Annotated in this window: 57 protein-coding genes and 1 pseudogene (1 of these 58 only partly in view); 30 read left to right on the top strand and 28 right to left on the bottom strand. The window is 57.8% G+C overall.

Going from position 1 to position 56,136, the window contains the following annotated elements; translation table 11 throughout:
• The 18 genes from fliM to C2E25_RS03510 all read right to left on the bottom strand — a co-directional run.
• Positions 1-704, bottom strand: the 5' portion of a protein-coding gene (gene fliM / locus C2E25_RS03595) for a flagellar motor switch protein FliM (protein WP_103114423.1). 292 nt of this gene lie to the left of the window's left edge; 704 of the gene's 996 nt are visible here — the first part of the coding sequence; it begins with the start codon at positions 702-704; its stop codon lies beyond the left edge, outside the window.
• Between the two features lie 9 nt (positions 705-713).
• On the bottom strand, positions 714-1,208 hold the full coding sequence (locus C2E25_RS03590) for a flagellar basal body-associated FliL family protein (RefSeq protein ID WP_103114422.1): 495 nt from the start codon (positions 1,206-1,208) through the stop codon (positions 714-716).
• 15 nt (positions 1,209-1,223) lie between these two features.
• Complete coding sequence (locus tag C2E25_RS03585; protein WP_085008689.1) at positions 1,224-1,964, bottom strand: flagellar motor protein MotB; 741 nt, start codon at positions 1,962-1,964, stop codon at positions 1,224-1,226.
• Positions 1,965-1,970: 6 nt separating this feature from the next.
• A complete protein-coding gene (locus C2E25_RS03580; RefSeq protein ID WP_103114421.1) occupies positions 1,971-2,738 on the bottom strand; it encodes a motility protein A in 768 nt (255 codons plus the stop codon).
• Positions 2,739-2,985: 247 nt separating this feature from the next.
• On the bottom strand, positions 2,986-4,257 hold the full coding sequence (locus C2E25_RS03575) for a flagellar hook protein FlgE (protein ID WP_103114420.1): 1,272 nt from the start codon (positions 4,255-4,257) through the stop codon (positions 2,986-2,988).
• A gap of 81 nt (positions 4,258-4,338) precedes the next feature.
• Positions 4,339-4,725 (bottom strand): TIGR02530 family flagellar biosynthesis protein, encoded by a 387-nt coding sequence (locus C2E25_RS03570; RefSeq protein ID WP_103114419.1) that lies wholly within the window; start codon positions 4,723-4,725, stop codon positions 4,339-4,341.
• On the bottom strand, positions 4,722-5,390 hold the full coding sequence (locus C2E25_RS03565; protein WP_103114418.1) for a flagellar hook assembly protein FlgD: 669 nt from the start codon (positions 5,388-5,390) through the stop codon (positions 4,722-4,724). The genes C2E25_RS03570 and C2E25_RS03565 overlap by 4 nt, the downstream gene beginning before the upstream one ends.
• A gap of 21 nt (positions 5,391-5,411) precedes the next feature.
• Complete coding sequence (locus C2E25_RS03560; protein WP_103114417.1) at positions 5,412-6,821, bottom strand: flagellar hook-length control protein FliK; 1,410 nt, start codon at positions 6,819-6,821, stop codon at positions 5,412-5,414.
• 103 nt (positions 6,822-6,924) lie between these two features.
• The gene (locus C2E25_RS03555; RefSeq protein ID WP_103114416.1) at positions 6,925-7,416 is read right to left on the bottom strand and encodes a MotE family protein; all 492 of its coding nucleotides are present in this window, start codon (positions 7,414-7,416) and stop codon (positions 6,925-6,927) included.
• Positions 7,413-7,856, bottom strand: coding sequence for a flagellar export protein FliJ (gene fliJ, locus C2E25_RS03550; protein ID WP_103114415.1), 444 nt, complete (start codon positions 7,854-7,856; stop codon positions 7,413-7,415). Before fliJ ends, C2E25_RS03555 begins: the two co-directional genes overlap by 4 nt.
• Before the next feature lie 12 nt (positions 7,857-7,868).
• On the bottom strand, positions 7,869-9,269 hold the full coding sequence (locus C2E25_RS03545) for a FliI/YscN family ATPase (protein WP_103114414.1): 1,401 nt from the start codon (positions 9,267-9,269) through the stop codon (positions 7,869-7,871).
• A complete protein-coding gene (locus C2E25_RS03540; protein ID WP_103114413.1) occupies positions 9,269-9,898 on the bottom strand; it encodes a flagellar assembly protein FliH in 630 nt (209 codons plus the stop codon). The genes C2E25_RS03545 and C2E25_RS03540 overlap by 1 nt, the downstream gene beginning before the upstream one ends.
• Positions 9,885-10,907 carry a flagellar motor switch protein FliG gene (gene fliG, locus C2E25_RS03535; protein WP_103114412.1) on the bottom strand — a complete coding sequence of 341 codons (1,023 nt, stop codon included), beginning with the start codon at positions 10,905-10,907 and terminating at the stop codon, positions 9,885-9,887. Before fliG ends, C2E25_RS03540 begins: the two co-directional genes overlap by 14 nt.
• A 1-nt stretch (position 10,908) precedes the next feature.
• Positions 10,909-12,465, bottom strand: coding sequence for a flagellar basal-body MS-ring/collar protein FliF (fliF, locus tag C2E25_RS03530; protein WP_103114411.1), 1,557 nt, complete (start codon positions 12,463-12,465; stop codon positions 10,909-10,911).
• Positions 12,466-12,529: 64 nt separating this feature from the next.
• Positions 12,530-12,823, bottom strand: coding sequence for a flagellar hook-basal body complex protein FliE (gene fliE, locus C2E25_RS03525; RefSeq protein WP_103114410.1), 294 nt, complete (start codon positions 12,821-12,823; stop codon positions 12,530-12,532).
• Positions 12,824-12,832: 9 nt separating this feature from the next.
• Complete coding sequence (gene flgC, locus C2E25_RS03520; RefSeq protein WP_103114409.1) at positions 12,833-13,264, bottom strand: flagellar basal body rod protein FlgC; 432 nt, start codon at positions 13,262-13,264, stop codon at positions 12,833-12,835.
• Positions 13,265-13,266: 2 nt separating this feature from the next.
• On the bottom strand, positions 13,267-13,650 hold the full coding sequence (flgB, locus tag C2E25_RS03515; RefSeq protein ID WP_103114408.1) for a flagellar basal body rod protein FlgB: 384 nt from the start codon (positions 13,648-13,650) through the stop codon (positions 13,267-13,269).
• A gap of 31 nt (positions 13,651-13,681) precedes the next feature.
• The gene (locus tag C2E25_RS03510; RefSeq protein ID WP_103114407.1) at positions 13,682-16,090 is read right to left on the bottom strand and encodes a tetratricopeptide repeat protein; all 2,409 of its coding nucleotides are present in this window, start codon (positions 16,088-16,090) and stop codon (positions 13,682-13,684) included.
• Positions 16,091-16,532: 442 nt separating this feature from the next.
• Here C2E25_RS03510 and C2E25_RS03505 point away from each other — a divergent pair, with 442 nt between their 5' ends.
• From C2E25_RS03505 to C2E25_RS03450, 12 genes are read left to right on the top strand one after another with little or no spacing between them, the layout of a single operon-like run.
• Positions 16,533-19,184 (top strand): chemotaxis protein CheA, encoded by a 2,652-nt coding sequence (locus C2E25_RS03505; protein WP_233189323.1) that lies wholly within the window; start codon positions 16,533-16,535, stop codon positions 19,182-19,184.
• Between the two features lie 50 nt (positions 19,185-19,234).
• Entirely contained in the window at positions 19,235-19,744 is a 510-nt protein-coding gene (locus tag C2E25_RS03500; RefSeq protein ID WP_103114405.1) for a chemotaxis protein CheW, read from the top strand.
• Positions 19,745-19,762: 18 nt separating this feature from the next.
• Entirely contained in the window at positions 19,763-20,653 is an 891-nt protein-coding gene (locus C2E25_RS03495; protein WP_233189322.1) for a CheR family methyltransferase, read from the top strand.
• Positions 20,653-21,711, top strand: a complete 1,059-nt coding sequence (locus C2E25_RS03490) for a protein-glutamate methylesterase/protein-glutamine glutaminase (protein ID WP_199177355.1) — start codon at positions 20,653-20,655, stop codon at positions 21,709-21,711. The genes C2E25_RS03495 and C2E25_RS03490 overlap by 1 nt, the downstream gene beginning before the upstream one ends.
• Positions 21,708-22,196: a chemotaxis protein CheD gene (locus tag C2E25_RS03485; RefSeq protein ID WP_103114403.1), complete on the top strand. Its 489-nt coding sequence runs from the start codon at positions 21,708-21,710 to the stop codon at positions 22,194-22,196. The genes C2E25_RS03490 and C2E25_RS03485 overlap by 4 nt, the downstream gene beginning before the upstream one ends.
• 8 nt (positions 22,197-22,204) lie before the next feature.
• Positions 22,205-23,086 carry an HDOD domain-containing protein gene (locus tag C2E25_RS03480; protein ID WP_103114402.1) on the top strand — a complete coding sequence of 294 codons (882 nt, stop codon included), beginning with the start codon at positions 22,205-22,207 and terminating at the stop codon, positions 23,084-23,086.
• Positions 23,083-23,469, top strand: a complete 387-nt coding sequence (locus tag C2E25_RS03475) for a response regulator (protein WP_085008734.1) — start codon at positions 23,083-23,085, stop codon at positions 23,467-23,469. Before C2E25_RS03480 ends, C2E25_RS03475 begins: the two co-directional genes overlap by 4 nt.
• Complete coding sequence (locus C2E25_RS03470; RefSeq protein ID WP_103114401.1) at positions 23,462-23,920, top strand: chemotaxis protein CheX; 459 nt, start codon at positions 23,462-23,464, stop codon at positions 23,918-23,920. Before C2E25_RS03475 ends, C2E25_RS03470 begins: the two co-directional genes overlap by 8 nt.
• A gap of 35 nt (positions 23,921-23,955) precedes the next feature.
• Positions 23,956-24,327 carry a response regulator gene (locus C2E25_RS03465; protein ID WP_103114400.1) on the top strand — a complete coding sequence of 124 codons (372 nt, stop codon included), beginning with the start codon at positions 23,956-23,958 and terminating at the stop codon, positions 24,325-24,327.
• 10 nt (positions 24,328-24,337) lie between these two features.
• Positions 24,338-24,802 (top strand): chemotaxis protein CheX, encoded by a 465-nt coding sequence (locus C2E25_RS03460; protein WP_103114399.1) that lies wholly within the window; start codon positions 24,338-24,340, stop codon positions 24,800-24,802.
• A complete protein-coding gene (locus C2E25_RS03455; RefSeq protein WP_103114398.1) occupies positions 24,799-25,347 on the top strand; it encodes a chemotaxis protein CheX in 549 nt (182 codons plus the stop codon). The genes C2E25_RS03460 and C2E25_RS03455 overlap by 4 nt, the downstream gene beginning before the upstream one ends.
• A gap of 8 nt (positions 25,348-25,355) precedes the next feature.
• Positions 25,356-27,269 carry a hypothetical protein gene (locus tag C2E25_RS03450; protein ID WP_103114397.1) on the top strand — a complete coding sequence of 638 codons (1,914 nt, stop codon included), beginning with the start codon at positions 25,356-25,358 and terminating at the stop codon, positions 27,267-27,269.
• A 99-nt stretch (positions 27,270-27,368) separates the two neighbouring features.
• On the opposite strand, the pseudogene C2E25_RS03445 reads toward C2E25_RS03450, so the two are convergent.
• The 4 genes and pseudogenes from C2E25_RS03445 to C2E25_RS03430 form a co-directional block, all read right to left on the bottom strand.
• Positions 27,369-28,424: pseudogene (locus tag C2E25_RS03445) on the bottom strand (sigma-54 interaction domain-containing protein); the annotation flags it as partial.
• Positions 28,425-28,736: 312 nt separating this feature from the next.
• Positions 28,737-30,422 (bottom strand): sigma-54 dependent transcriptional regulator, encoded by a 1,686-nt coding sequence (locus tag C2E25_RS03440; RefSeq protein WP_103114395.1) that lies wholly within the window; start codon positions 30,420-30,422, stop codon positions 28,737-28,739.
• 7 nt (positions 30,423-30,429) lie between these two features.
• Positions 30,430-32,373, bottom strand: a complete 1,944-nt coding sequence (locus tag C2E25_RS03435) for a PAS domain-containing sensor histidine kinase (RefSeq protein WP_103114394.1) — start codon at positions 32,371-32,373, stop codon at positions 30,430-30,432.
• Between the two features lie 15 nt (positions 32,374-32,388).
• Positions 32,389-32,775: a response regulator gene (locus C2E25_RS03430; protein ID WP_103114393.1), complete on the bottom strand. Its 387-nt coding sequence runs from the start codon at positions 32,773-32,775 to the stop codon at positions 32,389-32,391.
• Positions 32,776-33,065: 290 nt separating this feature from the next.
• Between C2E25_RS03430 and C2E25_RS03425 the strand changes: the two genes are divergently transcribed.
• The 8 genes from C2E25_RS03425 to C2E25_RS03390 all read left to right on the top strand — a co-directional run bounded on the left by C2E25_RS03425 (position 33,066) and on the right by C2E25_RS03390 (position 41,884).
• Entirely contained in the window at positions 33,066-33,830 is a 765-nt protein-coding gene (locus tag C2E25_RS03425; RefSeq protein ID WP_269845095.1) for a TlyA family RNA methyltransferase, read from the top strand.
• Complete coding sequence (locus tag C2E25_RS03420) at positions 33,827-34,588, top strand: SAM-dependent methyltransferase (RefSeq protein WP_103114391.1); 762 nt, start codon at positions 33,827-33,829, stop codon at positions 34,586-34,588. Before C2E25_RS03425 ends, C2E25_RS03420 begins: the two co-directional genes overlap by 4 nt.
• Positions 34,585-35,544, top strand: a complete 960-nt coding sequence (locus tag C2E25_RS03415) for a peptidase U32 family protein (protein ID WP_103114390.1) — start codon at positions 34,585-34,587, stop codon at positions 35,542-35,544. The genes C2E25_RS03420 and C2E25_RS03415 overlap by 4 nt, the downstream gene beginning before the upstream one ends.
• A 7-nt stretch (positions 35,545-35,551) precedes the next feature.
• The gene (locus C2E25_RS03410; RefSeq protein ID WP_158247113.1) at positions 35,552-36,670 is read left to right on the top strand and encodes a metallophosphoesterase family protein; all 1,119 of its coding nucleotides are present in this window, start codon (positions 35,552-35,554) and stop codon (positions 36,668-36,670) included.
• Positions 36,667-38,889: an ATP-binding protein gene (locus tag C2E25_RS03405; RefSeq protein ID WP_103114388.1), complete on the top strand. Its 2,223-nt coding sequence runs from the start codon at positions 36,667-36,669 to the stop codon at positions 38,887-38,889. Before C2E25_RS03410 ends, C2E25_RS03405 begins: the two co-directional genes overlap by 4 nt.
• Positions 38,864-39,211 (top strand): histidine triad nucleotide-binding protein, encoded by a 348-nt coding sequence (locus C2E25_RS03400; protein ID WP_103114387.1) that lies wholly within the window; start codon positions 38,864-38,866, stop codon positions 39,209-39,211. The genes C2E25_RS03405 and C2E25_RS03400 overlap by 26 nt, the downstream gene beginning before the upstream one ends.
• A gap of 121 nt (positions 39,212-39,332) precedes the next feature.
• Positions 39,333-40,802, top strand: a complete 1,470-nt coding sequence (locus C2E25_RS03395) for an HD domain-containing protein (protein WP_103114386.1) — start codon at positions 39,333-39,335, stop codon at positions 40,800-40,802.
• A gap of 20 nt (positions 40,803-40,822) precedes the next feature.
• Positions 40,823-41,884, top strand: coding sequence for a polysaccharide deacetylase family protein (locus C2E25_RS03390; protein WP_103114385.1), 1,062 nt, complete (start codon positions 40,823-40,825; stop codon positions 41,882-41,884).
• On the opposite strand, the gene C2E25_RS03385 is transcribed toward C2E25_RS03390, so the two are convergent.
• Complete coding sequence (locus tag C2E25_RS03385; RefSeq protein ID WP_103114384.1) at positions 41,878-42,837, bottom strand: glucosaminidase domain-containing protein; 960 nt, start codon at positions 42,835-42,837, stop codon at positions 41,878-41,880. The two genes, C2E25_RS03390 and C2E25_RS03385, sit on opposite strands and share 7 nt — an antisense overlap.
• Positions 42,838-43,024: 187 nt before the next feature.
• On the opposite strand from C2E25_RS03385, the gene C2E25_RS03380 reads away from it, so the two are divergent.
• The 5 genes from C2E25_RS03380 to htpG all read left to right on the top strand — a co-directional run bounded on the left by C2E25_RS03380 (position 43,025) and on the right by htpG (position 46,355).
• Positions 43,025-43,444, top strand: a complete 420-nt coding sequence (locus tag C2E25_RS03380) for a secondary thiamine-phosphate synthase enzyme YjbQ (RefSeq protein ID WP_103114383.1) — start codon at positions 43,025-43,027, stop codon at positions 43,442-43,444.
• A gap of 89 nt (positions 43,445-43,533) precedes the next feature.
• A complete protein-coding gene (locus C2E25_RS17625) occupies positions 43,534-43,698 on the top strand; it encodes a hypothetical protein (RefSeq protein ID WP_199177354.1) in 165 nt (54 codons plus the stop codon).
• 16 nt (positions 43,699-43,714) lie between these two features.
• Complete coding sequence (locus C2E25_RS03375; protein ID WP_103114382.1) at positions 43,715-44,188, top strand: ferritin-like domain-containing protein; 474 nt, start codon at positions 43,715-43,717, stop codon at positions 44,186-44,188.
• Positions 44,189-44,326: 138 nt separating this feature from the next.
• Positions 44,327-44,533, top strand: a complete 207-nt coding sequence (locus tag C2E25_RS17430) for a hypothetical protein (RefSeq protein WP_158247112.1) — start codon at positions 44,327-44,329, stop codon at positions 44,531-44,533.
• Positions 44,511-46,355 carry a molecular chaperone HtpG gene (gene htpG / locus C2E25_RS03370; protein ID WP_103114381.1) on the top strand — a complete coding sequence of 615 codons (1,845 nt, stop codon included), beginning with the start codon at positions 44,511-44,513 and terminating at the stop codon, positions 46,353-46,355. Before C2E25_RS17430 ends, htpG begins: the two co-directional genes overlap by 23 nt.
• 505 nt (positions 46,356-46,860) lie before the next feature.
• On the opposite strand, the gene C2E25_RS03365 is transcribed toward htpG, so the two are convergent.
• On the bottom strand, positions 46,861-47,271 hold the full coding sequence (locus C2E25_RS03365) for a recombinase family protein (protein WP_233189327.1): 411 nt from the start codon (positions 47,269-47,271) through the stop codon (positions 46,861-46,863).
• A gap of 132 nt (positions 47,272-47,403) precedes the next feature.
• Between C2E25_RS03365 and proV the strand changes: the two genes are divergently transcribed.
• The 3 genes from proV (at position 47,404) to proX (ending at position 50,675) form a co-directional block, all read left to right on the top strand.
• Complete coding sequence (gene proV, locus C2E25_RS03360; RefSeq protein ID WP_103114380.1) at positions 47,404-48,645, top strand: glycine betaine/L-proline ABC transporter ATP-binding protein ProV; 1,242 nt, start codon at positions 47,404-47,406, stop codon at positions 48,643-48,645.
• Positions 48,642-49,481: an ABC transporter permease gene (locus C2E25_RS03355; protein WP_103114379.1), complete on the top strand. Its 840-nt coding sequence runs from the start codon at positions 48,642-48,644 to the stop codon at positions 49,479-49,481. The genes proV and C2E25_RS03355 overlap by 4 nt, the downstream gene beginning before the upstream one ends.
• A gap of 177 nt (positions 49,482-49,658) precedes the next feature.
• A complete protein-coding gene (gene proX / locus C2E25_RS03350; protein WP_103114378.1) occupies positions 49,659-50,675 on the top strand; it encodes a glycine betaine/L-proline ABC transporter substrate-binding protein ProX in 1,017 nt (338 codons plus the stop codon).
• A gap of 102 nt (positions 50,676-50,777) precedes the next feature.
• On the opposite strand, the gene C2E25_RS03345 is transcribed toward proX, so the two are convergent.
• From C2E25_RS03345 to C2E25_RS03330, 4 genes are all read right to left on the bottom strand, one after another.
• Complete coding sequence (locus tag C2E25_RS03345) at positions 50,778-51,140, bottom strand: hypothetical protein (protein WP_146032887.1); 363 nt, start codon at positions 51,138-51,140, stop codon at positions 50,778-50,780.
• Positions 51,141-51,154: 14 nt separating this feature from the next.
• Complete coding sequence (gene ablB / locus C2E25_RS03340; RefSeq protein ID WP_103114376.1) at positions 51,155-51,991, bottom strand: putative beta-lysine N-acetyltransferase; 837 nt, start codon at positions 51,989-51,991, stop codon at positions 51,155-51,157.
• Positions 51,981-53,300, bottom strand: a complete 1,320-nt coding sequence (ablA, locus tag C2E25_RS03335) for a lysine 2,3-aminomutase (RefSeq protein WP_103114375.1) — start codon at positions 53,298-53,300, stop codon at positions 51,981-51,983. Before ablA ends, ablB begins: the two co-directional genes overlap by 11 nt.
• A 333-nt stretch (positions 53,301-53,633) precedes the next feature.
• Positions 53,634-54,155, bottom strand: a complete 522-nt coding sequence (locus C2E25_RS03330; RefSeq protein WP_103114374.1) for a MarR family winged helix-turn-helix transcriptional regulator — start codon at positions 54,153-54,155, stop codon at positions 53,634-53,636.
• Between the two features lie 450 nt (positions 54,156-54,605).
• On the opposite strand from C2E25_RS03330, the gene C2E25_RS03325 reads away from it, so the two are divergent.
• Together C2E25_RS03325 and C2E25_RS03320 are read left to right on the top strand one after the other, a co-directional pair.
• Complete coding sequence (locus tag C2E25_RS03325) at positions 54,606-55,190, top strand: TetR/AcrR family transcriptional regulator (RefSeq protein ID WP_103114373.1); 585 nt, start codon at positions 54,606-54,608, stop codon at positions 55,188-55,190.
• A 59-nt stretch (positions 55,191-55,249) separates the two neighbouring features.
• Positions 55,250-55,774, top strand: a complete 525-nt coding sequence (locus C2E25_RS03320; RefSeq protein ID WP_103114372.1) for a carboxymuconolactone decarboxylase family protein — start codon at positions 55,250-55,252, stop codon at positions 55,772-55,774.
• The last annotated feature ends 362 nt before the right edge of the window (positions 55,775-56,136 follow it).

The following is a 56,136-nucleotide window of genomic DNA, read 5'->3' as shown; positions in this document are numbered from 1 at the left end:
CTGGCCTGCAGTTTCTCGCGCAGCGGATCAAGGACCGAATTGGGGATGACCAGATGCATCTGGCCGCCTGCGCCGTTCATTTCGACATCCAGTTTGGCGACGATGGTCATCGCGTCGGCGGGAATCAGGTTGACCATGCGCGGGTTGTTCTGAATCCCCTGGGGCTCGATGGTGAGTTCATCAAGGTCGCCGAGCGCCTTGACCAGGTCGAGAGACGCATCCCCGATGCTGTTGTCGAGGATATTCAGTTCGATGGAGGTCAGCGGCCGTTGTGCCATGCGCGACTTGGTGCCGAGGTTGCCGCCGAGCAGGAGTTCGACCATCGCGAAGGAAAGCTCGGATTCGAAGACGACCAGGATGCCGTGCCGCAGGGGTTCGAGTTTGTAGACACCGATGGCCGCGCCATCCTTGAGATGGTTGAGATAGGATTCACATTCCATTGAAGAGATGGCGGTGCGTTTGACGTTGGCCGGCTGCTGGATGCGGTTGGTCAGGGTGATGGCGTAATTGCGCGCGAATGAATCGAGGATCAGGTCGAGGTTGTTGAGCCTCAGTTCGTTGTTCGACCCGGCCCGCACCAGGTCCAGGCGACAGACGGAGCCGCTGTCTGAGACGGCGGCCTCTTCTGGCTCGGGCTCGATGTCGCCGTGCTTGACGGCGGAGAGCAGTTCGCTGATCTCTTCCTGACTCAGGATGCGTTCCACGTGGTTCTCCTACTGAACGACGAAATCGGTGAAGTAGATACGCTTTATCTGACCACTCTTGAGAAGGTCGTTGAGCTTTGCGCTCAGTTCGGCCCGCAGCTGCATTTTCCCCTGCAGATCCTGCAGTTCGCTGAAGGACTTGTTGCCGATCAGCAGCAGGATGGCATCCTTGATCTGCGGCATGCGCTGGTTGATCTCCTCGACCGTCTTGTCGGAGGTGACTTCGAGAGTCATGGCGGCCTTGAGATAGCGGGTGCCGGAATCATCGAGAATATTGACGATGAAGGATTCGATGTTGACCATCGGGCCGATGTTGGTGCTGGCGATGGCCTCGGCATCCTTTTTCGCCTGTTCAGCTTTGGCTTCGGCATCGCTGTTGCCGCCCAGCAGCAGGAAAGCAGCCACGCCGCCGCCGATCAGCACCACCGCGGCGATAATGATGATCAGCAGCATCTTTTTTGATTTGCCGCCCCCCTCGGGAGCACTTTCAGGTTTGTCGGCCATATCAACCTCGTCCGGTTAGAAGGGTAGCTGGTCCTGGGCATCGATCAGGTAGGGAAGGTCCTCCCGATAGTTGCCGAGATTTTCGAGAACAAATTCAACGCGTCGGTTCATGGCCCGGTGTTCGGGTGAATCGTTGGGGACGACCGGCTGCATCGACCCGTATCCCACCGCGGACATGCGTTCCAGCGGCATCAACTTGCGTTTGGCCATGAATTTCAAAACATTGACAGCGCGCTGTACCGAGATATCCCAGTTGCTTACGGCGGCGTGCCGGCTGGGGATGTCATCCGTATGACCTTCGATCCGCAGGCTCATCGGCAGGGGCCGGACCAGTTCGGAAATTTTCTGCAGGATCACTTCGGCTTCCGGCTTGACCCTGGTCTGACCGGGATCGAACAGGATGGCGCTGTTGACCCGCAGCACGACAGCGCCGCGATCCTTGACCAGTTCGATTTCACGGTCGATCCGCAATCGCTGCAGGTGGGCCAGGACCCGCTTGTAGACCCGGCTCACCAGGTCGTCGTAAACCGGTGCGACATCGATGATGCGCGGCTTGGTGACCTCGGCCTTGTCCGATGAACCCAGCACGCCGAATGCCCCGCGCAGGGAGCCGGCGGCATCCATGAACTTCATCTTGTCGAGGCGTGCCATCGACAGCAGCAGCACGAAAAAGGTCAGCAACAGGGTGACCATGTCACTGAAGGTGACCATCCATGCCGGTGCTCCGGCTTCCGCTTTTTTTTGTTTTCTGGCCATGGGTTATCAGTTGTTGAAGTTGCTTTCGCGCAGTTTCGGGGCAATGAAGGCATGCAGCTTCTGTTCGATGATGCGCGGGTTCTCGCCCTTGAGAATCAGCTTCAGTCCTTCCGCGATCAGTGATTTGTCGAGGACTTCGGTCGCCGAACGGCCCTTCAGTTTGCCGCTGATCGGCATGCAGAAGACGTTGGCGATAATGGCGCCGTAGAAGGTGGTCAGCAGGGCGACCGCCATCGCCGGTCCGATGGAGGATGGGTCGCTGAGAGACTGGAGCATCTGCACCAGGCCGATCAGGGTGCCGATCATGCCCATGGCCGGGGCGTAGGTGCCCATGGCGATGAAAATATCCGCTCCCTTGTCATGACGTTCCTGGATGTAGTCGATCTCCCGGTCGAGCAGTTCCTTGAGGGTGTCCGGCTCCTGGCCGTCGACCGCCATCTGCAGTCCTTTTTCCAGGAACGGGTCGCTGATGTTGTTGAGCACCGACTGCAGCGAGAGAACGCCCTCCTTGCGTGCCTTGCCGGCGTACTCGACCATGGTTTTGACCCGTTCCTTGGGGTCGACCGATTTGTGCAGGATCGCTTTTTTGAAGACACTGATCGAACTGAACACATCACCGAAGGGAAAGTGCACCAGCACCGTCCCGACAGTTCCACCGACAACGATCATGACCGACGGGATGTCGATAAAAATACCGATGTTGCCGCCGCTCGACATGGCGGCGAACATCAGGCCGAAGGCGGCGAGAATTCCGAGAATGGTTGACAGGTCCATGTTGCCCTCAAGAATTTCTGACGGTTTTCAACGTAACAACAAACGAACTGCAGTGGTGCCATATCAAAAGACATGCCACCCACCTGGGGTTGATTTTTTGACAACACCATCACGTTGTAAACAGCTGATAAAACAGGCAGTTATGAAATTTATTTTCTGCGGAAAACAGGACGGGCCGACAACCGGAAAGGTTGTCGGCCCGCAACGGGGTCATGATTTTGACCCGAAGAGTAAGCCCGAAAGGCTGCTAGCGCTTCAGGTTGATCAGGTCATTGAGCATTTCATCGGTGGTGGTGATGATTTTCGAGTTGGCCTGGAATCCGCGCTGGGTGGTGATCATTTTCACGAACTCCTGCGCCAGGTCGACATTCGACTGCTCCAGGGAATTGGTAAAGATCTTGCCGACCCCGGAACCGACAGTCCCGATAATCGGCGGGCCGGATGAGTCGCTGGCTTCAAAAAGATTGTTGCCCGCCTTGCTCAGTCCGCCGGGGTTGGAAAATTTTGAAAGGGCGATCTGGGCCAGTTTGCGCGGCTGCCCGTTACTGAAGTTGCCGATGATGTATCCGTCATTGTCGATGTTGAGTTTAACCAGGGTGCCGGTGCCGAAACCATCCTGCTCCTGGGCGACAACCACCGAGTCGCTCGAATACTGGGTGGTCTGGAAATCAATGTTGATCTGCTGGTTCTGGGCCGCCGAGTTGCCCCAGGTCAGGGCTCCGGCGGTGGTTGTACCGACCGTGGGAGTGACCAGGTTGCCGGAGGTGTCGAACTGCAGGGTGCCGGTTCCGACCTGCTGCAGGGTGCCCGGGGTGCCGCCGAGTTCACCGGCATCCATGGTGGCATACCAGCCCCATTGCAGTGGATTGGTGGCCGGATCAAGTTTGGTGAAATAGGTGGTCAGCAGGTGGGTCTGGCCGAGAGAGTCGAAGACCCGAATCGACGCGGCGTAGTTCGATGTGGTTGCCGGATTGTTGATGTCGAAGGGACCGACGTAAGGGGAATTGGCATTGAGGTTGGTGTTCAGGGTGACCATCGCCGTCTGGTTGGCGGGACTGAAGGAGCGGGTGTTGGCCTTGATGTCGGTCAGGTCGCCGACGGTATTGCCCTGGTCATCGAGGATATAGCCCTGAACATTGTAGCCCTCGGGATTGATCAGGTAGCCGTCCGCGTCGAAACGGAAAGCACCGGCCCTGGTGAAGCGCAGCTCGCCGGTACTCGGGTCGGTGACCATGAAGAATCCCGGCCCCTCGATCGCCAGGTCGGAATTGAGTTCGGTGTTCTCGAAGGTTCCCTGGCTGAAGATGTTGTCAACCACCGACATGCCCGAGCCGCGGCCGATCTGTGATTGCCCGCCGGAGCCGGAAATGGTGCTGGACAGCAGGTCGGCAAAAATCGACCGGCTCGATTTGAAACCGATGGTGTTGCTGTTGGCGATGTTGTTGCCGATGACGCTCATGGCGTTGCCGTTGGTTGTCAGGCCGGAAACACCACTGAAGAGACTGCTTGCGATTCCCATGTTTTGTTCCTCCGTGGGGCCGCGTCTGTCGGTCGGCGGCCCACGAACCTCCTCGCGTGAGGACCGGTTCGGTTGGGGCGGTCAGGCGATGACCGCGCTGTCGATGTTGGTGAAGACATTCTCCCGCAGGCTGCCGCGGTCACTGACCGTGACGACCGTGTTGTTGGGGACGCTGACCACCAGCGCCAGGTTGTCGAGCAGCACCAGCGAGTCACGGCCGCCCTTGTCGGCAACTTTCCGCATCGCCTGCTGCAGGCGTTGCGATTGTTCCCCGCTGATCCGCAGGCCGCGTTGCTGCAGTCTTTGATCGGCATGACGGGAGAATCTGACGCTTTGCCCCGCCATGCGGTCCTGAAGCAGGGATTCGAACCGTGTGGCGTTGATCCCGGTATTCTTCCCGGCTCCGGTTGTCGGGAGGGACGTCGGTCGGCCGATCGGTGTCGGCATGATGGTGATCGGGCTGCTCATGGCGAGCCTCCGTTGACATTCAGCAGTTTGCTCATCAGGAAACTGCCGTTTCCGGTGACCACACTGCTGCCTGAGGGATCGAGATCAACGCCGGAAACCGTACCGCGAACCAGGGGGACGGTTTCAATGGTCCTGTCTTCGCTGTCCAGGGCGTTGACCGCCAACCGGTAGCTTCCCTTCGGAACGGTGACACCATTGTCGGCGGTGCCGTCCCAGGAGAGGAAATGTTCGCCGACCAGTTTGCTCGGCGGTGCCAGGGTGGCGACCGTGTTGTTGTTGGCGTCGAGGATATGGACCGTGACCCGGGCCGCCGAATCGGGCAGGCGGTAGCCGAGTTCGACCGGTGCGCCCTCGAATTTCAACAGGTCGGTTTGTGCCGTGACTTCGCGTCCGATCAGACCGAGCGCTGACAGGCGTTCCATGTCCCCGCTCAGGGATGTGAGCTTCTGCATCGATTCATTCATGTTGAACATCTGCTCAAGCGAACTGAACTGAGCCAGTTGAGCGGTGAACTCGGTGGCATCAGCCGGGTTGAGCGGATCCTGGTTCTGCAGCTGGGCGACCAGGAGCTGGAGGAAGTCCTCCTTGCCCAGGGCCTGACTGGCGATATTGCCGGTAGCGGCAGCCAGGTTCGGCTGACTGCCGATGCCGTTGATGGTTGCCATTGCTGCTCCTTTCCACGCGGATCAGATCCGCAGGCTGAGACCTTGACCATGACGGTAAGGTCGGTTCGGTTCGACTGTCGTCTCCAACTCCTGCGGCAGCCCGGGTTGTCGGTAGGGCTGATGCGGAGTGGGGGCACGATGCTGCTGGAACTGTCCGGCAAACTGCTGTTGCCAGTTCCCGGTCTGGCTGTGTCCGGAATCGACACTGACCTGCAGCGATTCGATGTGCAGTCCCTGTTGTTCCAGGGCGTCACGCAGACGGGGAAGATTGCGTTCCAGCACTCCCTGCACCTGGCTGTTCTGGGCGTGGATCTCCGCCCTGACGCGGTCATGATGAACGCTCAGGTCGAGTTTGACTTCACCGAGTTCAGCCGGATGCAGCCGCAGGCTGGCATGACCGGACTTTCCGTTGCGGCTGCCCTGGATGTGGCCGGCAACCTGTTCATAAATGGCCTTTTCCTCGACAACGTGTCCGGACGGCAGGCTGATTGTTGCCGTGGGAGGCCGTGCCGACGGTGTGACCGGTTGGGGCGCCTGTCGGTGCAGGTTGAATCCCGGCTGCAGATGTGAGGCCTCGATGCGCGGCTGATCGGTTGCCTGATCGCCCGGATCACGGCTCTGGTTCTGCAGAAGATCACCGAACGGGTTGTTGCTCCCCTCGGCGGCCGGCTGGAGCTGCTGGACTCCGGTGAGCCAGGTTTCAGAACGCGGTGGCGTCGCTGGAGCGGTTGACGTCTCCTTCCGTTGGGGGCTGGATTCGGCAAGTTTGCCGAGCAATTTGCCGAAACGTGGATCCCCGGGTTCAACGGCCCCGGTCTGCGTCGGGATCACGGGTTCGATGGTCTGCGGTACCGGTTGAAGAGCCTTGACCGGGTCGAGGGGCGGTCCGTTTGACGCCTGCTGCAGCTTCCCGGGCTGTGGCTGCTCCGGGAAAGCCCGCGCCGGGGTTGTCGTCGGCAGAGGCTTTTCGAGCGGCAGCCCGAGCTGTTTGAAACCGGTGGTTTCCTCGGCCTTGACAATCTGTACCGGTTCAGGAGCGATGCCGGGTTCTTCTGTTGTCGGCAGCTGTGGTTCTGCCACCTGTCCGGATGGGACCGCAACGTTCGGAACTCCGCCGACCGGTTGCAGTCTCTGCAGCAGGCCCTGTTGCGGCAGCCTGCGAATCGCCAGCTGCATCTCCTCGGGCAGCTGCGCGATAAGATCCTGCGGCAACTGCGGCATGGCCTGTCCACCCTGTCCCCGACCTGCCAGCAGGGCGAGAAACTGGCCGTCGTCGAGCATCCTGGTCAGATCTTCCTTCTGCAGTTGACCGGTCAGGGTCCCCAGCAACTGTTCGAATTCGGTCCCCGGTTGCGGGGCGGCAGCGGCTGTTTCCATGCCCGGTGCCGTCGGGAGTGCGGCATTGATGTTGAGTAACGGAATGGCTTCCATGGTATTCACCTCCTTTCTGTGCGACCCTGATGCCGTGGGCGTCTCACCCCGGTGCGGGTCTGGGATATCCCGTCCGTGACGGGCTATGGTCAACCACCTTGAATCAATCCTGTTTCAGGGTGGAATAAGCCTTGGTATAGTGAAGGGCGTACTGCGGATCCATCTGGCTGATGATTTTGCTGCGGATTTTGGTCTTGATCTGGCTCATGATCGCCAGCGACAGATCCCAGTCCATTTTGCCGAGCAGTTCGGCCGCCTTGGCCTTGTCCATCTTTTCATACATCTGGCTCAGGGCCTTGATACGCTCGTTTTCGGCCTGTTTCTTTTCCTTGAGCAGGTCCGCGATCTGTTTGCGCAGTTTCTGCATCTCCTCCAGTCGTCGATCAAGTTCGATCGCCAGGCTGGATAACTTCTCTTCCTTCAACTGCAGGGCTTTTTCCTTTTCGGCAAAGCGTTTTTTTCGCTCTTCGATCGCCGCCAGCAACCGGCGTTCCTCGACACTGGCAATCCCGTCAGCCTCGGGCGGCAGGGCTGCCGCCACGGGTCGTGGAACCAGGCAGAGTGCCAGCAGCAGGAGAAAGCAGAGCTGTTTCATGCCAGTCCTCCCTGTCGTTCGCGCAGTGCGATCTCGTCAAGACTGAGGTTCTCCCGATGCAGGTTTTCCCGTCGGGTCTGAACGGCCTGTTTCTGTTTCAGTTTTTCCACCATCCGTCGGTCCTGGCAGCTGCGCATCAGTTCTTCCCGGCACCTGCAGACCTCGGTATTCGACTGTTCGAATTCCTTCTCCAGGCTGCGCAGCTGCTGTTCTGAATAACGGATGTGGGAACGGTAGAGATTCAGGTCGGCCATTGACAGCCCCTGCCGCTTGCGATTTTCGAAATCGCTGGTCAGGTAGTCGAGTTCGGCCCGTTGGCGGGCCAGCTGCGCCATCAGGTCCCCCTGGCGCGTCAGGGCGCGAGCCAGCACCTGCTGGGCTTCGCGTTCGATGATCTGCCGGTAGTTCAGCACCGATTGAAGTTTGAAGGCCTTACCCATGATTTAATCCTTTCAGCTGTACGCCGGTGGCGGTGGAGCTGTCTGCATCGTTGGCGCTGCAGTCGTTGCCGGTTGCAGCGGCGGGGTCGGTTGCGGCGGCGCCTGAGGTTTGTCGGCAGCCAGATCCCGCAGTGCGTTGATGGTCGACTGCAGGTCGGCCTGGTCTTTGATCCCCTGGCGGAGGAAGCGGTTGACCGCTTCGATCTTGGCGATGGCGTGGTCGATTTTCGGGTTGCTGCCGGCGGCGTAGGCGCCGATGTTGATCAGGTCTTCAGCTTCACGATGGGTCGCCAGAATCTCTCTGATGTGTCCTGCCGCCCGGATCTGCTCTTCTTCGACGATTTCGCGCATGACCCTGCTCGCGGAGGCCAGGATATCGATGGCCGGATAATGGTTGCGGGCGGCCAGGTCCCGCGACAGGACGATATGTCCGTCGAGAATCGAGCGTACCGAGTCGGCCACCGGTTCATTCATGTCATCGCCCTCGACGAGGACCGTGTAGAGCCCGGTAATGCTGCCTTTGCCTTTGAAACTTCCGGCTCTCTCCAGAAGTTTCGGCAGGGTGGCGAAAACGGACGGCGTGTAGCCCTTGGTGGTCGGCGGTTCACCGATGGCCAGTCCGACTTCGCGCATGCCCATGGCGAACCGGGTCACCGAATCCATCATCAGCAGAACATTTTTTCCTTCGCGGCAGAAATATTCGGCAATGGTTGTTGCCACAAAGGCCCCGCGCATGCGCAGCAGCGGAGATTGATCCGAAGTCGCGACCACCACCACGGAACGCGCCAGACCCTCCGGCCCGAGATCGCTTTCGATGAACTCCCGTACTTCGCGGCCCCGTTCCCCGATCAGGGCTATGACGTTGACATCGGCGCGGGTCTGTTTGGCCATCATTCCGAGCAGGACGCTCTTGCCGACCCCGGAACCGGCCATGATGCCCATCCGCTGTCCGATGCCGCAGGTCAACAGCCCGTTGATGGCGCGGACGCCGAGATCGAGCGGCCGGTCGATTTTCTTGCGCTCCAGGGGGCCGGTGGGGAGGGCGTAAATCGGCATTTCCCGGTCGCAGCGTTGCAGGGCCGTACCGTCAAGAGGTTGGCCCATGGCGTCGACGACACGGCCGAGAAGACCCGGGCCAACCGGCAGGGAAGCGCTGTCACGACAGACCCGGATCAGGCTTCCCGGTCCCATGCCGCGCAGTTCTCCGAGGGGCATCAGCAGGGCCCGGTTGCCGCGGAACCCGACCACTTCGGCGCTGACCGGAGCGCCGCCGTTCAACGGCTCGATCTGGCACAGGGTGCCGACCGCGGCGGTGGGGCAGAATCCTTCGACCACCAGTCCGACGATCTGGGTAACCTTGCCGCAGACGCGCATTGGGTTGAACCCTTCGATTTGCGCTACCAGGCGTTCCATCAGGATTTCTCTATGGCCCCGAGCAGGGTTTTGCGCACTTCTTCAAGCTGGCCGTCGATGGTCGCGTCAACCTGCCCGAGATCTGATTCGACCAGGCAACCGCCGGAGGCGATCGATTCGTCAGCCTTGAATACGATGTTTTCCAGCCCCTTGATGCTGGCCAGAAAAAGCGGTTTGCGTTCTTCAACCAGGGCCAGGTCCTTCGGGTTGACCTTGACCTGGAAACTGTCGGACTCAACCGCCGCCTGCAGGGCCATGTCGATGGTCGACAGGACGATTTCCGGGTCGACGGTCACTTCGCGGTGAATGACCTGCCGGGCGATGGTCAGGACCAGGCGCAGCATGTCGCGGCTGCTGTTGTTGAGAATGGATTCACGCAGCCGGCTGATTTCTTCGAGACCTTTGGCCAGGGCGTTGGCGGCCTGTTCGAAACGTTCCTCGGCTTCCCTGATTCCCGCCTGCCGGCCGCGGGTGAAGGCTTCTTCACTGCTGGCGGTTGCCGCCGGCTGCTCAAATCCGCCCAACTCCGCTCCCGCGGGCATGCCCGGTGAAACGGACCCGAAGTCGGCGAAATGAACCTGCTGCAGGTTGGCGAATTCCTGTGCTCGATGCACTTTAGACAAGGACATCACCACCTCCGCGGCCGGCAATGACGATCTGACCTTCTTCTTCGAGCTTCAGGGCGATATCGACAATGGTCTGTTGCATGGTCTCCACTTCCGAAAGCCGAACCGGACCCATGGCCTCAAGATCTTCTTCGATCATCGAAGCGGCCCGTTCGGAGATATTGGCAAAAATCTTGTCCTTGACGCCGTCTGAGCAACTCTTCAGAGCCATGGTCAGCTGGTCGTTGTTGACTTCCCGCAGGATGGTCTGCAGGGCCCGGTTATCCAGTTCTCCCAGGTCTTCGAAGGTGAACATGCGGCGTTTGATTTCTTCTGCGAGTTCGGTGTCTTCCTCGTCGATGCTGTCGAGAATGTCCCGGTCCAGTCCACCTTCCATGCGGCCAAGAATCTCCACCACCTTGTCGATGCCGCCGACCTGCTGCTGATCTCCTTCATTGACGACGCCGATTTCCCGCTGCAGGGCCTCCTCGATCTGGGCGATGACCTCGTGGGAGACCTTGTCGATGCGGGCGATGCGGTACATGATGTCGGCCCGCAGTTCTTCGGGAAGAAAGCTGACCACGCGGCTGGTATGCTCCGGTTTCTGGGTCGACAGGATCAGGGCGACGGTCTGCGGATGTTCCGACTGCAGCAGGCTCGCGACCATGCGCGGCTGCATCAGCGAGATCGTTTCCAGGGGGCGTTCGTCGGCGGTGTTTTCCACCTGTTCGATCAGGTTGTTGACCCGGCCCGGGTCGCCTGCCGAAGCGATCGCCTTACGGACGAATTCGCGCCCCTGGACAAAGAGGCCGGTGTATTCGGCCGAATCCTTTTTGAAGGCCTCGATTACATCCTTGGCCAGGGGGGCGGAGACGTGGCTGATGTTCATCATGCAGCGGCTGATGATGCGGACATCGTCATCCGGCAACTCCTCGAACACCTTGGTGGTGGTTTCCTCGCCGAGGCAGAGCAGCAGCACGGCGGCTTTTTCGACCCCGGTCAGCTTGGAAAAACTTTTGTCGCCGACCATCATGTCAATTCTCCTGCAGCCAGGCTTTGACCACCTGGGTCGGCGAGGATTCGGAATTCATCAGCTGGCGCCGCAGGCGTTCGGCCGGATCCTTGGCGGCAAGCAGCCGATTTTCTCCACCTTCGATCATCTCCTGTTCCAACTCCTGAACGGTTTTGTATTGCGCAACCGGACCGCTGCCGCCCCGCAGGCTGCGGATCATCGGCCGTACCAGAACCAGGTAGGCGATGAGGAAGGCGATGCTCAGCAGGGCGTACTTGATCAGGGGCATAAATACATTGATGTGGTCGAGGGGACTGCTTTCGGGAATCGGCTCGGTCAGAATGTCGGTTTCGAAGGGCATCGAGGTGACACTGATCACGTCACCGCGGTCCTGGTTGATGCCGAGGGCGCTGCGTACCATCTTTTCAATGGCCGCCAGCTCCTTGGCATCACGGGGTTCAAAGCTGGTTTCGCCGCCTTCGCCGGTCACTTGGCGATCCGCGACCAGAACGGCGACGGAAAGGTTCTTCAGTTTGCCCACCGGTTCCACCAGCTTGTTGACAATTTTGCTGACCTCATAATTGGTGATTTCATCGGTCCGACTCGATGGCGTGGTGCTGGTAACGGGCTGGGCGCCGTCGAGCGTACCCTGAACGCCGGCAACGCCGCCGGTGGTTTCGCTCGCGCCTTTTTCTTCGGTCACATGCTCGCTGACCACGGCGGTTTTCTGGGGGTCGTAAATCTCCTCAAGCCGTTCATGTTTGCTGAAATCGATGCTTGCCGTGACCTGGACCAGGGAGTTGCCGGCACCGAGGGCCCGATCAAGCAGTGATTGCGCCCGGCGTTCAAGGCGCTGTTCAATGTTCGCCTGGTGAGAGAGCATCGCCGGTGAGGTGCCGTCTTCACCGACGTCGGCGGCCGGCTTAGAGAGGATTTTTCCGCTGGCGTCGACGATTGTCACCTGTTCCGGTTCAAGGCCTTCGACGCTGCCGGCGACCAGGTGAACGATGCCGCTGATCTGGGACTGGCTCAGTCGGCGGCCATTGGTCAGCTTGACAATGATCGAAGCGGATGGCTGCTGCTGTTCCGACTTGAACAGCCGTCGTTCGGGCAGGGCCAGGTGGACCCTGGCTCCGGCCACCGGTGCCAGGGAGGAGATGGTTCGGGCCAGTTCTCCCTGCAGGGCACGGCGATAATTGACCTTCTGCACAAAATCGGTCATGCCGAAGCTCTGCTTGTCGAAAATCTCGAAGCCGACGCCACCGCCCTGGGGGAGTCCCGCTCCGGCGAGCTGCAGGCGGCTTTCGTGGACTTTGTCCGCCGGGACATAAATGGCCTGCCCGTCATTTTTCAACTCATAGGGAATCTTGTGGTCCTTCAGCCAATCGACCACCGCAGACGCATCACTGCCGTCGAGATTGGCAAACAGCAGGCTGTAATCGGCGACCCGTGCCTGGATAATGATGACGGCGAAGAAGATCAGGCAGAGCAGGGCGACGCCGACCAGGCTCAATTTGCGCGACGTGGGCCAGTTCTGCAGCAGGTTGGTGTTGGTTGTCTCGGTCGTGGTTTCAGCCATGGGTCAAAACTCTCCGTTTCATCGCAAGTTGAACAGTTCACCTGAATGAGACAGCGGTTTCAGGTCAAACCTGCATGCGCATGATTTCCTGGTAGGCTTCGATCACCTTGTTGCGCATCTGAACCAGCAGACGCATCGAAATGTCGGCCTGAGCCATGCTCAGCATGACGTCCGGCAGGCTGGCATCCTGGCCGCTCTGCAGCTTTTTGATGCCGTCATTGGCTTTGGCCTGGATCTTGTTGACATCGTTCAGGGCCTTGCCGAGGGCGCCGCCGAATTCTTCTGCCGGGTTTTTTGTCGCGGATCCGCCCGGGGTCAGTTTCGGCAGCAATTGACTCTGCAGCGATATTTTTTCCATGACTTATCCTCAACGTCCTATTTCAAGGGCTTTCAAGGCCATCCGCTTGGCCGCCTTGATGACATTGGCATTGGCCTCATAGGCCTTGGTGGCGCTCATCATGTCGGTCATTTCCTCCACCGGGTTGATGTCCGGTTTGGCGACATAGCCGTCACTGTCGGCATCCGGATGCCCCGGTTCGAAAACGCGTCGCGGCATACGGTTGCTCTCGACGATGGCCGGAACCCGCACCCCCTGTACCCCTTTACGGGTCTCCTGATCGAGGCGGTCGCCGAAATCAAGTCTGGTACTCTGAAAGACGACATTTTTCTTCCGATAGGGCCCGCCCTCAGGGGTGCGCGTGGTTTCGATGTTGGCCAGGTTGGAACTGATAACGTTCAACCGGATCCGTTGCGCCTTGAGAGCGGACGCGCTGATTTTCATGGTGTCAAAGATGTTCATGACTATCTCCCATCCTGGGCTACGTACTTGAGCAGGGCGAGTTTCTTGTTCAGCATCTGCACCGCCGCTTCATAAAGAATCTGGTTCTCCGACAGCTTGATCATTTCCTGGTCAACATTGACCGCCCCATTTTCGGTGACCACCTCACCGGTCAAGCCGGAGAGGGTGCCGTCTGCGGAGAGATGCTCGGGACAGGTCGCTTTCTGGTTCATACCGCCGGATACCGCCCGTGCCAGGCTTTTCTCGAATTCGAGACGACGCGGCCGGTATCCGGGGGTATCCGCGTTGGCGATATTGCTGGCAATGACCTGCTGACTTTTCTGCCGCAGCTCGATAACTTTTCTGAGCATCTGCATACTGGTATCGAAAATTACCGGTTCGGCCATCGGTGTCCCTCTTCAACAGATCAGGTTGGTTCTACATGGTCAGGCTGAGCAGTCTGTCCGCAGCCAGTCGGCTCCACCGCTTGTCACTGGTATCCGCGGCAACTTCCTTGAGAAGTTGGCTGCCCGCTTCAAGCATATTTTTGTCGAGCAGGATGGTTGCCGCCCGATATCGCGCCTGGGCCGCGGCTTCCGACTGATTGAACAGATCCTGAAAATATTTCAGCGCTTTTCCTTTTCGACCCAGGCGATAACAGGCCTCCGCCCGCCAAAGTGCCGCCTGCAGCGGGAGCCTGGTCGTCTCTTTTTCCGCCCGGTCGAGGTTGTCCACGACCCGGTCATAGCGTTTCAGCTCCCAGTAGAGTTGCGCCGCGTAGAGTGCCAGTTCAGAATCTGCGGTGACCTTCTGCCGGTCGAACCAGGCGACAGCATTTTGGGTGCCGTCCCGGGTGACCCGAGCCCGCAACTGCAGCAGCCAGGAACGAGCCAGGTCACTGCCATGCGGTTGCAGGGTGCGGTAGCGTTCGCTGTACTGTTCGACCAGGTCCAGCTCCCCGAGTTGCAGGTAATTCCGGGCCAGCAGCAGACAGGCCCGCGCTTTCTGTTTCTTGTCCTTTGCCCGGTCGTAGAGATAGAGAAAAATCTTGTCAGCGCGGTTGTCGAGTTCCAGACGATCGTAGGCAAGGGCAATCTGGTAGAGAAAATCCCACGGCAGCGGTTGTTGAATCAGCAGGTTGCGATCTCTTTCCACCAGCACCAGGGCGTCAAGATTCCGCCCCTTGCGGATCTGGTCGGTGATGGTCGGCGGCAACAGTTCGCCGAGCAGGGAGACTGCTTCATTGCGCAGGCTGCCGTGTTTGAAGTCTCGCAGGTTTTTTTCCAGGTGATGGATGGCGGATTCGTTTTTGCCCTGCAGATGCTGCAGGATGGCGATCTTGATGCCGGCTTCCTGGCGCAAGTCCATGATCGGGGCTTTTTCGGCCGCGAGCCGGTAGTCTTTCAGTTGCTTACGGATCGCCGCGTCTGTTTTACCGGGCGCCATCAGATCACTGAGTTTCATCATCACCCGGTAGGCAACTTCGCTGCCGTCATTGTCCCAGCGTAAAGATTCCAGTTCGTCGAGGTAGACCAGCGAGCGACTCTGTTTTTCATAACAGGTCAATTCGCCGTAACGGGCCAGGGCCCTGTTTTCTCCTGCCGGGAGCAGATGGGCCAGGGCGTTGAATACCTCACGCGCGCGACCGTAATTTTCGGTCATCTGACAGCAGAGAGCCTGCTGGGCGAGACTGAATCCGCGTCCAGCGGTCAGTTCTTCGGGCAGGGACAGGTAGGCTTTCATGGCGGCGGGGTAGTCACCCTTGAGACTCAGGCCGTCGGCATGACGCAGTTCCTTGATAAGACGTAATTTCTCATTGTTTACCGGGGAGATTGCGGCCAGGGCTTTAAGCGCTTTGTCGGCGTGTCCGAGACCGAGTTCAACTTCCGCGCGCAACAGGGCGATCCATGGCTGCCAGGGAGTTTCCCGACCCGCGTTGTCCACCGCTCGGGCGAGACTGAGCAGGGCCGCGTAAGGTTGCCCGGCACGGACCTGGGCGTGAGCCAGGAAATAATGGAGGCGGCCTTGCGGCACTCCCTGCGGATCTGACAGTTTGATTTCGCGCAGCACCTGGAGAGCCTGTTCCGGCTGTCCGCCGCGCAGCAATGCCTCGCCGCGCAGCATTTTCCCGGCGGCCGTCGGCGCTTGAGCCGTCAACTTCTGCAGCTTCTGCCAGTCGGCTTTGCGCAGCGCGACGCGCCATTGTTCGGGACGTTTGTCCCGCAGCCCGTCATCCGGAAGTTCCGCATGGTCGGGAAGGCTGTAGGCGGGAGTGACCTGCAGACGAATCGGCGTGTGGGAACGTTGCAGAAAAGCGGTCCAGTTCCCCTGGTAGCGCGACCTGGCCAGGCTGGTATGTTTCAGCTGCACGCCATTTTTACGGACTGCCGGCATATCCGGAAGGTCGAAGACGATTCCGGGACGGACCGTGTCGGCGTCATCCCAGCGTATGGCGAGTTTCAACTGATGAAGGTTGTCGTCCGGGGTGGCAACGACGTGCGATGGAATGCGGCGCAACAGCAGCGATACAACCAGGTTGTCGAGGTCGCGGGCGACCAGCACCTTGATGATCTTGTCATCCTCAGGAAGATGCTTCAGCCCGATCCCCGCGGCGCTGTGCTTCAGAATCAGGTCAATTCTCTGTCCCGAAGTCTTGAGATCGTAGTTCGGCAGTCGGTCAAAATCGAAGGTGAGTCGACTGATGCCCATTTCCGAACGGCTGGAAAGATCGTTGAGGACCGATTTTTTTCCTTCACCCGCAACCGCCGGAGACGTCTGCAGCAGGCCGATGATGATAAGCAGCAGGCAGAAGGAAACGTACGTATGTCGTTTAGATACAGATCTCATGGTTTTGTCCTGGGATCACCGGTTGCCATTCGCGTGCCAACTGGCAACTGTTTGAAAATAAAGGAGTAAGCAGCGAGTCTCGGGTTTGTGATGATCTTGGGACGGAGTTTTGACAGCTGGTCGCGGATGGCTTCCGGCGCCAGCGGCGGTCAGCCTGTATTTGGTGTTAAACCTGAATTCGTGAGTCCCTTGTCGGCGGACAGCACAAGTCATGCAGCTGCCTGAGCTTCCCACTAATCACCAGCAAACCTGGGGTGTGCTTCAGATTTTTGGAAATCTCATTCAGGCCAGGCACCTGCACTCTCCATCCAACAGGAACTCACCGATTCAGGTTAAAGGAAATCCGTTGCCGGTCGATATGAGGGAATGACAGCACCAGAACTGTTTACGGTGGTCGCGCGGCATGCCGAGGCATCATTACGCGGAGTGGAATCAGGGCCAGGTGAAAACCTTTAAATGCATCAATGCTGACGAGGTGAAATCAATGGGCAATATCCCGGACGATCAAATTGAAATCATCAACGACTTTATCCAGGAAAGCCGCGATATGCTCGACAATCTCGAGCCGACCATCATCGAGTTGGGCCAGAGTTGTCAAAAAGTCGACTGCTGGTCGGTTCTTAATTGCAGCAACAAGGCCTGCAAGCGTCATGGAAAGAGCCTGGAGACTCCCTGCTGGCTGGATGAAGGTTATGTCGGTGCCGGGCTGCAGACCTGCGTTTTCGCCGAGGCTGAAAGTGATTGTCTTTCCTGCCAGGTTTTTGCCCTGACCAACGGCGACCCGGAAACCATGAATGCCATCTTCCGTCTCTTTCATTCCATGAAGGGGAGTGCCGGTTTCCTCGAATTCGACCATATCGCCCATGTTGCCCACCTGGCGGAAAATCTTCTCGATCGTATCCGTTCCGGCAAGGTCATGCTTGAAGCCGACCATGTCGATCTGCTCTGCCAGGGTTGTGATTTTGCCCGGGAGGCACTCGATTACGTTGAAAAGAATCTCGATGACCAGGGGGTGTCGGAAGAAGCCGCCGGCATTGGAGCCCTGTTGGAAAAAGCGGTCAGAGAAGCCCAGCAGAAAGCCGAGCGTGTTCATGCGCAGCAGGATGATGTTGCCGCCGCGGGTGTTGAGCTGGAAACGGAAGCGTCAGGGGGAGAGCTGCCCGGACTGGAAGACCTGATTACACCGGAGATGCTGTCCAGGTTTGTCCAGGAAGGGGATGAACTGTTGACGGACAGTGAGCAGTTGCTGCTGGCCTGGGGAGAAGATCCCGGCAACAGCGACAGTCTTGCCGAGCTCTTTCGCGACATCCACAGTTTCAAGGGAAATTGCGGCTTTTTCGGTTTTGTCGACCTGGAAAAACTGAGTCACCAGATGGAAACTGTTCTTGACGCCGCCAAACAGGGGTGTGACTTCGGGGATCAAAAACCGGCCGATACCCTGCTGAAAATGGTGGATCAGTTGCGAACCGGCCTCGGTTCGATCGCCGACGGCGGCAGGGGCGAACTGGAAAACCTTGAAGACAGTCTGGCCGAGATGAAGAAGCTGCTGGTCAAGACCGATCAACCGCCGGCGCCTGATCCCGAGGAACTGCGTCTTGCCGATCTGCTGGTCCAGCAGGGCGTGGTTGCTTCCGGGACCATTGCCACCCTGATGCGAACCAAGTCACGGCCATTGGTTGATGCCCTGATCGGCTGCGAAATCGCCACCCGCGAACAGATTGACCAGGCTGTTAAACAGGCCCAGAAGCCGAGCGGTGGAGAAAAACCGGCCGCGGAAAAGCGCGCGCCCGTAGCCGTCAAACCGGTTAAGGCGGCCAAAGCGGTTGCCGGCAGGGCGGCCAAGGCGGCGCCTAAAGGCGGTACGATCAAACGCCAGGACATCCGCGTTGATCTCGACAAGCTGGATAAATTGATCAACCTCATCGGTGAGATGGTCATTGCCGAAAACATGCTGGTCAACAACCCCGACCTGGTCGGGCTGGAACTGGAAAACTTCAACAAGGCCAGTCAGCAGATGAGCAAAATTGTCCGTGAACTCCAGGAAATGGCGATGGTTATCCGCATGATCCCGGTTTCGGGACTTTTCCGGCGCATGATACGCCTGGTTCACGACCTTTCGGTCAAGTCGGGGAAAAAGGTGGAACTGGAATTGTCCGGTGAGGAAACTGAGGTTGACAAGACGGTTATCGAGCAGATCACCGACCCGCTGGTTCATCTGCTGCGCAACTCTCTTGATCACGGACTGGAATCCCCCGAAGAACGTGTTGCCGCCGGGAAACCGGAAAAGGGTGTGGTCAGACTTTCCGCCAAACACGAAGAGGGTGAGGTCTGGATCACTGTGGAGGATGACGGACGCGGCCTGAACCGGGAGCGGATCCTGGCCAAGGCCATCGAAAAGGGACTGGTGCAGGGGGACGGTGCCGAGATGAGTGATCGCGCCGTTTTCAACCTGATCTTCCAGCCGGGATTCTCGACCGCGGACAAGATTACCGATATCTCCGGTCGTGGCGTCGGTATGGACGTCGTGAAGCAGAATCTCGAAAAAATCAAGGGCAAGATCGAGGTCTACAGCAAACCGGGACAGGGGTCGAGCATCAAGTTGCGCATCCCCCTGACCCTGGCCATCATCGAAGGGCTGATGATTCGTGTCGGCCGTACCCGCTGCATTCTGCCGCTGCTGTCGGTCAGGGAGATCTTCCGGCCGACGGCTGAAGCCATCACCCATACTCCCGACGGCCAGGAGCTGGTCAAGGTCCGGGAGAATTTCGTCCCGGTGCTGCGACTGCACAATGTTCTCCGCAAGAAGCCCGACTCTTTCGTACTGCACGAAGGAACCCTGGTTGTTCTTGAGCATCAGGATGATCGCATCGGTCTTTTTGTCGACGAAATCCTCGGCCAGCAGCAAACCGTCATCAAGGGCCTTTCCAATTATCTCGGCAATGTCAACTGCGCTTCCGGCTGCACCATTCTCGGCAACGGCGATGTCTGCCTGATTCTTGATGTCGGCAGCCTGGTCGATGTGGTGGAGCAGGGGCTCTGCCGATTGGACAGCGAGCCCGCCGGGGTCGAAATGCCAGCCGCCGCTACGGCTTAACAACTCTTGATCCGGTAAACGTCAAGCCTGAAAGAACAAGGAGTCTGATTATGCAGAACAACACCGCGTCAGCTGTTTCGGAAGATACATTCGATCTTGCCGAGGATACCCAGCGGGGGAAATTTCTGACCTTTCACATCGCCGATGAGGATTACGGTATCGAGATCCGTTACGTGACCGAAATCATCGGCATCCAGTCGATCACCGATGTTCCTGATATGCCCGATTACATCAAGGGGGTCATCAACCTGCGCGGCAATGTGATCCCGGTGATGGATGTGCGCAAACGTTTCAACCTGCCTGAGAAAGCCTACGAGGAACGGACCTGCATCGTGGTTGTGAATGTCGATGACAAGACCGTCGGCCTGGTGGTTGACAAGGTCAACGAGGTGATCGATATCCCTGATGGGCAGATTGAACCGCCGCCCCGCACCAAGGCGGAGAGCGGGCAATATATTCAGGGAATGGGAAAAGTCGAGGATGAGGTGAAGATCCTGCTTGATGTGCGCAAGTTACTCTACAGTGAAGACCTTGAACAGATGACGAAAAATTCCGACTAACCCGGAAAGGCGGAAATCATGGGCTGGACTCAGATGAGCCAGGCTGTCGTGTCAAACGGGACGGCCGGGCAGAATCACATGATGGTCATCAGTGATGATGAATTCAATGCCATGCGCAAGCTCATCTACGAGCGGTTCGGGATCAACCTGACCGACCAGAAACGTTCGCTGCTGGTCGGGCGACTGCAGAAACTGGTGCGCGGCAATGGTTTCAATTCCTTTCAGGCCTATTACCAGCATCTGCTGAATGATTCCAGCGAACGTGCCTTAAGCGAACTGGTCGACCGGGTTTCGACCAATCACACCTATTTCAATCGGGAAAATGACCATTTCGATTATTTCCGCAATACCGCCCTGCCGGCGGTTGTGGAACGACTGAAAAAGGAAAATCGTTTCGATCTGCGGATCTGGTGCGCCGGTTGTTCAAGTGGTGAAGAGGCCTACATGCTGTTGATGCTGATTCGTGAGGTCCTCGGCAGCGACCACCGACGCTGGGATGCCGGCATCCTGGCCACCGATATTTCCGACCGGGTACTCGCTGTTGCGAGGCAGGGGCTTTACCCCGAGGAGAAGTTGAGCAACATGCCGGCGGAACTGAAACGGAAATATTTTCGTCAGCAGCCCGACGGCCGTTGGCAGGTTGATGAAAGTCTGCGCCGGGAAGCGACGTTCCGTCGTTTCAACCTGATGAACAAAACCTTCCCGTTCAAAAAGCCGTTTCAGATAATCTTCTGCCGCAATGTCATGATCTATTTCGATCAACCGACCCGAGATACGCTGGTGAAGAAGTTTCATCGTCTGACCGAGCCGGACGGGTATCTCTTCATCGGTCATTCCGAGACCCTCGGCCGCAGTCAGAATCTTTATCGTTATCTGCTGCCGGCCGCCTATCAGAAGATGGAGGCCTGATGTCCGGAAAAGTCCGAGTATTGATTGTTGATGATTCCGCGCTGGTCCGACAGCTTTTGTCCCAGGGACTCGGCAGCGATCCGGGAATCGAGGTTGTAGCGACCGCCGGCGACCCCTACGGGGCCCGTGACCATATCGCCCGCCTGCGGCCGGACGTGATGACCCTGGATGTCGAAATGCCGCGCATGGACGGTGTTGAGTTCCTGCGGCGGTTGATGCCGCAGTACCCGATTCCGGTGGTGATGGTCAGTTCCCTGACCCAGCGCGGCAAGCAGATCACCATTGATGCTCTGAACGCGGGCGCGGTCGATTTTGTCGCCAAACCGACCACCGATGTCGCGCGCGGCCTGAAGGCGATGATTCTGGAATTGTGCGCCAAGGTGAAGTTGGCCTCGACGGTGGATGTTTCCCACTGGAAAAATCGTCGCAAGGAATTGCCGAAACTGCTTAAAGCCAGTGGCGGCGCACTGGCCGAGTCGACCGACAAGGTTATCGTCATCGGCGCGTCGACCGGTGGCACCGAGGCCACGCGGCGTATTATCACCCGCCTGCCGGCCGGATTTCCCGGCATCGTCATTACCCAGCACATGCCGCCCGGCTTCACCCAGATGTACGCCGAGTCGCTTAATCGCGAGAGCGCCATGCAGGTGCGTGAAGCCAAAACCGGTGACCGGGTCGCTCCCGGCCTGGTGCTGCTCGCCCCCGGCGGCAAGCAGATGCGGGTGATTCGCAGCGGTGGGCGTTACGAGGTTATCTGTGAGGCCGGACCCAAGGTCAGCGGTCACTGTCCGTCGGTGGATGTGCTGATGGAATCGGCCGCCCGGTCCGTCGGCGGCAACGCTATCGGCGTGATGCTGACCGGCATGGGCAGTGACGGCGCCCGCGGGATGCTGGCCATGGCCCGGGCCGGCGCACGGAATATCGCCCAGGATGAAGCCTCGTGCGTTGTTTTCGGCATGCCCAAGGTCGCTTTTGAAATGGGGGGAGCAAAACGTCTGGTTCCGCTGGATGACATTCCGCCTCTGCTGGTCGGTATGTTGACGGAGCGCGCGGCATGAGTGACCTGGTTCTTGGTATCGGCGATTTTGGCGCTTCGGCCACCAGCGGCTGCGCGATCAAAACCTACGCTCTCGGCAGCTGTGTCGCGGTTATCATGCTCGATCCGCGCACCCGGACGATCGGCATGATCCATATTGCCCTGCCTGATTCAAAAATCAATCCGTCCAAGGTGCGTGAGCGGCCCGGATATTTTGCCGACACCGGTCTGCCGCGGCTGCTGGAAAAGATGGTGGCCGTCAGCGGCAACAGCAATACCCGCTCCTATGTCGTCAAGCTGGCCGGCGGGGCTTCGATCATGGACCCCAATGACACCTTCAATATCGGTAAGCGTAATGTTCTGGCCGCCAAGAAAATTCTCTGGGCCAACGGCATGGGGCCGGTCGCCGAAGATGTCGGCGCGAATTACAGTCGGACCGTCACCGTTTCGGTCGATACTGGGGAAGTGACCATCTCCTGTCCCGGCCGCGGCCAGTGGAAAATCTGAGGTTTGTCATGACTGAGCATAGTGCTGTCGAAGAAATCCGCCGCGCCATTGAAAAGGCTCCACTGCTTTCCGCTAATGCCCAGCGGCTGATGCAGATTACCGCGGATACGGATCATGAACTCGGCGATGTGATCGACATTGTCAAATGCGACGCGACGTTGACCGCCCGGGTGCTTCGGGTGGTCAATTCAGCCGCCTACGATCTGCTTAATCCGATTTCATCCATCGATCGAGCTGTTTCGTATCTCGGTGAACGGATGGTGACCTGCATTGCCATCGGTGACAGCGTCGGGAACCTGATGAATCGTCCCATGGCCGGTTACCAGGCGGCAGCCGGCGAGTTGTGGCGGCATGATCTTTTCACCGCATTTGCGGCCCGGGAGATTGCCCGCTGCGCCAGGGGGGATATGACCATTGATCTGGCGTTTACCGCCGGATTGCTGCATGACATCGGCAAGGCGATCCTGTCGGAGTTTCTTCATGGCAGTGCTGAAAATCTGGTCGGCGATATTGATGCCGGTCATGTCGAGAACTATCTCGGCGGAGAGAAAAAACTGCTCGGCATGGATCACGCGGAAATTGGCCTGGAACTGGCGAAAAGCTGGCAGCTGCCGACGCCGCTGCAGTCGGCGATTGCTTTTCATCACGAGCCGCAACGCGCGCCTGAGGAGGATCGTCTGCTGGTCTATGCCGTCCACCTGGGCGATATCATCGCCATGATGAATGGTTTCGGTACCGGCAGTGACAGTATGCAGTACCAGCTGGATCAGGGTTATCAGGACTATCTGGAGTTCGATACCAAACAGTTGCCGGGCATTATTCTCGAGGCAACCGAGCTGTTCCGGCAGGCCGAGGCATCGCTAACTCAAAATCAGGAGACCGAATCGTGAAAAGAATCGTTGTTGCCGATGATTCCCAGACGGCACGCATGTTTGTCAAACGTTGTCTGCAGATCGTCGGTCTTCAGGATGTCGAATTCTGCGAAGCCGGCAACGGCAAGGAAGCACTGGCCCTGCTCAAGGAGCAGCCGACCGACCTTTTGGTGACCGATCTCAACATGCCGACCATGGATGGTGAAACGCTGCTGAAATGGGTCAAGGGCAATCCGCGCCTGACCGACGTGCCGGTGATGGTTGTCACCAGTGCCGGCAACCCGGCAAAGGAAGAACAGCTTGTCAAACTCGGCGCCTTCTGTGTTCTCAACAAGCCTGTCAACCCGGCGTTGTTGCGGGAAAAGCTGCAGCCGCTGCTGAAGGAGATTTCCGATGCGTGAACGGATGACCAGAGCGATGCACAAGGCCGTGGCGGAAACCATTGAAAACATGGCTTTCCTGGAGGCCCTGCCGAGTCAGGAACCGCCCCCCATCGAAGAGGGTGAGATGCTTCGGGCGAGCCTGCTGATGCACGATCCGGTGCAGGGTGAGTTTCTGCTGCAGATGCCCCGCAATCTGCTGCTCGGCATTGCCGAGGCGCTGTTCGGACTGCCGGTCGAGGAGTTGACCGAGCAACTTGCCGACGATGCCCTGCTCGAATTGCTCAATACGGTGGCCGGACAGTTTCTCAACGAAGTCATCCCCGGCCAGGTTTATCGCCTCGGCCTGCCAGAAATCGAACCCTCGTCGGATGAACCGCTCGGCAACGGAGAAATCGTCTGGCACTTCCTGATAGATGATGAGGGATTTTCCGTCGCGGTGTCCGGGTCCTCGCTTCTGGAGCAGGCCTGAACCGCAAACGCCCCTATAGAAAGGACCGACAAACCATGGGAAAAAAAGTACTGATCATCGATGATTCAAGCACCATGCGCAAGATTGTCGCACGTTCGCTGCGCCAGGCCGGCTTCGATTTCGAGACGATTCTCGAAGCCGGTGACGGGCAGGAGGCGTTGGAAGTGTTGAGTGGTGAAAATGTCGATGTTATTCTCAGCGATATCAATATGCCGAACATGAACGGGGTCGAATTTCTCCGCAACAAGGCCGAGGATGACGGCATCAGGAATATCCCGGTGGTGATGATCACCACCGAGGCCGGGTCGGAGATTCTGCGCGAGGCTCTTGAACTCGGGGCCAAGGGAAGCATCAAGAAACCGTTCACTCCCGATCAGGTTCAGGACACCCTGGGTGCCTTACTCTAGGAGGCGGATTGTGGATTTTGCGAAAAGCGTGATTGACGCAACCTGCGAAATATTTGAAACCATGTTGATGACCCGGGTGACTCCGGGCGATCCGCTGCCGAACCGTAGTGACGTCTTTGTCGACGGCATCAGCGGCTTGGTCGGCATGGCCGGAGGCTACCGGGGGATGCTGGCCATCCATTGCTCCAACCGGGTCGCCATGGCCATCACCGGGACTTTTCTCGGCATCGATGTTGAAACTGTTGATGATGATGTCAAGGACGCTATCGGTGAGATGGCCAATATGCTGGCCGGTTCAGTCAAAACCTCCCTGTCGGAGAACGGCAAGGACATCAAGTTGTCGATTCCATCCGCCGTGGGCGGGGAGGAATATACTTTCGAGTGCCATGCCGCCGCTGACCAGGTGCTGATGCCGTTCAAAATGCCCGATGGAGAATTCCTTGTTGAACTGCAACTGCAGGAACAGTCGGAATGATGCCGCTCCGGGAGGTCGAGGATAACAGGCGCGACAGCGCACTGAAGGTAAGCCGCCCCGGTTTCGATGATGTGTCCACGGTCGAGGGCTACAGCGGCATGCTGGCCGAGGCGACGACGGAAGTCTTTGCCACCATGGTCATGATGGAGGTCGAAACTCTGGCTCTGCGGCCTGCCCGTCCCAACCGCCTGATCGATTCGGTGTCTGCCGTGCTGGGGGTCTCCGGCGGGCTGCGGGGGGTGCTGGCTGTTCATTGTCCTGAACGGGTGGCGCGTGAAATCTGTGGTGGATTGCTGGGTGAGACGCCGGTTGAAGTCGATGCCGAGGTCAAGGATACGATCGGTGAAATGGTCAATATGATTGCCGGGGGGTTGAAGATCCGACTTTTGCAACAGCAGTGCGAAATCGAACTGGCGGTGCCGTCGGTGATCGCCGGAAGTAGTTATGAGGTCAACCTTCTATCCCGGGCTGAACGGTTGCTGTTGCCTTTTGAAACGGTCGCGGGGACCTTTCTGCTTGAATTCAAGTACGCTGGAAAAACCTAGGCAGGAGCATGGACCGCCGGAAAGTTGTCAATACCGTTCTCAGAGCGGTGCTGAAAAAAGGCCAGGAGGAGATATCCTCCCTGATCGGCCAGCCTGTCGAGTTCAGTGACTGCCAGGTCATAACCTCGAACCGGGAGACTCTGTTCGAAAACCTGCAGGATCCACAGGTGCTGGCTGAATTCAGGGTTGAAGGGGACCGTGAGGGAAGCGCCTACCTGCTGCTCGATCTCAAGGACGCCCTGGTCCTCGGCGGCACCCTGATCATGCTGCCTGAAGAAGAGCTGCACGATCGTATCGACAAGGGAGAGTTCGGCGGTGACGAGGCCGACGCTTTCGGCGAAATTGTCAATATCATGGCCGGTGTTATCTCCGGTCTGGTCGATGAACTTTTCCCCGATAAACTGCGATTCGTCAAGACCGGCCAGCAGGTTGTCAATCCACTCAGAGTTGTTGCCAAAGAGGACTATCCCCTGGCGGAAGGCCCGTTGAGTCTTGTTGTCGGCAAGGGGACGCTGCAGGGGAAGAATCTTGCCGGACTCGTTCAGGTGCTGGTGCCGGACGAACTTCTCGGGCTGGGGGGGGGAGAAGATGCGGCACCGGTTGTCGAGTCGGAGCAGACGGCAGCCGAGTCGGAGCAGGCAACGGCTGCAGGTCCGGTGGACACGGCCGGGCAGACGGCAGTCGCGCCCACCGAAACGACTGCCGTTGCGAGTGAATCCAGGGGGGCAGGTGCAGCTCCTGCTGCGGAAACTCCGTCCGCGAAGCCACCGGCCGGGGCGGCCGGTCCCGGGCCCGTGGTCAGTGAAGACAAACTGGTCAAAATTTTCAGGGTCATCCATGCCAAAATTCAGGAAGAAGTCGGGGGCTTTCTGGGCCATTCATTCGAAATCAGCAACGAAAAATACCTTTGTTCCAACAGGGCGGAGCTGTTTGCCGGTCTGGACGGAACCCAGGTTCTTGCCCACATGCGGGTCGAAGGGGACAGGGAAGGTGACGGTTACCTGTTGACCAGCCTGGGGGCGGCCATCCATCTCGGCGGTACCCTGATCATGCTTCCCGATTCCGAATTGCAGGAGCGCCTTGAGAGTGGTGAATATGGCGCTGAGGATTCGGACGCCTTCGGCGAGATTGTCAATATCGTTGCCGGGATCTGCACCTCGGTCTTTAATGATATCTATCCCGGCAATCTGCACTTCGTCAAAACGGACCAGGAGCCCATTGATCCCCTGGTTATCGAGGCCAGGGAAGAGTATCCGGTCAAGGATGTCGAATTCTTCCTCGCTTCCGGGGATGCCCGGCTTGATGGACAGGAGCTTGGACGAATAGGGTTCTTCGTGCCGGCGGATGTTTTGGGACTGCAGAACGCTGAGGCCGGGGGAGTGACGGCACCGACGGAAACGCCGGTTGTGGCGGGAGTTGACGAGACGGGCGGAGATCCCGGTGGGGTTGGTTCCGACAACTCGGGCGGGGAGACCGGGACGGCGAGCGAAACCGAAACCGTCCCGCCTTCGAAAGGGGAGACGGGAAAATCCGCTTCCCCGGTTGCGACCGGTTCGACCGGTACCCAACCTCTGATTCTGGTCTGCAGCGATTCCGAAGAGCAGGCGGAAGTGTTTATCAGGGCGATCGAAGGGTTGAACTGCGCGGCCCGGTTTCAGCATGTGCAGGAGGCTGTCGGCGGCTACGGTCCTGAGACACGCGGGGTTTTCCTGGTTCTTGGAGATGTCGGCGAACAGGGAATCGCCGCGGCGATCAAGATCAATGCCAGTATCCAGGGACGTATGCCGCTGATCGCTGCCGGCCCCAACTGGACCCGCAGTATGGTGCTGCGGGCCATCAAGTACGGCATCAGGGATATCCTGGTGACACCCGCCAGTGAGGCGCAGATACAGGAGAAGGTGAAACTTAATTTAGTCGCTTGACACTTGCCAGGGCTGATGAAAAGTCCTTGGGACCGGTTACGAAAAAAGCCCCCGGCCGCTAACCCGCTGCCGGGGGCTTTGTATGTAGGGCCTGGATGCTCAGGCGCAGGAAGCCTGGGGCAGGCCGATCCCGGTTTCGAGTTCCTTTTTCTTGATTTTCTCGATCAGGGTGGTGCGTTTCAGGTTGAGCAGACGGGCGGCTTCCTTCTTGTTGCCGCCGGTGCGGGCCAGGGCCTGGCTGATCAGCTGTCGCTCAAGACCGTCGACCAGGTCGTTGAAGTTGATGCCGTCACCGTTCCAGAGAGCCTCGTGCAGGGCGATCGGTGCCAGGTTGTCGAGTTGTTCTTCACTGCGCCGGTCGGCGGTTCCGGGTTGAACAGCATGCGCGGCGTACTTGGCCGGCAGATCCTCGAGATCGACCGACTCGCCTCCATGCAGCACCACCAGCCGTTGAATGAGATTTTCCAGCTCGCGGACATTGCCGGGCCAGGGATAGTTCACCAAGGCGTTCAGGGCCCGTTCGGAAAAACCCTTGAGTCCATAGCGCTTGCCGCGGTTGAAAACCCGGGTGAAGCTGTCAAGCAGCAGGATGATGTCATCCTTGCGCTCGCGCAACGGCGGGATGTTGATGGGAATGACACTGAGACGGTAATAGAGATCTTCGCGGAACTTACCTTCGGCAACCAGTTGTTCGAGGTTGCGGTGGGTCGCGGCGACAATGCGGACATTGACCGGCACCGGTTTGACGCCACCGACCGGTTCGAACTCCTTTTCCTGGATGACCCGCAGCAGCTTGGCCTGCAGCGAGGGTTTCATGTCGCCGATTTCATCCAGAAACAGGGTGCCGCCGGCGGCATACTGGATGCGCCCCATTTTATTTTGGGTGGCGCCGGTGAAGGCTCCCTTGACGTAACCGAACAATTCGCTTTCCAGCAGGTCATCAGGAATAGCCGCGCAGTTGACCGGGACGAAGTTTTTTTCCCGGCGCGGGCTGCGGGAATGCACGGCACGGGCGACAAGCTCCTTACCGGTGCCACTTTCACCCTGAATCAGGACGGTACTCTCACCGTCATCAGCGACACGTTCGATGATGCTGAAAAGTTTCTGCATGCGCAGCGAGTTGCCGATGATGCCCTCGAATCCGTCTGATTTTCTCAGCATGGGGCCTCCTTGTGTAAGTCATCTGCGAGAGGGGCTTCAAGTCAAGTTATCGACACTTCCTCCAAGAAGGGTGCCAACCATGCCGGTTGCATCGTCAAACTTTTGAAATTGATCAGGCTTTTTTGGAAAAGCCTTTAAAATCGGGAATCTTTGGAGGGATAAAACGGGACGAACATTGGTTCGCGAGGGAGGCTGGGCTTGTCATTGTGCCCTGAAAAGGATCTGTCACACTGTGACAGTGTGCCACAGTCACGACCTGTGCCAAGGCACAGTTGTGCCATGGCACAGGTCGCAGTTCAGGACAATTCAGATCCCGTATTCCTCAAGCTTGCGGTAGATGGTTCGGCGGCTCATGCCGAGCAGCTGCGCGGCGCGGGTTTTGTTGCCGCCGGCTTTCTCTAGGGCATCGAGAATGGCCTGGCGGTCATCGCGGAAGCCAGCGGCCGGACTCTGTGGAGTCGTGACGCCATGACGTGTCAGATCTGAGGAAAGGTGCGCGGTGGTGATCAGGCTGTCCTGGCAGAGGACGAAGGCATGTTCCAGGGCATGTTCAAGTTGTCTGACATTGCCCGGCCAGGGGTAGGATCTGAACAGCGCCATGACATCATCGGTCACTCCCCTGATCTGCTTGCCGAAACGGATATTGAACTGCTGGATGAAGTGGCGGACCAGCAGGTCCAGATCGGACCCCCGCTGCCGCAGAGGGGGGAGCTTCAGGTTCATAACATTGAGGCGGAAGTAGAGATCTTCCCGGAACTCTCCGGCGCTGACCTTTTCCAGCAGGTCCTTGTTGGTGGCGGTGACGATTCGGACGTCAACCTTGATCGGGGTGGAATCTCCGACTTTTTCGATGATCTTATCCTGCAGAACCCGCAGCAGACGGACCTGAGTGGCCGGTGAAATGTCACCGATTTCATCCAGGAAGATGGTGCCGCCGTCGGCTTTCTGAAAACGCCCGATCTTGTCCTTGACGGCGCCGGTAAAGGCTCCCTTGACGTGACCGAAAAGTTCACTTTCCAGCAGGTTCTCGGGCAGGGCGGCGCAATTGAATTTGACCAGAGGACGTTTGCGGCGATCGCCCATGTTGTGCAGCGCCTCGGCGACCAGTTCCTTGCCGGTTCCCGATTCGCCGGTGATCAGCACCGTGGTGTCGATTGAGGCGAGAGAATGAATCATGCGGTAGAGATGCTGCATCTCATCACATTGGCCGATCATGTTGCCGGGCTGGTTGCGGTCCTGCAGGTCGCGTTCAAGCTTGACCATGCGGGTTTCGTCCCGTAGCAGCAGCACGACTCCGTCATGCTTGCCGGTCGGCGTCTGCAGGGGGGCGGTATTCAGGGTCAGAACCTGGATGCCGCCCCTGGAGAGGGGGCACTCGCAGCGGTAGATTTCACCGGGTTGACCTGTCTCAAGAGTCTGGCGGATCAGGCTGGCGCATTGGCCGTCGGTACCGTCGAGCAGTTCAAAGTTTTCCCCGATCGATTCGCCGGCGATACCGAGCATCTGCTTGGCGGCGGCGTTGATTTCCACCAGACGCATGTCGCTGTCAACGGTGAGCAGGCCATCTCTGATACTGCGGAAGATCGCTTCAAGATGGGCCTGGTAACGATTTTTCTGGGCGACCAGTTCCTGGTGGGTCAGAGCCAGTTTGGCGAGGCGCAGCAAGGTCTCCTGGCGAACCGGTTTGGAGATGTAATCGAAGGCTCCCAGCCTGACTGCGTCGGCGGCGGTATCGACCTCCGGAGCCCCGGTCACCATGATCACCGGCGCCTGCAGCTTGCGTTTGCGGATGACGCGCAGGACGTTGATTCCGGAGTGCCTGCCGAGCAGGATGTCGAGAAAGATCAGGTCGAAATGTTCAGCTTCAAGTTTTTCCAGTGCCTCGTCGGCCGAGGCGGCGGTATCGACCTGGTAACCTTCATCCTCAAGAAAACTGGCGAAGGTCAGGCGGATACTTTCTTCATCGTCGATGCAGAGAATACGTTTGTTCATCTGGTCCTTATCCCGCGATGGGAAGGGTCAAAATGACCCGTGTAAAAGCGCCCGGCAGGCTGTCGAAGTAGATGGCTCCGCCATGGTCCTGAATAATACCATGGCTGATGCTCAAACCAAGTCCGGTTCCCTCGCCCTGGGGTTTGGTCGAAAAAAAGGGATTGAGAATCCGGTCGCGAACCCCTTCGGGAATGCCGCAGCCGTGGTCGTGGAAAACGATTTCCAACATGCCGCGGTTGGTAAGCGGCCGGGCCGAGATGATCAGCTTCTTGTCCGGACAGGGGGAAGGGAAACGCTGGTTGAGGGCGTGTTGGGCATTGCTGATCAGATTGATGAAAACCTGTTCCAGCTTCTGGTGCTTGCCGAGCAGACAGGGCAGGTTGGCGGGTATGTCCAACTCAAGATTGATCCCGTCCTTGCGCAGGCGAGTGGCGCAGAGGGAGAGAGCTTCCTGCAGCAGGTTGTTCAGAACCACAGGCCGTTTCTCTTCGACCCGGTCACGGGAAAAACTCAGCAGGTTGCCGACAATGGTGGCGATGCGGTCTCCTTCCTTGACGATGCGTTCGGCGATTTCATTCTGCCGACCTTCCTTTTTCCCCTGGTTGATCAGGATCTGGGCGTAGTTGATGATGCCGTTGATCGGGTTGTTGATTTCGTGGGCGACACCGGCGGCCAGTTCGCCGAGGGCGGCCAGGTGTCCGGTCCGCATGGTTTCGGCCTGCAACTTGATCTTGTCGGTGACGTCATGGGCCAGTTCCATGATCTGAATGACCTTGCCGTCATCGGAGCGGATCGGAAACGCCCTGACACCCCAGGATCGTCCATCCGGGGTAGTGACCAGCGAGGTCCCGATTTCACCCTCGGCGATACAGCGCTCGGTCATCTCGACATCGCAGGGAGCCGAGTGCTCCTCGAAGAGTTGTCGGCAGGTCTTGCCGATCATGTTTTCCACCGGAATGCCGCACGCTTTTGAGGCCGATTCGTTGGCCCAGGTGAGGCGTGAATCGCCGGTCAACAGCAGCAACACATCGGGGATGCCGTCAAACAGAATGCGGAACTGTTCGTAGAGCCGACGGTAGCTGTGTTCCCTTTTTTTCAGTTCAGTCTGGGCCCTTTTCTGTTCAGTGATATTGGTCAGCAGGCAATGCGCCTGCTTGAACCGGCCTTCCAGGTCGTAGCCGACGCGGCCCTTGACCATCACGTCGATCAGGGTGCCGTCCTTGCGACGCATAGTGAATTCGAGATCGTTGACACTGCCGTCATCGAGAAAGGCGCAGAACCGTTGCTGCAGCAACGATTGTGATTCGGCGGTCAGCAGTTTCGCCACCCGGGTACCGATCAGTTCCTCCCGCCGGTAGCCGAGCATCTCCTCGAAAGCCGGGTTGACGTCGATGAAGCGGCCGGTGGCATCGAGGGACTGGTAGGGCAGGGGGGCATTGCGGTAAAACAGGCGGAACCGTTCCTCGCTCTGTTTCAGGGCCTGCTCGGCCTGGAATTGCCGGGTGACATCGAGGGTGGCGACAAAGACTTTTTCCCAGGTATGCTGATAGGCGTCCGGCAGGATAATGCGCAATTCGACCTGGATAATTCTGCCGTCAAGGGTGCGATTCGGGGTATGGGTGCTGAACTGGGTTTCCCCGGAAAGAATCCGCGTCAGATTTTCAGCAAAAATCTCAAAACTTTCTTCCGTGAATACCTGGTCAAGTCGGGTCAGCAGGTCATCCTTGGACGATGCCCCGTAGATCTCCAGAACCTTGTCGTTGACTTCAGTGATTTTCACCAGGCGCGCGCACTCCCGAACGACCTCCGGATGGTCCCGAAAATAGTCCAGCAGGCTGCTGCCGCAGTTCCCCCGGATATCATCGAGCCGTTTCTTGACGGCCGAAAAGTCTTCCACCCAGATGGGGACCGGGAGTTGGGTGAAGAGTTCCTGGTAGTGTGACTGGTCCATGGAGCTGAATGCCCGTCAGGAATCTTTGCGGAGCTTGCCGCGGTAGTCGAGAGCCTTGGCGGTCATGGTCATCAGGGTTTCCTGGCGCACCGGCTTGGGGATATAGGCAAAGGCGCCGCAGCGGATTGCTTCGGAAACGGTGTCTTCATCCGGGGCGCCGGTCACCATGACCACCGGCGTCAGGGGGGCGATCTGCCTGATCTGCCTGAGGACTGAAATCCCGGAATGGGTTCCGAGCAGCAGGTCAAGAAAAATCAGGTCGTAGTTCTTTGCTTCCAACTGTGCCAACGCGTCCTTCGGACCTTCGGCGACATCGACCGCGTATCCCCGGTCGGCGAGCAGATACTGAAAAGTAAAACGGATGCTCTCTTCGTCGTCGATCACCAGGATCTGTTCATTCATGGTTGATCCCTTTGCTGGTCGGGTGAATGCCCGGGTTCATGTTCATGACGCGCCCGGTAGAGAGGGTCGCCGGGGCTGTTGCCTGTGCCTGATTTTGACCTTACCAAATACTTTAGCTTGTTCCTGGAAAATTTCTCGAATTTTTTGTTGCCGGCATCCGGGTCGGAGTGACTTTTCTTTCGCCAGTTTACCGCTGCGATGTATAGAGTATTTTTCGGCTGGGATCAACCTGATTCAGTTAGTTTACGCTGTCCGGAGTCCCTCAAAGCGGTTGCCGGGGACGGGGCGCTATGTTAATTTCATGGCCGATGAGCGGCAAACAACGCATTGATAAAATCCTTGTTGACAAGGGCCTGGTTGCCTCCCGGGAAAGGGCCCGGGCGTTGATTCTCGCCGGGCAGGTGGTGGTCGATGACCATCGGGTCGACAAGCCCGGAACCCAGGTTCCGGTTGCCGCGAAGATTCGGCTCAAGGGTGAGGATATCCCCTACGTGTCACGTGGCGGGTTGAAGCTGGCCGCTGCTTTAGCGCAATTTCCGGTTGTGGTGAGAGGTCGGGTCGCCATTGATGTCGGCGCCTCGACCGGCGGGTTTACCGACTGCCTGCTGCAGGCCGGTGTCATGAAGGTCTATGCCGTCGATGTCGGTTACGGACAACTGGCCTGGTCGTTGCGCAACGACCCCCGGGTGATCAACCTGGAGCGGACCAACATCCGCCGCCTCGAACCCTCCATCCTTGCTGAAAAGCCCGACCTGGCGGTTATTGACGCCTCCTTTATCTCGTTGGAGAAAGTGCTGCCGCCGACCCTGGCGCTGCTGGCGCGGCCGGCCGAGATCATTGCCCTGGTCAAGCCGCAGTTCGAGGTCGGGAGGGGAAAGGTCGGCAAGGGCGGCGTTGTCCGTGATCCGGAACAGCACCGCCGCGTGGTCAACCGGATCAGCGAGTTCGCCGCCGGGCTGGAACTGGTGGTCGCCGCCTCGGCGGCCAGCCCCATTCTCGGCCCTAAGGGTAACCGGGAATTTCTTCTCTATCTGAAAACGGGTGAGGACTTATGAATCGCGTCTTTTTTATCGGCGCCGGCCCCGGTGATCCCGACTTGTTGACTCTGCGGGGTGCCCGGCTGCTTGAACAGGCGGCTACGGTTTTTACGCCTGATCCCCTCGGCCAGACCTTTGCCCGGCTGCTGCGGGGCAAAAAAATTCATTCCCCCTTCGACTACTATTTTGATGAACTGCTCGCGTTGATCGACGCGTGCCGTCAAAAGGGCCCCGTGGCCTTCCTGGTGCCCGGCGACCTGACCTTCTACGCGCCGTTCCAGGCCCTGGTTGATACCCTCGGTGAGAATGCCGAGGTGATCCCCGGTGTCGGTACCGCCAATGCCGCTTCCGCGCGGTTGAAGAAAACCCTCGATCTGCCCGGGGTCTGCAACCGGGCCATCATCGCTTCGCCGCGCACGCTGGGGGATGACGAGAATGCTCCCGAGCTGGCCGACCTGGCCGCCCCCGGAGTGACGCTGCTGATCTACATGAACAACCTGCCGCTGGAAGAGCTGGTCGCCCAGCTGCGCCGGGGGTACGGACGCAGTGTTCCGATTGCGCTGCTGCACCGCCTCGGACTGCCCGGCGAAGAGATCCTGCTGGGGAATCTCGACACCATTGTCGACCTGACCGCCGGTCGCGACTTTTTCAACCTCGGGCCGGATACCCACCGTCCCGCCCTGACCCTGGTTATCGTCGGTGAAACCCTGACCGCTTCACCGGGAGGCGCCTGGTGGGATTTCCGCCGTGAACATATCTGGCGCCATCGTTCATGAAACTGATCAGTCCCATTGACAGCCCGGATGAACTGGAACCGCTGCTGGCCGCCGGAGCGGACGAGCTCTACGGCGGGGTGATTCCCCCGAACTGGCCGCAGGGGCATGGTTCACTCGCCGCGGTCAATCAGCGCACCTTCAGTGGCGCCCAGTTCGATGATTTTTCCTGTTTTCAGCAGGCGGTCTCCGCGTGTCATCAGGCCGGTCGGAACTTTTACCTGACTCTCAACAGCCCCTTTTATACCGAGCCGCAGTGGCCGCTGCTGATCGCCCTGGTCGAACAATCCGCCGTCGTTGGCCTGCATGGCGTGATTCTGGCGGATCTCGGTCTGTTGCGGGTGCTGCACCGACGTTTTCCCGAACTGAAGTTTCACGCCAGCACCCTGGCGCATCTCGGCAATTCCGAAGCTGTTCGTGTCTATCAGCGGGCCGGGATTTCCAGCGTCGTGCTGCCTCGCCACCTGAGTGTTGCCGAAATGGCCGCCGTTGCCGGGGACGTCCCCGAGGTCGGTTGTGACGCCTTTCTGTTGGTCGGTAAATGTCCCAATACCGAGGGCCTGTGCAGCTTTCATCACAGTAGCCCGGACAAGATCTGGCCATGTGAAATCCCCTATGAAATCAACCCGATGGATGAACATCCTTCAGCTGTTATCGAGGCCGCTGTCAAACGCCAGCGCAGCTGGTCTAAGAGCAACCGCCGCCACGGTTGCGGCCTGTGCGCCATTCCCCATCTGCGGGCGGGCGGAATTCGCGGGCTGAAGCTGGTCGGCCGGGGCGCTCCGACGGCGATGAAGTTGGCCAACCTCGCCCTGGCACGGGACTTTGTCAAGTTGGCGGCCGAAAATCTCCCGGGTGAAGAGTATCGCCGCCGTGCCCGTCAGGCCCATCGGCGCCGTTTCGGCGCCGGCTGCTCCCCCAATGTCTGTTACTATCCCGAGTTTTACCAGGGAGAATAAAATCCCCATGATCCGTTGTCTGCATACCGCCGACCTCCATCTCGGCGCCTCCTTTCCCGCTCTCGGTACTTTCGGCGCCGTCCGGGAGCAGGACTTTGTTCATACCTTCCGCCGGGTGATCGATCTTGCCATCCATCGGGAGGTCGACCTGTTCCTGATTGCCGGCGACCTGTTCGACAATCCCTCTCCCGAGCGGGCTCTGATCGGTTGTGTCGAGGGTGAATTACAGCGTCTTGTCCAGCGTGGGATTCTGCCGGTGCTGTTGCCGGGGACCCACGACTACCTGCTTGCCGGCGAGTCGGTTTATCATCCCGAACGATTCAAGGGCGCGCTGCAACTGGTGCGGAATGACGGCCCCGTCAGAATCACGGTCCGTGATGATGTTGTTTTTCTTTATTCCTGCTGCTGGGATTCAGGACGCGCCGACGACCTGCGCGCCTGCATGGCCCGCAGACCCGGCGACGGGATCCATCTTGGCCTGCTGCATGGATCGCTGGAAGGAAGTCCGGATTGGCAATACCGCGGCAAGGATCTGCCTTTCACCTTTCCGGCGCTGAAACAATGGGGGCTTGATTATGTCGCCCTCGGTCATTATCACCGGTTCCAGCAACTGGAAGATGGAAACCGGCTTCGTGCCTGCTATCCGGGGTCACCGGAGGGAAAGCGGTTCGGGGAGAACGGGCCGCGTCACGCCCTGATTGTTGATCTCGAACCGGGCCGGGCGGTGATGGAGCCGGTCGAGGTGCAGAGCCGTCAGCTGCTGGAGCTGGAGCTGGAGGTCGACGGGCAGATGACCGATACGGACATTGCCGAAGCGATTGCCGCCATGGGGGGGGAAGGGACGATCGTTCGACTCTGCCTGCGGGGAGTTCTTGATCGGGCCCTTGATCGCGACTACCTGGCCGCCTACGCCGAGAGTCGCTTCGACTACCTCGAACTGGTCGACGAAACCCGCTGGCTGCAGGGTGACTTTATCGCCGCAATCGCCGAGGAGGAGACGGTGCGGGGTGCCTGTGTCAGGCGCTTCCGGTCCCTGCTGGCCGCTGCCGACAATGACGTTTCGCGTCACGAGATCGAGCAGGCTTTTCGAGAGGTGATGGTCCGTTTCCAGGGAGGAGCGCGATGATCCTGCGTTCCATCGATCTTGAGGCCTTCGGCCGCTTCTCGCGACGTTGCTTCGAATTTCGCCGTGGACTGAACCTGGTGCTGGGGCCCAACGAGGCAGGCAAGTCGACACTGATGGAAGCAGTGCCGGCAATCCTGTTCGGGGTTCGGGATAAAAAACGTTATCTGCCCTGGGGACGGGGCGGCGCCTGTCGTGGCGCGCTGCAATTCGAACTTGATGGCGGCAGTGTGCGTGTCCAACGAGACCTTATGACCGACGAGGTCGGGCTCGAATGGGCCGATCAACTCTACCAGACCAGGCGGCAGGTTTCGGGCAAAGCCTCGCCCCGCGGTCGTTCGCTGGAAAAGAAGGCCTACCTGCTGGAATTACAGGAACTGCTTGGCTTCAGGGACGCTGACCTGTTCCGCGCGACCCTTTTTTTCGGCCAGGGGGATCTCGATCTCGATTTTGGCAAAAGCCTGAGTGAACGCATCAAGACCCTGCTGTCGGGGAGTGCCGAAATCGACTATGACCAGGTGCTTGATGATCTGCGGGAGACATTGTTCAGCGTGACCCGGGAAAATCCCTGGGGCAAGGACAAGACCCGCGACCGGCAACTGGAGCTGGCCGAAAAGGAGCTTGCCCGCCTCGACGGGCTGCTGCAGCAGTCCGTCGCCGCCAGGAAGGAATTCTCCACGATTGAGGCCGAGCTGCTTGATCTCGAAACCGGGCTTGCCGAAGACCAGCGTGAACTGGACAAGGGAGAAAAATACCTGCAGTGGATCAGAACCTACTGGCAGCTGGAGGAGCAGCGGAGCCACCTGGAAGAGCAATTTTCGATCACGCGGGAGCAGCAGGCGAAGCAGCGGCAGCTGACACAGAAGCGTGAGACCCTGCGGCGTCAACTTTCCGCCGTCGGTCTTTCCCTGCCGGAAGACGGTTCCGTCGATCTGCACGAACGATTGCAGGAGGCCCGTCGTTGCCTGCTGCAGCTCCGGCAACTGCAGCAGGAACAACAACGCCTGCGGCAGGATCTCGCCGACGAGAAAAAAAGCAGTATGTTTTTTATTTGCGGCTGGACACTGCTGGTCATCCTCGGCGCCGGTTTCGGTGCCTGGCATGTTCAACCGTGGAGGATTTATTTCCTGCTGTCGGGGGTGCTGCTGACCGGGCCGGTCTGGGTCTGGACGATACGGAGACGGGTCAGTCGTTCCGTGCGTCACAGTGAGCTGCGCGGCAAGGCGCAACTGCTTGAACAGCAGCAGCATGAACTGCAACGGCAACTTGATCTGCTGGAAGAACCCCTGGCCGCGGCGGGCCTTGCCGTGCGGCTGGATGTGCTGGATGCTCAGCTTGATGCCTGGGCCGGTCATCGTGAGAAACTGCAGGCACTGCGGGAGATCGACAGTGCCCTCAAGGTGCTGCCCACCGCTGAAGAACTGGCCGGGACTGTCCGCCGGCTGACGCGGGACCTGGCCCTGGTTGAAGAGCGGCGGCAGCAGGGCCGGAATCTACGCCCCGGTGTTGATTTGGAAGCGGCGGAACTCGCCGACGCTGAAGCCGAGCTTGAGCAGCTGCGCCGAAAGATCGTCGACGCCGAGGAACGGCGCAACCGGCTCTGGATGCGCCGGGCCGAATGCGGAGCTCTGCTTGCCGGATGGCCTCAACTGGAGGAAGACCGCGCCGAGGTGCTGCAGGATGTTGTCAGACTGCAGGGCCGCAAAAGGGTTCTTTCCCTCGCCTGCGAGGTGTTGCGGGATTCCGTCAGTCATTTCCGGGCCGATTACCTGGAGCGCTTTGCCGCCCGTATCGGCCCCTATCTTGAGTCCGCCAGTGACGGCGTCTACCGGGAGGCGCGTCTGGCCGAGGATCTTTCCATCAGCCTGCGCGGCGAGGGGGGGCGCTGGAAACCGCTCCCTCATTTCAGCCGGGGGACGCGTGATGCCGTTGCCCTGGCGGTGCGGCTGGCTTTCGTTGACCAGTTTTCCCACGGCCGCAAACTGCCGATCCTGCTGGATGACGCGTTGGTGAACCTTGATGGCAACCGTCAGGCAAGAATGCTCAAGTTGCTGAAAAAACTCAGTCTTGATCATCAGGTCATCCTTTTCAGTCATGATGAATGGTTGGCAAAAAGGGCCGCACGGGAACGCTGGCATGTGCTAACATTGGACGATGGGAGCCGGGCTCCCGCCAGATCGATAAAGGAGGAGCAAAATGCCGGACAACTGCATCTTCTGTAAAATCATCGCCGGTGAGATCCCGGGAAATTTCGTTTATCAGGACGAAGAGATCGTCGTTGTCGAAGATATCGCGCCGCAGGCGCCGCACCATTATCTGCTGCTGCCGAAAAAGCATATCCCGACCACCCTCGACCTGGACCTTGAAGACCGGGAACTGGTCGGCCATATTCACCGGGTGGCCGCGCGGATCGCCCGGGAAAAGGGATTCGCGGACGAAGGGTTCCGGATCGTGAACAACTGCAATGAAAGCGGCGGTCAGGTTGTCTGGCACCTTCATTTCCATCTTCTCGGCGGACGGCGCATGGGCTGGCCTCCGGGTTAGGAGACGAAGCCTCCCGATGCAAATCGGTATTGCGGCACGCGACCGTGTTCTTTAAGATAGATCCGAAACAGGTGCCCCGTCGGCAAGCAGCACAGGTGTAGCGATTCGGGATAAGGTTTCAATGACAGGAATACCCCAACATCATCCTCCCGCAGCCCCGGAAACGCACGACCGGCGTCGTGAACAGCGCCTGGTCAATGAAATGATGGAACTGCTGGTCACTCATTTCGGCGGAGAGTTGAGCGAAGAAGTTCTCGACCAGTCGATTGACGACCTGCAGCTGGCGATCAGAATCGGCCGCGACTGCCACAGCGGACAGTTGCGCAAGTCGGGTGAACCCTGTTTCTTTCATCCGCTGCGGGTCGCTCATCTGGCCGCCCGCCACTGGATGGATTTCCCCTCCGTCATCGCCGCCATCCTGCACGACGTGGTTGAAGATACGCCGATGACCCTTGATGAAGTCGAGGCCGAATTCGGCGGGGAGGTCGCGTTGCTCGTCAACGGCCTGACCAAGGTCGAGGACAAGCGTCTCAGCAAGGAGGATCTCAAGGCCGAAACCTATCGCAAGCAGTTGCTGGCGGCGATTGAAGATGTGCGGGTGCTGTGCCTCAAGTTCTGGGACCGGATCGACAACATGCAGACCATCGGGGCGCTGAAAAAGGGCAAACAGCTGCGGATTGCCGAAGAAACCCGCGCCGTCTACGTTCCCCTGGCCCAACATCTCGGCATGGGTTATGTCGCCACCCGGCTGGACGCGCTGGCGCTGAATGTCATTTACCCGGCGCGGGCTGAACGTTATCGCCGGGCGTTGGAGTCGATCCAGGAACGCACCGCTCCGGCGCTGCGGAAAATCCGCGCCAGAATCCAGAATTCCCTTGAACATCACAAGCTCAACAGCCTGCAGCGGGACCGCTGGCGGCCCTTTTCCATTGCCGCCGCGCGGTTGACGGCGCGCGGCCTGGCAACCACCTACACGCTGGAAATCCTGGTCGACCGGGTGATGGATGCCTACCTGGTCCTGGGCCTGTTGCACAGTCTCTACCCGCCGATTCCGGGCAAGCTGCGTGATCACCTCAATGCCCCCTCGCATCACGGCTACCAGGCGTTGAAGACTACCGTGCAGGCCGCGGAACATCGGCTGCGGGTCGAAATCACCACCCGCAAGTTCGCCCGTTTCAATGAGGCCGGGGTGCTGGCGCCGGGTTTTGAATTTCAGCTGGCCAATTTCAAGAAACTGATGCGCTCCCTGTTCGAGGGCGAGTCGGCGGTCGATACCGAAGGTCTGCGCCTGGCCTCGGCCCAGATTCGAGTCTACACGCCGCAGGGCGAACTGCGGATCCTTCCCGAGGGCAGCAGCGCACTTGATTTCGCCTTCGATATTCACGAGAATCTCGGTCTGCACGCCTGGCGGGCCCGGATCAACGGCAAGACCCGACTGCTCAAGGCGCGGCTCATGGATGGTGACCAGATCGCTATCGAACGCAGCGACACCCCGTCGGTACTGCCCAAGTGGTTGGAGTGGGCAGTGACTCCCAAGGCGCGTAATGCCATTCGCCGTTACCTGCGCAGCAAAGTCAAAAAGAATTCCTGACACCGACGGGCCTTCCATCCATGAAAGCCTTTCTTTTTCTGCTCCTGATCCTGGCCTGTTTCCAGGGTGTTGCTCCGCCTTGCGCCGACGCGGGCCGGGCCAATATCTTCATCTATCACCGTTTCGGTGAATCGCGTTACCCCGCAACCAACATATCCCTTGAGGATTTTGCCGCCCAGCTTGAAATCCTGCAGCGGGAGAAAGTCCCGGTTCTGCCCTTGTCCGAAGTGGTCGGACGTCTCCGGGACGGACGGGAACTGCCTGAACATTGCGCCGTTCTGACCGTGGATGACGGCTATCGAAGTTTTCTGACCGGCGCCATGCCGTTGCTGCGCCGCTATGATTTTCCGGTCACCTTGTTTGTCAATACCGACGCGGTGGGGGGGCGGAATTATCTTTCCTGGAAGGATCTGCGGGCGCTGGAGCGGGAAGGGGTGGTGATCGGCCACCACACCGCCTCTCACCTGCACATGATCGACCATCGTCCGGGTGAATCGGAGCAGGCCTGGCGACAGCGGCTCAAGGATGACCTGGCGCGGGCCTCAGCGGCCTTTTCGACTCACCTGGAGAAGAGGCCGAGGATTTTCGCCTATCCCTACGGCGAGTATTCTCCCGTGGTTGAGGATCTTGTGCGGCAGGCGGGATTCACGGCTGCCGTCGCTCAGCAGTCCGGTGTGGTTTCGGCCGGGACCGACCTGTTCTCCCTGCCTCGCTTCCCCATGGGCGGGCCCTACGCGTCACCGCGCCAGTTTCGACAGAAACTGCGGATGTTTCCGTTGCCGGTGGAGGTCCTCTCGCCGTCCGGCCCGCTGCTTGACGAGGGGAACAATCCGCCGCTGCTTGAATTCCGCCTGGCAGGAGACCTGGTCGATCCGCGTCGTATGCAGTGCTATGTTCCCGGGCAGCCTCCGGCAGAAATTCAGGCTGTGCCCGGGACTCAGGACCGTTTCCGGGTAAAGGCCCGCCTGCCGCTTGCCGGGCGGCGCAGCAAGTACACCCTGACGGCGCCGTTGAAAAAAGGCGGCTGGGCCTGGTTCAGCTATTTGTGGATTCGGCCTTCAGTGCCGGAGGGTGGCTATTGAGCGGCAATCTGGTAAACGGGGCCGCCGGGGCGACGGTAACGCTGGATCGGCAGGGGGGTGCGGAGGGTTGCCCGGGCCAGCTGCTGCAACTGGTTGTGGCGGATAATGGTACGGATTTCGTCGACATAGGCACCGCGGCGGGCCGAGTAGAGTTCCAGGCCGGCGGCCAGCGCTGTCCCCGAAACCTGTTGTCCCTGTTCCAGCAGCTCCGCCCGCAGCGCGCGCAACGGTCGGTAGGCCCAGTGAGTATTGATGTTGCGCAGGTAGGAGCGCAGCGACTCGTAGATGGAGGGGAAAACCCGAACTTCGTAACTGGCTCCTTCAGGGCGCCCCGCCGGCACCAGCCCGGTTCCTGGGGTGAAGGTCCATTCGCCGAAAAGGTTGTTGGCGTCACGGGCGAAGCGAGAGGTTCCGAAGCCCGATTCGTTGGCCGCCTGCGCCAGCAGCAGGCTGGGGGGGACGGCCGCGACACGGCGCAGCAGTTCCCGGCGGGCGACGGCACTGGTCAGCGGGTTCCGCCTGACCTTGTAGTAACGCCGCAACTCCTCCAGGTCGGCCAATTGTCCCGAGCTGAGAGGCTGCCGGTCCTCGATGCGGGCGAGGATGTGAATCAGTTCCTGGCGCTGCTGGTCGATCTCTTCGTTGAGCATCAGCGCCATCGGCAGCAGGGCGAGGAAAAAGAGTTTTTTCCTGCTGCGGACATCCGTTATCCGGTCCATGTCCGACGGCATTCGGGTCAGGATTAATGGCGGGACCCCGTGTTCGAGACGGTCCCAGCCATAGCCGTAGGATTCGAAGGCGGCAGCCAGCTCGTCAACGGTTGCCGGGCTTAATTCCTTGGGGGGGATGAGGGTCGACAAGTCGGCCGAAGCTTCGATGTCACGGCAACCGCCGTTGAGCAGGACCGGGACAACCAGCAGGAAAATCAGTGTCAAACTGAAGGTTTTCTTCATGATTCCAAAATGTTATCCTGTGCGGGCGACATCTTTTTTCGCAGGCGCCAGGTTCACATGCGTGGATAAACTGAATATTTATTAATCGTTTTCTGTATCCAAAAGCGCATCTTATATCATTGCTGGGGTCTGCAGGCAACCCCGGATCGCGACTTGCCGCTGATAAAGCTATCCAAGGAGGCTCATCATGAAATCATATCGCAAGGAGTTGTGGTTTCAAATCCCGGCTCGCCGCGGATTCGTCAACATCACTGCCGATATCGAGAACTGTCTGGCTGACAGCGGTATTGCCGAGGGCCTCTGCCTGGTGAACGCCATGCATATTACCGCATCGGTTTTCATCAACGACGACGAGTCGGGTCTGCACGCCGATTTCGAGCGCTGGCTGGAGGAGATCGCTCCTCACCAGCCTTTGGAACGCTACCGGCACAACCTGACCGGTGAAGATAACGGCGACGCTCACCTGAAGAGGACGGTGATGGGGCGCGAGGTGGTGGTCGCGGTCACGGCGGGGCGGCTGGATTTCGGCCCATGGGAACAGATTTTTTACGGTGAATTTGACGGCAGACGGCGAAAACGGGTGCTGGTCAAGATCATCGGCGAATAAGCCCGCGCTCGATTCCGTTTTCAAACCGGTTGCTGAAGAGTTCACCGATTCAGGTTTATGATAAACTTTCAACGGGAGGCAGTCCTTTTATGCAGACCATCAAAACCGCGAGCTTTGAAGCGTTGCTGGAACTGGCCGAAGAGCTTCCGGAAGGCGGCTACCTGTTCACTCTGGACGGCCGCGAGTATCATATCCAGGATGTGCTGGAGATTTCCAAAATCGCCCAGCAGCATGATTACATCGTCATATATTGACGGGAAGGGTGGATTGATGAGTACAGCCCAGGCTTGTCACACGTTTGAAGCGGCCCTTGAGATGGCCATCGAGATGGAGAATGAAGGTTATCGCCACTACCTGCGCGGACTGAGGATTGTCCGGGATGCCAACGCCAGGGATATCCTCAAGGAAATGGCACTGGACGAACTGGATCACAAGTACGCCCTGGAAAAAGCCCTGATCGAGGGTTTTGTCGGCGAAGAACACCAGCTGCAGAGACCGGTTCCGACCATGAATCTCGACTATGTTCTGACCCGCAGGGAGCTGTCTCCCGATTCCGGAGTACGTGAGGCTCTTGCCTACGCGATTCACCTGGAAAAGAACGCCGTCGATTTCTACCAGCGCATGGCCCGCGGTTGTGCCGGCGCGCCGATGGCCGAGATGTTCGAGAAGATCGGCAACGATGAAAGTCGGCATCTGCAGAAACTTGAAGATCTCTACGAGACCTATTTTTTGAGTGAAAACTGAGAGACCACGATTGTTCCAGGCAGGGTGTTGAAACGTCAGGTTCCCCAGGCTGAGCAAAAATGTCCAGGTGACAGGCGTCCGTACCCCCCGCGGAATAAGGCGTACCGGAAGGTACGTCGTTGACGCGGGGGAAGGACAATGCAGCAGATGGACGTTTTTGCTCAGTCTGCCGGCCCCTTGACATCCGTTGAGAGGGTTATTAGTTTCTGTTCCGGGAAGGCCTGGCGGGTCGATGTTCGCCAGGCCTTGGATTTTAAAGATTGGACATTGAGCAGATTGGACATCCCCGGTGGCGGTTGCACCGGCTGTCAGGAGGTTTTTTATGACGAAGAAGGCGAAAGTTGAACAGGGCAAAATCTCCATCCATACCGAGAATATTTTTCCCATCATCAAGAAATGGCTTTACAGCGAGCACGAGATCTTCCTGCGGGAACTGGTGTCCAACGCGGTTGACGCCATTCACAAACTGCAGCATGTCAATCTCGTCGAGGGGCTGCAGCTCAGTGACGAGTACGGTGTCGATATCGAGGTGGACAAAGATGCCGGCACCCTGACCGTTCGGGACAACGGTATCGGCATGACGGCCGACGAGGTTCGCAAGTACATCAATCAGATCGCTTTTTCGTCGGCGGAAGAGTTCGTTTCCCGCTTCAAGGACCTGGAAGACAAGAAACAGATCATCGGCCATTTTGGACTCGGCTTCTATTCGGCCTTCATGGTCGCCGACAAGGTGGAGATCCGCTCGCTCTCCTACGCCGAAGGTGCCGAAGGGGTTCACTGGAGCTGCGACGGCTCGACCAGCTACGAACTGCGTCCCTTCCCCAAGGCAGAGCGAGGCACTGACATCATCCTCCATCTGTCCGACGACGCGAAGGAGTTCCTCGAACCGGCGCGCCTGCGTGAAGTCCTCAAGCGCTACTGCAACTTCCTGCCGCTGCCGATTCGTCTGGCCGGGGAGACGGTCAACGACTGCGAGCCGCTCTGGAGCCACACCCCGAGCGAGGTCAGCGACGAGCAGTATCTCGAATTCTACCGCAAGCTCTACCCGCTGGCCGAGGATCCGCTGTTCTGGATCCATCTCAACATCGACTTCCCTTTCAATCTCAAGGGGATCGTCTACTTCCCGCGGCTGACCAATGAGTTCGATGTCACCGCCAGCCACATCAAGCTGTTCTGCAACCAGGTGTTCGTCTCTGACGACTGCCGGGAACTGATCCCCGAGTTCCTGACTCCCCTGCAGGGCTGCCTCGACGCTCCCGACCTGCCGCTCAACGTCTCGCGCAGCTACCTGCAGAACGAGCCGCAGGTGCGCAAAATCCAGGAGGTTCTCGCCGGGCGGGTGGCCGGCAAGATCGTCGAACTGGCCAAGAACCTGGAGAGCTTCGGGCCGATCTGGGAGGATATCCATACCTTCGTCAAGTTCGGCATGATGAAGGATGAAAAGTTCTACAAGAAACTCGCTGACAAGGTGGTCTTCCGCACCACCGGCGAGGAAAAATACACCACCCTCGACGCCTACCTGGAGCGCGCCAAAGAGAAGCACGAGGGAAAGGTCTTCTACACCAGCGACGAGGCGGCTCAGGCGCCGTACCTGAAGCTGTTCGCCGACCAGGGCTTCGAGGTTCTCAAACTGGAGGCGATGATCGACAGCCACTTCATCCAGTTTCTGGAAATGAAGAACTCCGAGGTCAAGTTCGAGCGCATCGATGCCGATATCGCCGACGGCCTGCTGGATACGGAGGCGGGATCGGAGATCGCCAGCGGCAAGGATCAGAAGACCCTCAGCGAGGCGCTGCAGGAGTTCTTCGGTAAAGTCCTCGATGTCAAGGGCCTCAAGGTGCGGGTCGAAGCTCTGCGCGATGCCGCGGTGCCGGGGGTGGTGCTGCTCAACGAGCAGACCCGCCGTTTCAAGGAGATGACGCGCGCCCTTGGCGATGCCGAACCCGACCTGTTTGCCGAACACACCCTGCTGGTCAACGCCGCCAGCCCGGTAGCGAAGAATATCCGCAGCCTGCAGGAAGCCGGAGATCAGGAAACCGCCGAACTGCTGGCACGGCAGGTCTACGATCTCGCCTGCCTGTCGCAGCGCAGCTTTGACAAGGACCGCATGGAGGCGTTCCTGGAGCGCAGCAGCAGGATTTTGGAGTTGACGGGGGAGAAGGGCTGAATCTGCGCAGAAGAGGGCAATCTGTGTGATGATATCCGGAAGGCCGGCGGTATAAACCGTCGGCCTTCTGCGGTTGCGGTCGCGCTGGGTTATCAGCGGAGTGCAGGTGCGCGGGGGGGGCAGGGGGGGGGGCGCCGAGGAAGCCGCATGGACAGGAATGTGGACCCCTTTACCAATAATTTCCACTCGACTCACCGGAGTTTTTTCATCGCCACCGAACTGAGACTCCCTCTGTCACCCGAGCCGAAAACAAGACTCCTGAACCATGGGGGAATACCTGCGCCGCAGACAGATTGAGCTGGGCCTGCAGCAGTAGGAAGTAGCTGCCAGGCTGGGGGGCAGCGTCTCGACTATCTGGAACTGGGAGCATGGCAGGGTGATTACCAGGCAGTATTACCCAAAGATCATAGACTTTCTTGGCTACAACCCCATTTGTAGGAACCAGTCTCCAGACTGGCCTGATATAAGTGGATCAATGGGTTGACCCTGGGAAATCAGGCGCCGATTAATCCTCACTCCAAACAATATCCTGGCTAGTTGAAAAAGTGACGGGATCCGTGCAAGACGACCCTTCGGTTGATATGGATTTTCCCAATAAAGTTGGGGAGAAGGTGCCAAGGACTTCCCCAGGGCTGATCATGCCAGCTCCGAGCTCCTGAAAGAACTCGGAGAAATCCAGAAGCTCGCGAGTGTTGCTGGCAAGCCGGAAGAATACCAGCCCCTGGACCTTCCCTGACTTGACATCGGCAAACATCCTCTGGGCTTCGGGGTGGTCGGAGACCGACTTGCCGGAAACCTCAGAAAGATCACACTTCTCGACAATCTCCCAGCCCTTGAGCTCAGCATACATTCGAGCGCGGGCCTCGTGGTTCTTGGGTGATTCACCACGGGCCTGATTCTCTGTTGAAACTCTGATTCAGATACCACCATCTATTGATTAGTGGACGAATGATTTGACCTCAAATATGATTTGGGTTAGCCTAGTCCACTAGCGTTGGCGGCTCTAACAGTCTCAGTGAATGCCAATATCCCTTGGGAAAATAATAAGATGGATGTGACCCCTAAGATTGCTATCAAAAACCTGTTTAAAATTTTCGGCCCACAACCGAAAAAAGCCCGCACGCTGCTGGAGCAGGGGCTGAGCAAGGAAGAAATTTTCGAGTTGACCGAGACCACCATCGGGGTGCAGAACGCCAGCTTTGAGATCTACGCCGGTGAAATCTTTGTCATCATGGGCCTCTCCGGCTCGGGGAAATCCACTATTGTGCGCATGCTCAACCGTCTGATAGAACCGACCAGTGGCCAGGTCTTCGTTGACAACGAAGAGATCACCAGTATGAACCGTGGGCAACTGGTCCAAATGCGACGCAAGAAGATGAGTATGGTTTTCCAGTCCTTCGCGTTGATGCCGCATATGAGCGTGCTTCAGAATGCCGCTTTCGGACTCGAAATGGACGGGATCGATCGCAAAACCCGCGAGGAGAGAGCGCTCAAAGCTCTGGAACAGGTTGGCCTTGAGGCCTGGGCAGAGAGCATGCCCGCCGAGCTTTCCGGCGGCATGCAGCAGCGGGTCGGATTGGCACGCGGACTTGCGACCGACCCCGAGGTACTGCTGATGGACGAGGCCTTTTCGGCCCTCGATCCACTGATCCGCACCGAGATGCAGGACGAATTGCTCAGGCTGCAAGCCAGGCAGAAAAGGACCATCGTCTTTATTTCCCACGACCTCGACGAGGCGATGCGTATCGGGGACAGGATAGCTATCATGGAGGGAGGGCGTGTGGTGCAGGTCGGCACTCCGGAAGAGATCCTTCAGAACCCGGCCGATGACTACGTGCGTGCCTTCTTCCGCGGTGTCGACCCGACCAACATTCTCACCGCAGGAGACATTGCACTTGATTCCCAGGTGACTATTGTCATTGCCGATGGCAAGAGCCCCCGTGCAGCACTCCAGCGACTGATCAAGAATGACCGCGACTATGGTTACGTGGTCGACAGCGAGCGCCACTTCAAAGGTATTGTCTCAACCGATTCCCTGCGCGAGGTAATCGAGCGGCCCGAGGTCGATCAGACCATCCCTAACGCCTATCTACCTGGGGCCAAACCGGCCTTCAGCGGGGACTACATGCAGGACATCCTACCGCAAGTCGCCAGCCATCCCTGGCCGTTGGCGATTCTTGATGATGACGGCAAATATCTCGGGGCCATCTCGAAGAACCTTTTCCTCCGCACCCTCCACCGCAGCGAGCAGGTGGAAAATGGAACCCTGGAAGGGCCCGCCACGAAATGAATATTTTCAATTTCGATGAACAGCAAATTCCTCTGGATGAATGGATCCAAACCTTCGTCGATTGGCTGGTAGCCAATTACCGCGATATCTTCCAGATCATCAAAGCCCCGATCGAGTGGAGTCTGAACGGGCTCGAATGGCTTTTCGCAACCCTGCCGCCCTGGGTGGTGATCCTGCTCTTCGCTGTCGCCGCCTGGCGTTTTGCCGGCAAACGGGTTACCCTCTTCACCCTGTTGACTTTCCTGCTGATTGGCTACCTGGGCCTCTGGGAAGACACCATGACGACACTGTCGATGGTCATCTGCTCGGTGGTCTTCTGCGCCGTCGCCGGCATCCCGCTGGGGATCATGGCCGGCCGCAGCGACCGTTTTGAAATGATCCTGCGTCCCTTTCTTGACGCCATGCAGACCACCCCGGCCTTTGTCTACCTGGTACCGGTGGTGATGCTGTTCAGCATCGGTACCGTCTCCGGCATCTTGGCAACCATCGTCTTCGCCCTGCCGCCAATCATCCGCCTGACCAGCCTCGGCATTCGCCAGGTTCACCCCGAACTGGTAGAAGCAGCCCTCGCCTTCGGTGCCACCAACTGGCAGGTGCTGCGCAAGGTCCAATTTCCGTTGGCCATGCCGTCGATTATGGCCGGGTTGAACCAGACCATCATGATGGCCCTGTCGATGGTGGTAATCGCTGCCCTGATCGGCGCAGGTGGGCTTGGCAACCCGGTGGTTCAGGGACTCAATACCCTGGAGATCGGCATGGCAACTGTCGGCGGGTTGGCCATTGTGTTGCTGGCAATGGTCCTGGACCGTATCACCCAAGGGATTGGCAAAAAGTAAGAGACTCATTGAGAGATACCACGCCTTCACCCTGAAGGATAAGGGAAGCAGACCGGATGAGGATAGAATTCCCCGGCCTTTGTATGAAAACGTTCGTCCATTCGTCTGGATCGCTTGCTCAACAATATTGCGATTCCTTGTCAGCTAAACTTAGTTTTCTAAGAAAGAGGAGGTATTATGAAACGGCTGCTGTTTGCATTCCTGATTCTAGCCTTGGCTATACCAGCCTACGCGAGGTCAGATAAGCCGGGCAAAGGTGTTAAGGTTCAACCCGCACGCGCCACCTGGAATACCGGTTATTTTCAGGCTGCTTTGGTCGAGGAAGGGCTTAAGGAACTAGGTTTCAAGCTTAAAAAAACTAAAGAACTGCAAAATCCGCTCTTCTATCAGGCGGTCGCACTTGGTGACGTCGACTACTGGCCGAATGGTTGGTTCCCGAACCACACCAGCCAGATGCCGAAAGGGTGGCAAGACAAGGTGGAAATTGTCGGTTATGTTGTAAAAGCTGGTGGTCTGCAGGGATATCTGGTCTCAAAGAAAGAAGTTGAAAAATTCAACATCAAGTCACTGGACGACTTCAAGCGCCCCGAAGTCAAAAAGGCCTTTGATGACAACGGTGACGGCAAAGCTGACCTGACAGCCTGTCCTCCCGGCTGGGGCTGCGAAAAGGTCATTAGTCACCACCTGGACGTTTACGGTCTGAAAGACCACATCAATCCGATCAAAGCCGGCTACTCCGCCAGCATGGCTGACACTCTGGCCCGTTACAGCGCTGGCAAACCAGTCTTCTTTTACACCTGGGCACCGAACTGGACGATCGGCAAACTGGAGCCGGGCAAAGACGTGATGTGGATCAACGTACCGAAGATCATGCCCAAAGAATCCCAGATGCCGGGTAAGGACCGAATGACTGTCAGCGGCATCAAGGGTGCCGTTACCGACCCTCTCAAAGCAGGCTTCGTTGTCAGCGACATTCGGATTGTTGCCAACAAGAAGTTTCTCGCCAAAAATCCGGCTGCCAAAAAATTCTTTGAGGTTTTCACTCTGCCGCTTTCCGATATCAATGCACAGAACACCCGCATGCAGGATGGTGAAAACTCGCGGAAAGATATCAAGCGTCACGTCAAGGAGTGGATTCAAAAAAACCGGAAAAAATGGGACAGCTGGCTCGAAGCGGCACGCAATGCCGCCTAAACAGGTCTACCTGGTAGAAAAATAAACTGTAAGAGACGGAAGGATTGTCCTTCCGTCTCTTTTTTTATTGCGTTTGCCAGTCTATTTGTATAGACATCCGAATTAAAGGTATTTCTCTGCCGTCCTTTTGATTTCGGTAGGGCTGAACGGTTCAGAAAATACGCCGTCCACAATATCCAACAGTTTGCGGATATCTTCGTCGCCCTGCTGTGGGTCATCGATCAGCACAATCGGAATTTCGGCGGTCTTTGACGAACCCTTCAAGGCAACAACCGCCTCGTGACATCGGCATAATTCGGCCATGGCACAGTCAATAACAATGAGTGCCGGCACTGTATTTATCGAAAGGTCAAAACATTGCGTGAGGCTTTTGGCGCTGACAAACTGCCTGTCTTGTTGCCGCATGAGAAGTTCAAACAGTTTGGCTATCTCAGGGCGATGTCCGGCAATGAGGATTCTTTTCATGGTAATTTCTCGCTTCATAGATGCTTGTACCAGACATTCATGCTTTCCAGACTTCCAGAGATCTGGGTGTTGTTGGTTAAAGTGCCGCCGTGAAGGTAACCTTGCTTGGCGAAGGTGATATTCATGCCAAAGGAGTAGGCGCGAGCGATCGTATAGGCTGTCTTGATGCCAATCTGCCTGACACCTGAGTCCATTTTTCCCAACAGGTAGCTGGCGAGACCCATGCCACGGAAATCGGGTAAAGTCGCGAAGTCAGTCATTTCAGCATTCTTGTTATCGAAATCGACCTCAGCAGATGACAGTGCAATCAACCGATTATCTGCCCAAATGCCAAAATAGATCAGGTTTTCGTTCATGGTTTGTACGAGGTAATCTGGATCATGGATCGGGAAGGGGTAAGACTCGAAGACCTGCCGATAAAGCTGCGCCATATCGGTAGCGTCACATTTGCGCATCATGCGGTAGACATGGCCATCTGTCAGTTGCACGTCCCCGGCTTTACCTGCTTTTTGCCGGGAGGCCTTAAGAATCTCAGCGACCCTGCTGGACTGCTTTTCTGTTTCGCGTTCAACCGACATAAACTTGCTCAGAAAGAAACCATCCTCTTTTCTCTGGAAAAGCCCGGGAATCCGGGCCTCCTCGACAAAGCCGCTCTTCGTGAACATCGGTCGAGCCACAGCAGGCACCTTGGCAAAAATTTTTGTATATCCCTTATCTTTTGCAAACTCGGTCAGACGGACAGGAATCTCTGGGGCATCACCTTCTCCGAGTTTCATCAGATAGATCCGATCATTGGCAGGACCATGCTGAATGAGAGACCTGCCGAAACTCTCGATCCGGTCAGCACTCATCGCGTCGCTCCAAGCGTTGATTTTCTGCCGGGGTCAAACTGATCGTCTCATCACAATCGTCCAGCAGCATTTCAATGCCAGTGGCATCTGCTTCTTCACCATCCTCCAATTTCAACTTCAAGTTACAGCCTTCGCACTTACGATCACAGAATTTCTGCTTGTAACTGTCCGGTTCCCGATAGGTCGTAATAACCCCTTCGTAGTTGCGCAACACCACCTTATTGGTCGATAGAGAAATCAGATAATTTGGCATAAGGGGTATTTTCCCGCCACCACCGGGAGCGTCGATAACATAGGTCGGGACCGAAAAACCGCTGGTATGGCCGATCAGGCTTTCCATGATCTCGACCCCCTTGCCAACCGGGGTGCGAAAGTGGGAAAGCCCTTCAGACAGATCACACTGGTAGAGATAGTAGGGACGCACCCGGTTTTCGACCAGCTTGTGCACCAGTGATTTTATGATCCGCGGGCAGTCATTGACCCCAGCCAACAGCACCGACTGATTACCGAGAGGAATCCCGGCATCGGCCAGTTTCTTCAATGCCACACGGGAAGAACTGGTGATCTCGCACGGATGGTTAAAGTGGGTGTTCAGCCAGAGGGGCTGGTGCTTTTTTAACATCTCAACCAGTTCGTCAGTAACCCGGTAGGGCAGAACCACCGGCATTCGCGACCCGATGCGAACCACCTGGACATGCTCGATCTGGCGTAATTCAGTCAGAATCCAGTCGAGGTAAGCGTCGTTGAGCATCAATGGATCACCGCCGGAGAGCAGGACGTCTCGGATTTCCAGTGTCTTGCGGATATAATCAAGCCCGGCCAGGATCTGATTGCGGTCCGGGATCGAGTCGATATCGCCAACCTTTCGCTTGCGTGTACAGTGCCGACAGTACATGGCGCAGACGTTGCTGACATGAAACAGAACGCGATCAGGATAGCGGTGGGTAATTCCCGGAGCCGGGCTGTCCTGATCTTCGGCCAGCGGATCTACCATGTCGCATTTGTCGATCTCCAATTCCTGTGGATCTGGAAAAGCCTGGCGGAAGACAGGATCGTTACGAAAGTCGCTGCGATCGATCAGAGACAGGTAGTAAGGGGTCATCGACAGGGGGAATTTCTTCAATGTTAAAGAGATCTTGCGTCTCTCCATCACCTCAAGTTCGATGCCGAGAAGTTTTTCAAAGGTTTCTACACGGGTAATGGAATGCTTCAGTTGCCAGCGCCAATCGGTCCACCTGGACAGGGTAACCTTGTCCTCTCGGCTTAAATACTCGGCAATTTGTTGCTGGTTGTTGGAATAAATGCTCATTGCTCTGTTGGCTCCACAGTTTCTTGTGCACTCTGGTTATCACCAAAACTTTTCGACGAAGGATCCATCGAAATAATTCATTGCGTGCATCATTTTGAGTTTTGCCGCGATTTACGGCGTTAAGGGCGAGCGGAAATTGGATCTGAGGCATGTTTTAAAAAACAATCACGGACTTTCCATTCTTGCCCTAGGGAGCACATTCGTGTACTGATTTTTGGAGGGCAAATAGTTCGTGTACGAATTGTTTTAGCAGAAATGACCACACGCTGTCAAATTCAACAGCTATGGCGCGGTTCTTTAGAGATGATTGACGGCTTAAAAAAGTGGGAGAGGCTAGAGCTCTGAGGATAAAGAACCGGTCTCAAGAACAGGCGCCGCCTCAATTTGGCGGGCCTCCATCAGGTCAACCAGCTTTTCGAGCGACATGGTGATAGAAACCTGCTCAATTTCCGGCAGTTCTACCAAGGCACTGGACAGGGTGTCCTGGAGGAGAGAGGGAGCCGTTTCAACCAGTTGCCGACCAGCAGAGGTTGTCGAAATATGGACCTGGCGGCGATCCTTGCTATTACGGTTGCGTTCTATCAGGCCTTTCTCTTCGAGTCGATCAATAATTCCAACGACTGTGCTTGGACTCAAGTAAACTTTCTTGGCAAGGTTGGCACTTGTCAATGGCCCCTCTTCGTTGATCGCAAGCAGGCAGGCAAGTTGCGGCCCGGTGATATTGTGCTGAGTAGAGAGTTTATGAGAATGGATATCGACCGCACGGATAATGCGCCTTAACGCCTGAAGAATACGGAGTTCGTAGCTCCCTTTCGGGACCTGAGGTTGTGGTAGGTTTTCCAGTGTCGTATTCATATGGTCAGTACCTTCTCAGGAGTCAAAGCGTAAAGGCCTCAAGGCAGTGCTGTATCATAGCCAGTGTTACCACGCCAGACAAGAGCTATTACTCCGCTGTGCATTCCAGCTGGATAGAGGATCACTCACAATATTATAAGAATTGGCCACTAAAATGATCGGATATTTCCGGTCCATCACCCTCACCCCAACTTCCGATCCAGCCCCCGGTACTGCAACGCCTCGGACAGGTGCGGCGGGGGCATGATCCAGGATCAACTCGGTACTGAGATGGACCTAGACTTCGACCAGTTGGCCGAGAAGCTGAGCGGACGACATCAGCCTTGTCAGCGAAACCGAGAGACGGTAGAAAGTTTTTTCGCAGCCGGGGGCAGAGTAAAATTTTTTCTTGACAGATTTTCTGTTGAAGAGCAGTTTTGACCGAACGGTCGGTTTTTAAGGGTGAGATCTATGGCCACCAAAGGCGAAATTACAAAAGAACGACTCATAACCGAAGCGGCCCGGATTATCCGGCGGAAGGGGTTCACGGGTACCAGTGTCAGCGACCTGATTGCCGCGACTGGGATCAAGAAGGGGAGCCTCTACTTTCATTTTTCGGGAAAAGACGAACTCGGACTCGCTGTTCTCGGGCGCTCGCGGGATTGGTTCATGGAGTTTTTCGAGAGTTCCCTCACCGGCGATACCCCAGGAGAATGCCTGAGCAACTTCTTTGACGCTGTGGTGTCCATCCACAGCAAGTCGGGGTTTGTAGGGGGATGCATTTTCGGCAATACCGCCCTGGAAATGAGCGATGGTGATGAACGCTATGCGGCGTTCGTGGACCGGTTCTTTGCCGAGATGGCCACTAAACTCGAAGGCTTTATCGCCGCTGCCCAGGACTCCGGGCAGGTGCGGGCGGACCTTCCGGCCGATACTTTGGCCCTGTACATCGTGATGACGCTTGAAGGGGGGATCATGCTCGCCAGGCTCAGAAAAGATGAAAAGCCCCTGCGTCTTTGTTTTGACACCTTGAAGGTGTTTCTGCAGTTGGACTGAGGGAAAATTTTTTTCCAACAAAACCGACCAACCGGTTGGTTTAAAAAGGAGGTCAAGTCATGTCCCGCATTATTCCCATTGTAACACAGACCAAGAGTGTATCCGTCATTTTCCAGGAAATCGAGAGAGCTTTTGGCCGGGTACCAAACCTCTTTAAGACCTATGCTCACCATCCGCCCCTGCTGCAGGCCAACTGGAACAAGGTCAAGGCGGTGATGATGGAGGGGCGCCTGAGTCGCAAGGTCAAAGAGACGATCGCGGTACTGGTTTCCAAGGACAACAGCTGTTCCTACTGCGTGGCGACTCACACGGGCGCACTGCGGGCTATCGGCGTGACGGAGGAGGAACTTGCCGCCATTGAGGAGAATCTGGACGAGGCCGAATTTTCCGTCAAGGAAAAAAAACTGATTAACTTTGCCCGCAAGGCCAACCGTGAGCCGTTGCGTATCCCCGAGGAGGAATTCGCAGCGCTCCGACAGCTCGGTGCCACCGACGCCGAAATCGTCGAAGCTCTCGGCGTGATGGAACTGTTTACCGCTTTCAACAAGTTTCTCGATTCTCTGGAAGTGGACATCGACTTCTGATGTCTGCGCGCCTCTCAACGACCCCGACCCTTGCAGGTGGCAACCGGTGAAAAGAAGATTCGAGATCATCGTCAGTACGGCCAGGTGATAACCAGGGCGTTAAAGGTCGCTCTGGTCGCGGGAACCCTTTACAACCTGATCAATCAGGGAGAGAAGGTCATCTGTTTGGCCTTTGGAGAACAACTATCTCAAGCTGTTCCTGACCTATCTGATGCCCTATGCGGTATCCGCCTACACCGCAATCAGCATGAATATGGCCTTCCGAGTTATACCCAAGGGGGATCAAAGGGCGCCCGCCTTGAAAAGTCTAGTAATGCTAACCTAAAATTGACCAGCAAACAGGGGTTGTGCTAACCGAAAAT

The sequence above is a fragment of the Geothermobacter hydrogeniphilus genome (genome assembly GCF_002898515.1).
In the GTDB taxonomy this organism is placed as follows: Bacteria; Desulfobacterota; Desulfuromonadia; order Desulfuromonadales; family Geothermobacteraceae; genus Geothermobacter_A.
The sequence above is the reverse complement of the archived record's forward strand: the minus strand, read 5'-3'. Positions and strand labels throughout refer to the sequence as shown.

Coding starts and splice junctions, on each gene's coding strand:
- C2E25_RS03590 (WP_103114422.1), bottom strand. CDS start 1,208: ATGGCCGACAAACCTGAAAGTGCTCCCGAGGGGGGCGGCAAATCAAAA.
- C2E25_RS03585 (WP_085008689.1), bottom strand. CDS start 1,964: ATGGCCAGAAAACAAAAAAAAGCGGAAGCCGGAGCACCGGCATGGATG.
- C2E25_RS03580 (WP_103114421.1), bottom strand. CDS start 2,738: ATGGACCTGTCAACCATTCTCGGAATTCTCGCCGCCTTCGGCCTGATG.
- C2E25_RS03575 (WP_103114420.1), bottom strand. CDS start 4,257: ATGGGAATCGCAAGCAGTCTCTTCAGTGGTGTTTCCGGCCTGACAACC.
- C2E25_RS03570 (WP_103114419.1), bottom strand. CDS start 4,725: ATGAGCAGCCCGATCACCATCATGCCGACACCGATCGGCCGACCGACG.
- C2E25_RS03565 (WP_103114418.1), bottom strand. CDS start 5,390: ATGGCAACCATCAACGGCATCGGCAGTCAGCCGAACCTGGCTGCCGCT.
- C2E25_RS03560 (WP_103114417.1), bottom strand. CDS start 6,821: ATGGAAGCCATTCCGTTACTCAACATCAATGCCGCACTCCCGACGGCA.
- C2E25_RS03555 (WP_103114416.1), bottom strand. CDS start 7,416: ATGAAACAGCTCTGCTTTCTCCTGCTGCTGGCACTCTGCCTGGTTCCA.
- fliJ (WP_103114415.1), bottom strand. CDS start 7,856: ATGGGTAAGGCCTTCAAACTTCAATCGGTGCTGAACTACCGGCAGATC.
- C2E25_RS03545 (WP_103114414.1), bottom strand. CDS start 9,269: ATGGAACGCCTGGTAGCGCAAATCGAAGGGTTCAACCCAATGCGCGTC.
- C2E25_RS03540 (WP_103114413.1), bottom strand. CDS start 9,898: ATGTCCTTGTCTAAAGTGCATCGAGCACAGGAATTCGCCAACCTGCAG.
- fliG (WP_103114412.1), bottom strand. CDS start 10,907: ATGATGGTCGGCGACAAAAGTTTTTCCAAGCTGACCGGGGTCGAAAAA.
- fliF (WP_103114411.1), bottom strand. CDS start 12,465: ATGGCTGAAACCACGACCGAGACAACCAACACCAACCTGCTGCAGAAC.
- fliE (WP_103114410.1), bottom strand. CDS start 12,823: ATGGAAAAAATATCGCTGCAGAGTCAATTGCTGCCGAAACTGACCCCG.
- flgC (WP_103114409.1), bottom strand. CDS start 13,264: ATGAACATCTTTGACACCATGAAAATCAGCGCGTCCGCTCTCAAGGCG.
- flgB (WP_103114408.1), bottom strand. CDS start 13,650: ATGGCCGAACCGGTAATTTTCGATACCAGTATGCAGATGCTCAGAAAA.
- C2E25_RS03510 (WP_103114407.1), bottom strand. CDS start 16,090: ATGAGATCTGTATCTAAACGACATACGTACGTTTCCTTCTGCCTGCTG.
- C2E25_RS03500 (WP_103114405.1), top strand. CDS start 19,235: ATGCAGAACAACACCGCGTCAGCTGTTTCGGAAGATACATTCGATCTT.
- C2E25_RS03495 (WP_233189322.1), top strand. CDS start 19,763: ATGGGCTGGACTCAGATGAGCCAGGCTGTCGTGTCAAACGGGACGGCC.
- C2E25_RS03490 (WP_199177355.1), top strand. CDS start 20,653: ATGTCCGGAAAAGTCCGAGTATTGATTGTTGATGATTCCGCGCTGGTC.
- C2E25_RS03485 (WP_103114403.1), top strand. CDS start 21,708: ATGAGTGACCTGGTTCTTGGTATCGGCGATTTTGGCGCTTCGGCCACC.
- C2E25_RS03480 (WP_103114402.1), top strand. CDS start 22,205: ATGACTGAGCATAGTGCTGTCGAAGAAATCCGCCGCGCCATTGAAAAG.
- C2E25_RS03470 (WP_103114401.1), top strand. CDS start 23,462: ATGCGTGAACGGATGACCAGAGCGATGCACAAGGCCGTGGCGGAAACC.
- C2E25_RS03465 (WP_103114400.1), top strand. CDS start 23,956: ATGGGAAAAAAAGTACTGATCATCGATGATTCAAGCACCATGCGCAAG.
- C2E25_RS03455 (WP_103114398.1), top strand. CDS start 24,799: ATGATGCCGCTCCGGGAGGTCGAGGATAACAGGCGCGACAGCGCACTG.
- C2E25_RS03450 (WP_103114397.1), top strand. CDS start 25,356: ATGGACCGCCGGAAAGTTGTCAATACCGTTCTCAGAGCGGTGCTGAAA.
- C2E25_RS03440 (WP_103114395.1), bottom strand. CDS start 30,422: ATGAACAAACGTATTCTCTGCATCGACGATGAAGAAAGTATCCGCCTG.
- C2E25_RS03435 (WP_103114394.1), bottom strand. CDS start 32,373: ATGGACCAGTCACACTACCAGGAACTCTTCACCCAACTCCCGGTCCCC.
- C2E25_RS03430 (WP_103114393.1), bottom strand. CDS start 32,775: ATGAATGAACAGATCCTGGTGATCGACGACGAAGAGAGCATCCGTTTT.
- C2E25_RS03425 (WP_269845095.1), top strand. CDS start 33,066: ATGTTAATTTCATGGCCGATGAGCGGCAAACAACGCATTGATAAAATC.
- C2E25_RS03420 (WP_103114391.1), top strand. CDS start 33,827: ATGAATCGCGTCTTTTTTATCGGCGCCGGCCCCGGTGATCCCGACTTG.
- C2E25_RS03415 (WP_103114390.1), top strand. CDS start 34,585: ATGAAACTGATCAGTCCCATTGACAGCCCGGATGAACTGGAACCGCTG.
- C2E25_RS03410 (WP_158247113.1), top strand. CDS start 35,552: ATGATCCGTTGTCTGCATACCGCCGACCTCCATCTCGGCGCCTCCTTT.
- C2E25_RS03405 (WP_103114388.1), top strand. CDS start 36,667: ATGATCCTGCGTTCCATCGATCTTGAGGCCTTCGGCCGCTTCTCGCGA.
- C2E25_RS03400 (WP_103114387.1), top strand. CDS start 38,864: ATGCCGGACAACTGCATCTTCTGTAAAATCATCGCCGGTGAGATCCCG.
- C2E25_RS03395 (WP_103114386.1), top strand. CDS start 39,333: ATGACAGGAATACCCCAACATCATCCTCCCGCAGCCCCGGAAACGCAC.
- C2E25_RS03390 (WP_103114385.1), top strand. CDS start 40,823: ATGAAAGCCTTTCTTTTTCTGCTCCTGATCCTGGCCTGTTTCCAGGGT.
- C2E25_RS03385 (WP_103114384.1), bottom strand. CDS start 42,837: ATGAAGAAAACCTTCAGTTTGACACTGATTTTCCTGCTGGTTGTCCCG.
- C2E25_RS03380 (WP_103114383.1), top strand. CDS start 43,025: ATGAAATCATATCGCAAGGAGTTGTGGTTTCAAATCCCGGCTCGCCGC.
- C2E25_RS17625 (WP_199177354.1), top strand. CDS start 43,534: ATGCAGACCATCAAAACCGCGAGCTTTGAAGCGTTGCTGGAACTGGCC.
- C2E25_RS03375 (WP_103114382.1), top strand. CDS start 43,715: ATGAGTACAGCCCAGGCTTGTCACACGTTTGAAGCGGCCCTTGAGATG.
- C2E25_RS17430 (WP_158247112.1), top strand. CDS start 44,327: ATGCAGCAGATGGACGTTTTTGCTCAGTCTGCCGGCCCCTTGACATCC.
- htpG (WP_103114381.1), top strand. CDS start 44,511: ATGACGAAGAAGGCGAAAGTTGAACAGGGCAAAATCTCCATCCATACC.
- proV (WP_103114380.1), top strand. CDS start 47,404: ATGGATGTGACCCCTAAGATTGCTATCAAAAACCTGTTTAAAATTTTC.
- C2E25_RS03355 (WP_103114379.1), top strand. CDS start 48,642: ATGAATATTTTCAATTTCGATGAACAGCAAATTCCTCTGGATGAATGG.
- proX (WP_103114378.1), top strand. CDS start 49,659: ATGAAACGGCTGCTGTTTGCATTCCTGATTCTAGCCTTGGCTATACCA.
- C2E25_RS03345 (WP_146032887.1), bottom strand. CDS start 51,140: ATGAAAAGAATCCTCATTGCCGGACATCGCCCTGAGATAGCCAAACTG.
- ablB (WP_103114376.1), bottom strand. CDS start 51,991: ATGAGTGCTGACCGGATCGAGAGTTTCGGCAGGTCTCTCATTCAGCAT.
- ablA (WP_103114375.1), bottom strand. CDS start 53,300: ATGAGCATTTATTCCAACAACCAGCAACAAATTGCCGAGTATTTAAGC.
- C2E25_RS03330 (WP_103114374.1), bottom strand. CDS start 54,155: ATGAATACGACACTGGAAAACCTACCACAACCTCAGGTCCCGAAAGGG.
- C2E25_RS03325 (WP_103114373.1), top strand. CDS start 54,606: ATGGCCACCAAAGGCGAAATTACAAAAGAACGACTCATAACCGAAGCG.
- C2E25_RS03320 (WP_103114372.1), top strand. CDS start 55,250: ATGTCCCGCATTATTCCCATTGTAACACAGACCAAGAGTGTATCCGTC.